We start from the raw sequence: 54,900 nt of genomic DNA on the forward strand, positions 1-54,900 counted from the left end.
GATCAGCATGCCGATCTGCGTCGGCGACAATCCCCACTTGTGAATCAGCAGCGGCAGCGTCGCCGCGATCGTGATCACGTCGAAGCCGTCGAAGAACGTCGCGGTGCCGATCAGCACGCGCGCGCGGATCTGCATCGCGTTGGCCGGAAGCCGCTCGAGCCGCGCGATGATCGCGCCGGGCGTGGAGGCGGCAGCTTCCATCGTGGCCCTGCCGGCCACGACGTTGTCGAAAGTGCTCATGCGAGGTGTCTCCTGGGTCTTTGTACCGGTTTCGCCGGTCAGGCAAGCGCTTGGGTCGTGTCCGCCAGGGCTTCCGTGTTCACTGCCCGGCCCTGGTTCATCCACTTGCGTGCGAGCTTGAGCTCGCGCGCGTTGTTGATGGCGATGACACCTCTCACATGTCCGTCGCCCACGAAAAACAGCGTCGCACGTCGCGCGGCGAGATCGCCGCGCACGACGAGCTGCGCATCGGCCGGCAGATCGCCGAGGATCTGCAGGTTCACGTCGTATTGATCGGACCAGAACCACGGAATCTCGGCGTACGGCGCGCGCACGCCGAGCACGGCCTTCGCGGCCGCGATCGCCTGGTTCTGCGCGTTCGCCCACGATTCGAGCCGCACGCGCCGCTTCAGCCAGCCGTTGTGATGGTTCGCGACGTCGCCGCACGCGAAGATCGCCGGATCGCTGGTCGCGCCGAACTCGTCGACCACGATGCCGTCGTCGACTGCGAGGCCCGCGTCGCTCGCGAGTGTCGCATTCAGCGCGAGGCCGATGCCGGCCACCGCGAAATCGGCGTCGATCGTCGTGCCGTCCGCAAGCGTCGCGCGCACCTTCGATGCGTCGTCCGGCTGCGCGTCGAGCGATGCGAGCGCCGCGCCGAGGCGCACGTCGACACCGTTCGCGCGATGCAGGTCGAGCAGGAAGTCCGACACGACCTGCGGCACCGAGCGGCCGCACAGCCGCGGCGCGCCTTCGACGACCACCGCTTCGACGCCGAGCTTGCGCGCGGTCGCCGCGACCTCCAGGCCGATCCAGCCGCCGCCGATCACGAGCACACGCCGGCTCGCGCGCAGCTTCTCGCCGAGCGCGGCCGCTTCGTCGAGCGTACGCAGGTAATGCAGGTTCGGGGTCCTGACGATCGAGTCAGGCAAGCGGCGCGACGTGCCGCCGGTCGCGATCACGAGGCGGTCGTATTCGACTTCGAGGCCGCTTTCGATTTTCACCACGCGGCGCGCACGGTCGATCGACACCGCGCGTTCCGGCTGCCATGCCTCGACGTTCAGCGCGGCGAATTCGTCCGGGCGCACGACGCGCACGGTCTCGATGTCCGCGTCGCCGGCCAGCACGGCCTTCGACAGCGGCGGACGCTCGTACGGCAGATGCGGCTCGTCGGCGATCATCACGAGACGGCCCGCGAAGCCTTCCGCGCGCAGCGTCTTCAGCACCCAGCCGGCGGCCTGGCCGCCGCCGATCACGACGACCGTGCGAGGCGCGGCCGGTTCCTGCGAGTTCGTTGCGCTCATGATTTGCGCTCCGTCATGAACTTGCCTTCCGGCGCCTTCGCATTCTTCTGCCGGCGCGTGTTGCCGTCGAGGCCGCCGTCGACGGCCCATTCGGCGAACACGGTCGGGCCCGGTTCGAATTCGCGCGGCTGCCATTCGGGCGTCAGCACGTCTTCGTCCGCGTAGTACTCGATCAGCGCGCCGGCCGGGTTCTGGAAGTACCAGAAATACGCGGACGACACCGGATGACGCCCCGGGCCGAGCTGCGTTTCCCAGCCGCAGCGGTCGATGTGCATGCCGCCGCCGAACACTTCGTGGATGTCGCGCACGGTGAACGCGACGTGGTTCAGGCCGCGCTTGCCATTGGGCAACGCGAGCAGGAACAGGTCGTGGTGGCCGCCGTGCGGCGCGCAGCGCATGAACGCGCCGCGGCCCGGATAGCGGTCCGACGTCTCGAAGCCGAGCAGCTCGTGATAGAACTTCTCCTGCGCGTCGAGGCAGTTCGTGAAGAACACGACGTGGCCGACCTCGACCGGCTCGGCGCGCGCATAGATCGGGCTGGGCTGGTCGACCCGAGCCGTCCGGCCCCACACGTTCGACGGCGAGCCGGTGATGTCGAGTGCGCGCTTGCGCGTCACCTCGATGCGGATCGCCATCCCGTTCGGATCGATGCAGCCGACCGCATCGTCCTGCGCGTAATAGCCGGGCTGGCCGGCCAGCTTCGTGCGCAGTGCGTCGACTTCCTGCTGCGTCGCGACGCCCCACGTGACTTCGCGCAGCGTCGGGCCCGCTTCGAATGCGGGCGGCAGCGACGGATCGTCGGCCTTCACGACCAGCACGGTGCAGCCGTTCAGCGTTTCGAAACGTGCGTGCGTGTCGTCGTGCGCGACTTCCTTCAGGCCCCAGTCGGCGAAAAAGCGCCGACACGTCGCGAGGTCGTCGACACCGTACGTGATCTGCTCGATACCCAAGATGCTCATTGCGTCATTCCCCTTCGCTCAGTTCGCCCACGGCAGCGGCGCGTCGTTCAAGCCCCAGTAGAGGCTCTTCTGCTGCATGTACTCGCGGATGCCGAGACGGCCCTTCTCGCGGCCCATCCCGCTCTCCTTCCAGCCCGAGAACGGCGTGGAGATCGAAAACAGCTTGTACGTGTTGATCCAGACGGTGCCCGTCTCCAGTGCCCGCGCGATGCGCCATGCGCGCTTGTAGTCGCGCGTCCAGATGCCGGCGGCGAGGCCGAACACGCTGTCGTTCGCCTGCGCGATCAGCGACGCTTCGTCGTCGAACGGCATCGCGACCAGCACCGGCCCGAAGATTTCCTCCTGGCAGATGCGCGCGCTGTTCGGCAAGCCTTCGAGAATCGTCGGCTGGTAGAAGAAGCCGTCCTCGCGCCCGTCGCCCGACGGCCGTTCGCCGCCGCACAGCAGGCGGCCGCCTTCCTCCAGCCCGAGCGCGACGTAGCGTTCCACCGATTCACGATGCTTCGCGGTGATCAGCGGGCCCATCTGCGTGTCGGGCCGCGTCGGGTCGCCCACGCGCAGCTTGCGTGCGCCCGCGACCAGGCGCTTCATGAACTCGTCGTATACCGAGCGCTGCACGAACAGCCGCGAACCCGCGATGCACGCTTCGCCCGACGAGCTGAAGATGCCGTACAGCACGCCGTTCACCGCGTGATCGAGATCCGCGTCGTCGCATACGATCGTCGGCGACTTGCCGCCGAGTTCGAGCGATACGGGCATCAGCTTTTCCGCCGCGATGCGCGCGATGCCGCGGCCCACTTCGGTGCCGCCGGTAAACGACACTTTCTTCACGAGCGGATGGCGCACCAGCACGTCGCCGATCACCGAGCCCTTGCCCGGCAGCACGCTCAGCACGCCCTTCGGCACGCCGGCTTCCTCGCAGATGCGGGCCAGCGCGAGCGACACGAGCGGCGTCACCTCGGCCGGCTTGAGCACCACCGCGTTGCCGCCGGCGAGCGCGGGCGCGAGCTTCTGCGCGTCGGACGCGATCGGCGAATTCCACGGCGTGATCGCCGCGATCACGCCGATCGGCTCGTGCACGCTCATCGTCAGGTAGTCGCCGCGCGACGGCGTCAGTTCTTCGTCGAGCGTTTCCAGGCACGCCGCGAAATAGCGGAACGTGTTGGCCGCACTCGCCACCAGCACGCGCGTCTCGCCGATCGGCTTGCCGTTGTCGCGGCGCTGCAGGTTCGCGAGCGCCTCGTGACGCTGCATGATCAGGTCGGCGATCCGGTACAGCACCAGCGCGCGCTGGTGCGGCTTGAGGCCGGCCCAGTCGGCGCGCCGCCACGCGGCGTCGGCGGCCACGACGGCGTCGGCCGCGTCTTCCGCGTTCGCCGTCGAGACTTCCATGTTCAGCGACTGGTCGGCCGGATAGATGCTCGCGTAAGGCGCGCCGCGGCCGCGCCGCCACTCGCCGCCGATCAGGATGTCGCCGTTGGGTACGAGGCTCGTATCGAATGGAGTCATGTCACAAGTCCCACAAATCTGTCTCTGCGCAGCCGCCCGCGCCGTGGCGCCGGCGGCCGTTCAATGGCCCGAATGGCCGCGTCGGCCTGGTTGTCCGGGTTGTCTGCCTGCTCAGATCACGCAGCGGGCCGCGCGGTTGCGCAGCGCGCGGATCGCGCTGTACGCGGTCAACGCGGACGTCTTCGGGTTGTCGGGCAACGGCTTGCCGCTCATTTCGAGCGACATCTCGCCGAACGCGCCGCGCGCGGTGATGCGGTGCACGTTGCGTTCGACCGCCGGATCGGCGATCAGGCGCACGTGCGTCGCGTCGAGGCCGAGGCCCGCGAGCGCGACCGTCGCCGCGACGTTCGCGTTCTTCGGATACAGGCGCGCGGCGTCGCGCGCACTGCCTTCGAAGATCACCTTTTCCCCGGTCATCGCACGCAAGTCGCACAGCTCCTCGGCGGGCGTGCCGAGCCAGCCGAGCGGCGGCTTGCGGCCGACGTACAGCACTTCGTCGAGGCCGCCCTGCTTCGCGGACGCCAGCGCGTCGATCCCGCCGATCGCGCCGGACAGCAGCGTCACCGTCGTGCCGCCCTCGTCGGCCGCCTGCGACAGCACGTCGAGCAGCGCGAGGTCGGACAGCGCGCCGATCGAGGCGACCGCGCAGTCGGTGCCGGCCTTCAGCAACGGCACGACGTGATCGACGAGGGCGCTGTGACCCGCGCATTCGAGCGCGAACTCGGGGCGGCGAGCCAGCGCGTCGACCGACGACACGACCTCCACCGCACCGCCGAGCTCGCGCTGCACCGCGTCGCGCTGATGCTCGGGCACGATCACGTGCGCGACGCGCAACGACGCATCGTGCTCGACCGCGTGATACACGGCGGCACCGATCGCGCCGAAGCCGATCATCGCGACGTCGACGGGCGCATGCCCGTGTCGCTGGCCGTTATGCATACTGGCGCTCCGACGGCGTCTCTTCCTTCTTCACCGGCGGACCCGCGAACTGCGATGCGAACGAGCCGACCGACAGCATGTCGACTTCGACCATCACCGGCCCTTCCTTCGCGATCCCTTCGCGCACGATCGCTTCCGCCTGGTCGAGCGACGTGATCCGGTAGTGCGTGAGGCCGAAGCTCGCGCAGAACTGCGCGAAATCCGGCTGGTGCAGCTGCACGAAGCAGCGGCGGCCGCCGTAGTGCGCGTCCTGGATGTTGCGGATCACGCCGTAGCACTGGTCGTTCATCAGCACGATCATCACGTTCGCGTTTTCCTGCACGGCCGTCACGAGCTCGCCGACGTTGACCATCAGGCCGCCGTCGCCGACCAGGCACACCGTCTTCGCCGCCGAGCCGGCCAGCGCCGCGCCGATGCCCATCTGGATGCCCTGGCCGATGCCGCCGCCGAGCGCATGCACGCCCGCGCGCGGTTCGAAGATCTTCAGCAGGCGGTTGCCCCACGTGCTGTTCGAGATCGTCACGTCGCGCACCCAGTTGTAGTCGCGGCCCACCGCGCCCTGCAGCGTATCGACCAGCTGCTTGTACGGCCCGAGGCCTTCCGCCACGCTCGCGACGGCCGCTTCGCGCGCCGCCGCGAGATCGGCCGCGAACTGCGGATCGACCGACAGGCGGCCTTCGAGGCGGTCGGCCAGCTCGGCCAGCACGCGCTTCGAATCGCCGTGCACGAACAGCTCGTTGCGATAGCCGCGGTTGTCGGCAAGTGCATCGGCGTCGACGCGGAACAGCGGCTGCGGCAGCGCGAGCTTGTACTTCAGCGTCTCGTTGCCGCGCAGGCGCGAGCCGACCACGACGAGCGCGTCGCAGGTCTTGTAGAACGCTTCGACCGCCGAATGCACGTTGAACGCGCCGAGCGTCGCCGGATGATCCTCGGGCAGCACGCCGCGGCCCTGCACGCTCGTCACGACGCCGAAGCCGAGCTTCACCAGGCGTTCGACTTCCGCACGCGCATGACGCGCGCCGCCGCCGAGCCACAGCAGCGGACGGCGCTTGGCCGCCAGCGCGTCGGCGAGCTTCGCGACGCGTGCGTCATCGTGCTCGCGCACCGCGACGTGCGCCGGCGCGAGATCTTCCGGCCATTCGATTTCGGCGGCCTGGATGTCGATCGGGATCTCGACCGACACGGGGCCCGTCGGCGCCGTCTGCGCGATGCGCACGGCTTCGCGGATCGTCGGCAGCACGGTCTCGACCGTGCGCACGCGGAACGCGGCCTTCGAGATCGCATCGAGCATCGTGAGCTGGTCCGGCGCTTCGTGGATGTACGCCAGATCCTGGTCGAGGTACGGCGTCTCGATCTGCCCCGTGATGTGCAGCAGTGCAGTGCCGGCCGTCAGTGCCTCGACCATCGCACCGGCCGCGTTGCCCGCCGCCGTGCCGGTGCTCGTGAACGCGACACCGAGGCCGCCCGACACGCGGGCCAGCCCGTCGGCCATGTTCACCGCGCCCGCTTCACCGCGCGCGCCGACATACCGGATGTTGCCGCGCGAGTTGATCGCGTCGAGGATCGGCATGTTGTGGATCGAGATGACACCGAATGCGGTTTTGACGTCGCACTGCTCGAGAAAGGCGGCAATCAGCTCGCCAACCGTGGTTTTTTTAGACATGGCGTGCAAAGCCTCCAGAAACGTCGATATGGCTGCCCGTCGTGTAGGACGACAGATGCGTTGCGAGATAAAAAAGTGCCCAGGCTGCCTCGTCGGGCTTGCCGAAGCGGTTCAGCGGAATGTTCTTCTTGCGGGCGAGCGCGCCCGTCCAGTCCTCCCAGCTTTCGCCGGCCGGCGCCTGCGCTTCGTAGCGGCGGCGCCACTGCCCCGACTCGACGATGCCGATCAGGATCGAGTTCACGCGGATGCGCTGCGGCGCGAGTTCGGTCGCGAGCGACTTCACGAGGCTCAGCACGCCCGCGCGCGCCGACGACGTCGCGACCATGTGCGGCTCCGGCTGCAGCGCGAGCAGCGAATTCACGCAGGTGATCGTCGGCGCGGCCGCATCGCGCAACAGCGGCAGGAACGCGCGCGTCGGGCGGATGATGCTGAAGTACTTCAGTTCGAGCTCTTCGCGCCACGCGTCGTCGGTCGTGTCGGCGAAAGTCGACACGCGGCCCTGGCCTGCGTTGTTGACGAGCATGTCGGCGCGGCCGAAGCGGTCGGACACCGCCTGCGCGAACGCGGCCACGTCGGCTTCGTCGAGCACGTTGCAGCGCACCGCGAGCAGCGGCGCGCCCGGATATTTCTCGCCGAGCATCGCCTCGGCGCGCGCGAGACGCTCGCCGTCGCGGCCGCAAATCGCGACCGACGCGCCGGCCTGCAGGAACCGTTCGGCAGTCGCGAGGCCGATGCCGGACGAACCGCCCGTCACCACCGCCACCTGCCCGGTCAGATCGATCTGAATCATCGCAGTCCTAAAGCCTTGAGAAACGTGTGCTCGTCATCCGAGCGGTAATTGAGCCGCCGCGACAGTTCCGCCGCCGCGCGCTGCACCTTGTCGATCAGGCCGTCGGCGATCAGCGCCGCGTCGATCTCCGGCCGCGGCACCGTCACCGTGATGCACGCGACGATCCTCTGCGTGTCGTTGCGCACCGGCGCCGTGACCACCGAGATGCCGCGCTCGAACGACGAATTGCTGACGCCGTAGCCGCGCAGCGCATCTTCCCGGATCACTTCGTACAGCGCGTCGACCGTTTCCGGCGTCGCGCTCGTCATCCGGTTCAGCGTGCCTTCCGGATACAGCGCCCGCAACTCCTTCAGCGACAGGTCGCCCATCAGCACGTGGCCGTGGGTCGTCGCATGCGCGGGCAGCCGCGTGCCGACGTTCACACGAATCGAGCTGAACACCGGCGACTGGCTCTGCGCCTTCGCGACGAACACCACGTCGCGGCCGTCGCGGATCACGATGTGCGTCGTGAAGCCGGTCGCATCGCGCAGGCTCTCGATCACCGGCAGGCCGAGATCGGTCAGCTCGAGCGAGCTCAGGTATTCGAAGCCGAGCCGCAGCACGGCGATGCCGAGCTTGTAGTTGCGATCCTTGTCCGCACGCTCGAGAAAGCCGAGCGATTCGAGCGTCTGCAGCAGACGGAACACCGTCGTGCGCGGAATGCCGAGGCGCTTGGACAGTTCCGGCGCGCCGAGCACCGGCTCGCGCGGCGAGAATTCGGCGAGGATCCGCAAACCGCGTTCGAGGCCCGGCACCACGTAGTTGGCCTCGGACTTCGCGGTGTCCGCATCCTGTTGTTGCAACGGTTCGCTCATGATGCCTCCGGTCGGGCCGCCCCAGGGGCACGTTGAAATGCATGTCGGGATTGGGCGGGCTGCGCGCCCTCAAGCGAACGAATGTGAGCGTGGGGGTAATTCATTCCAGCCCCCGTTGACGGTCGCATTGACGGCAGAACGTATCGATCAGCGACGAATACACGGCCGGCGCTTCCACGTAGCCCGCATGACCGGCCTGCGGAATCACCTGCAGCCCGACGTGCGCGGCAGCGGCGATCCGCTCGCAGGCAGCCGGCGGCGTGATCGCGTCGTTCGCGCCGACCGCCACCGCCGTGCGGCCGCGAAAGCCGGCGAGATCGGACGCGAGATCGGCGTTCGCGAGCAGATGCGTGGCCTGCGCATAGCCGGCCGGCACGATGCGCGCCATGTTCCAGCGCACCCATGCACGCGCATCCTCGCTCGCGAAACCCGACAGCATGTTGCCGCTGCGCTGTTCGGCGAGCCCGGCCGGGCCGAGTTCGTCGAGCATCGCGAGGCGTGCATCGCGGCGCGTGTCGCGCGTTTCCGCGGGCGCGCTGCCGTAGCCGCCCGCGGGCGAGATCAGCAGCAGGCCGGCGATCCGCGCGGGCATCACGCGGGCCAACCCGCCCGCGACGATCGCGCCGAGCGAATGCCCGACCAGCACGCAGCGTTCGATGCCGAGTGCCTCGAGCCACGCGTTCAGCGACGCCGCGTAATCGGCGGCCGCCGGCGACGCGCCGTGCACGGGTGTCGACACGCCGTAGCCGGGCGCATCCCAAGCGAGCACGCGGCGCGACGCGCCGAGCAAGTCGAGCTGGCACACCCACGATGCGGCGCCCGAGCCGATCCCGTGCAGCAGCACGACGGGCAGCGCGCGGCCCGCATGCTGCGCGCCGGCCTCGCGATAACCGATCGTGCCCGCCGCGCCGGCCGCGCAGCGCTGTTCGGGAAACTGCCCGAGCAGCGCGGCGAACGCCGCGGTGCGGTCGCGTTCACGTTTGTCGATGACACGCATTGCTTGCTCCGCCCCGTCTCAGCGCTTGATCTTCGCGAGCGGCGAATCCGGCGGATACGTCGGCGTGATGGGCTTCGGCGAACCGAGCATCACGCACATCAGCGCGTCTTCCTCGCCGATGTTGATTTCCGTGCGGTACACGCCCGGCGGCACCGAGATCAGGTCGCGCTCGCCGAGGATCGCTTCCCAGGTCTCGCCGTCGCGCTCGCAGATCACCTTCATCTTGCCGCGCAGCACGAAGAAGATTTCTTCCACGTCGATATGGATGTGGCTCGGGCCGATGTTGCCGGCCGGAATGACCATCGTCGAGAACGTGAAGTTGCCGGCCGGCACCGTGTTGACGTCCTTCGCGACGCCCGTGCCGCCCGTGCCGACGTAGCGCATCTGCGCACGGCGGTACTTCGGGTCGTAGTCGGCCTGGAACTTCAGTGCGTCCCAGTCGTAGCGCCGCGTCGCGTAGCGCGCGACGCGCCCTTCCATCCAGTCGTTGAAGCTTGCGCCTTCCGGCTGGTCCCACGACTTGCGTTCGAGATCGGCGTCCGCCATCGTCCTCTCCTTCATCAGAGTGAAAACTTCAAATCAATTCATTACGAAGCCGCCGTTTACCGGCAGCAATTGACCCGTCACGAAGCGCGCGCCGTCCGACAGCAGGAACAGCACGGGGCCCGTCACGTCCTCGGGCACCTGCGCGCGCGTCAGCGCGCGGCCCTGCATGTAGAACGCGTGGCGTTCCGCCGGCACGTAGGCCGTCGCCTCGACTTCGGTGAGCCCCGGCGCGATCGCGTTGACCGTCACGCCGTGCGCGCCGAACTCGCGCGCCTGCGCATGCGTCATCGCGATCACGGCGCCCTTGCTGGCGACGTACGCGAGCAGCTTCGGCGCGCCCCACAGCGCGGTGTCCGATGCGAGGTTCACGATCGCGCCGCGGCCCGATTGCGCGAGGTACGGCAGCGCCGCATTGCTGACGAGCCAGACGCCGCGCACGTTCACGTTCATCACGGCATCCCAGGTCGACACGTCGAGCTCCGTCGACAGCTTGCCGCCCGAGTTCGTGATCGCCGCGTTGTTGATCAGTGCGTCGATGCCGCCGAGCGCCGCCGCGCCCTGCGCGACGAAAGCCGTGACGCTCGCCGGATCGGCCAGGTCGAGCGTGAAGAAATGCGCGGTGTGGCCGGCTTGCGTGAGCTGCGCGGCCAGCGCGCGGCCCTCTTCGGCGAGCAAGTCGCCGAACGCGACCTGCGCGCCCGCTTCGACGAGCGCCTTCACGAACGCGGCGCCGAGACCGCGCGCGCCGCCCGTGACGAGCACGCGGCGCCCCGGCAGCGACACGACCGGAGCGAACTCAGCCATTCGCGGGCTCCGCCGCGGCGTGCGCCGCGCGATGCGCGTCGAGCGCGGACAGGTGTTCCTGCGCGCGCTGGCGCAGCATCCGGCGCACGCGCGTGATGCCGACGTCGTGCTGGTACAGGTATTCGTGATCGCGCGCGTGCGGCGCGAGGCTTTCGAGAACGTAGCGGTCCTGCTCGAGCACGTCCCAGTGCAGGCCCTCGAGGCGGTTGCGGTACATGAAGCGCCACACGTCGCGCTGCCAGCCGCTGACCTTGCGCGTACGCCAGAAGTAGACCTGGCAGTTGTCGCCGTCGACCGGCGTCGCGAAGCCGATGATCCCGAAGTTGCCGCCCGGGCCGAACTTCTGCTTGTACGGAATCGCGAGGCGCATCCACAGGCAGCCGGTTTCGCCGAGCTCGACCCAGTCGAAGTTCACGTCGCGCTGGCCGATCTTCTCGAACATCAGGCCCGTTTCCGTCTTGCGCACACGCATGTCGGCCTGCTTGTCGCCTTCGGCCATCGAGTGCGACGTCGCGTGCAGGTACGCGCCGTGCATCGGGTCCATCACGTTGTCGATCGCGTACTGGTAATTGCACTTCCAGTTCGACACGCACAGGAAGTGCGCGTATTCGTCGGCGACCAGTTCTTCCGGCAGGTTCAGCGGCGCCGGCTCGCCGTGCGCTTCGTCGCCGAACCACAGGAAGATCGCGCCGGCCTTCTCTTCGACCGGATACGACTTCACGCACTTCGTGCCTTCGAGCGGACAGTTCGATACGGCCGGCACGCGGTTGACCGTGCCGCCGCCGTCGACTTCGATGCCGTGATACCAGCACGCGATGCTGCCGCCGAGGTTCCAGCCGAGCGACAGGCGCGCGCCGCGGTGCGGACAGCGATCTTCCAGCGCGTGGACCTTCCCTTCGTGATCGCGCCACAGCACGATCTGCTCGGACAGGCGCGTGAGGCCGACCGGCGCGTTCGACACCTGCCAGCTCGGGGCGACGGGATACCAGTAGTTCTTGATGCCGCGGTCGAGGTAGTCGCGGACCGGGTCGTGTTGTGTTTCGTGTTGTGCGGGGGACGTCATCAGTGTGCTCCGGATGCGGTTGTCGGGTCGGCGCTCAGGCGTGCGGCGCGGTCGGTGCGCTCATTCCGCCAGCGAGGCCATTTCGGCGCGGAAGCGCTCGGGCGTCCACGCCGTGCCGTCCGGCGCGCGGAAGCCGATGCGGTTCAGGCCCGCGACGACCTCGTCCAGCTCGGTCGCGCCGCTCTCGAACACGCGTTCGAGCGCATCGCCCAGATCGTTCTCGTACTGCGTCGGCTCGGCCTTGCGGTTTTGCCAGATGCGGTTCTCGACCTGGCCCGGGATCTCGATCTGCCCCTTGCCGGCAACATTGTTCGGCTGCGGCGCCACCCACGGCTTCAGGAACGGATTGAAGTTGACGGTCGCTTCTTTCATGTCATTCCACCTTGATCTGGATTTCTTCACCGGCCAGGCGCACCGCGTATTGCTTCAGCGCGCGCCCGCCCGGGCCCTTCAGGCATTCGCCCGTCTTGATGTCGAACACGGCCTCGTGCAGCGGACATTCGACCGTGCCTTCGTCGACGAACCCCTGCGTCAGCAGCGCGTAGGCATGCGGGCACACGTTCTCGAGCGCATACACCTCGTCGCCGACGCGGTAGATCCCGATTTCGACGCCGTCGGTCCGCTTGAACTCGATCGGCGTGTCTTCCGACAGCGCGCCGGCGTGCCCGGCACAAACCCATTGTTCAGACATCTCACACCCTTCCTTCTGATCGACTCTCGGTTCGTCCCGGGTTTGTTCCATACCCGGAACAGCAGTTTATGGATGGTGATTATAGAAGTGACTTCCCACGAGTAAAACAAAAAGCTGCATGTCCTAGGGAAAACACCGACCGCCGGGTCGACGATCGCCGCCACTCATCTTCCAAAAGGTGATTTTTTGTTTAGTGGCGGGGATTTAAGTCCTTTTTTCAGGACGCTCGGTCCCGTGTTGCGGATCGTCACCACCCGCATCCGGCCCGATAAATTTATTTTTGATCCGGCGCGCGACACCTCTATACTCATTCCATCAGAGGCACATTGTTCCTTATATGGAACATTAAAAATGCCCGCCCGGTGGTGAAGAACGCGCGACGGCCGGCCGTCCCCCCGCGCCCGCCGCCACGGCACGTTTCCCGTCAGGTTTGGAGAGTCAGGAGATCAAATGGTCAAGCAAGCGGTAGCAGCAGCAATCATCGGAATGGGCGCGATGTCGGGCGCCTGGGCACAAAGCAGCGTGGTGCTGTACGGCAGCCTGGATGCCGGCGTCGCCTATGTGAACAACGTCGGCGGCCACGCGAAGTGGGCGATGATCCAGGGCAACACGCAACCCGACCGGTGGGGCCTGAAAGGCAAGGAAGACCTCGGCAGCGGCCTGTCGGCGATCTTCCAGCTCGAAAACGGCTTCTATACGAACAACGGCCAGTTCGCGACCGCGAACACGATCTGGAACCGCGCGGCCTTCGTCGGCCTCAGCTCCGACCGCTACGGCACGCTGACGCTCGGCCGCCAGACGCCGCTGACGTTCGACTATCTCGATCCGCTCAGCACCGCGTATCTCGCGCTGAGCTGGTATGCGTTCCATCCGGGCAACATCGACGGGCTCGCCGCGACCGGCAACGTGCCGTACAACAACGCGGTCAAGTACCGTTCGCCGAGCTTCGCCGGCTTCTCGGCCGCGGCGGCGATGGCGCTCGGCAACACGACGAACTTCTCGACCGGCAAGTCGGTCGGGGTCGCGCTGAACTACGCGAACGGGCCGTTCAAGGCATCGGCCGTCTACTCGAACGAGCACGACCGCTCGATCCTGATCAGCCAGACGGGTATCATGTCGTTCCAGGGGCAGAACACCGCGACCGGCTACATCGCGAACAAGGTCGAGAACATCGGCGCGGGCGCGTCCTACCAGATCGGCGACTTCCTCGTGCACGGCCTCTATACGCGCGTGAAGATGCAGTCGAACGGGTTTTCCGACACGTTCCAGAGCTACGACGCGGGCGTGAACTACCGCAGCAGCGCGTTCAACACGATCGCGGGCGGCGCGGCGACCACGACGCTGGCCGGCCGCCGCTGGACGCAGGTCGAGCTCGGCGACATCTATGCGCTGTCGAAGCGCACGCAGCTGTATGCGAACGTGCTGTACGAGCACGGTTCGGGCGGCGCGAAGGCCGCGTTCTTCACGGCCGGCGCGTCGAGCACCGCGAACCAGGTGATCGTGCTGACCGGCATCCATCACTCGTTCTGAGCGGCGGCGGGCGGATGCGCCCGGAGCCGGAAAAAAAAAGAGCAGCCCGCGGGCTGCTCTTTTTTTGGCTACTTGCGACAGGCTACTGATGAAGCCGCGCGACGCGGCTCATGCCGCGAATCAGAACATCGCGACGCGATGGCGCGCGTGCGCGAACGTCGGGTCGCTTTCGAGCGGCCGGTAGTTCAACCGCTGCGACAGGTCGACCGCCGCGCCGCATACCGCTTCGACGAGCCGCTCCTTCTCGCCGGCCTCGCCGATTTCCGAGCGCGGCACCGTCGCGGTGATCGCCGCGACGATCGCGCCCGAATGGTCGCGCACGGGTGCCGTCACGGCCGAGATGCCGCTCTCGAACGCGGCTTCGCTGACCGCGTAGCCGAGCCGCGCGTAATGACGCACGCGCTCGTACAACTCGTCCACCGTGCCCGGCGTGCGCTCGGTGAACTGTTCGAGGCGCTTCTCCGGATACAGCTGGCGCAGCGCGTCGCGCGTGAGGTCGCCCATCAGCACATGGCCGTGCACGGTCGCGTGCGCGGGCAGCCGCGTGCCGACGTGCACCTTCACCGAACCGAACATCGACGTGTTGCTCTGCGCCTTCGCGACGAACACGACATCGCGCTGGTCGCGGATCAGCAGGTGCGTCGACAGGCCGGTCGCATCGCGCAATCGTTCGAGCACGGGCGTGCCGAGATCGGTCAGTTCCAGCGAATTCAGGTATTCGAAGCCGAGCCGCAGCACGCCGACGCCGAGCCGGAAATAGCGGTCGCCGTTCACGCGCTCGAGAAAGCCGAGCGCTTCGAGCGTCTGCAGCAGGCGGAAGGTGGTCGTGCGCGGAATGCCGATGCGCTTCGACAGCTCGGGCGCGCCGAGCACCGGCTCGCGCGCGGAGAATTCGGCGAGGATCCGCAGCCCGCGCTCGAGGCCCGGCACCAGATACGACGACGCGCCGCCCGACGGTTCGTCGTCGCCCGCGCCCTGCTTCGACGCATCGTGGTCGACGTCGTCGCCGGCTGTCGCGCGCGGCGCACTTGCCGGCTTCGCCGGCGGTTTCGATGCGCCGCTCATCGTTGGATTGATCCTGTGCACATGGACGGAATGGAAGCGTTCACGAATGACCCGCAATGCTTGATTATGGAATTTCGACCGGACCGGATCAACACGATCCGGCGCAGGCGGCCGATGGCCCGGCGCGCCCGATCGGGTAGCCGGACTCATATAGCCTGATGCGATCGAAAGGATAACAGCGATAGACAGGACTGCCCATCGGAACGTCGCCTTAGGCAAGGCGGGCCGCCGGCCCTGCTCATCCGCGATCGGGATGCCTCACGTGCGGTACCGGCCGGCACGATCACGGCCGATGTGCGACTAGAAAACGAAAGGGGGAAGAAACGCGAGGAAACAAACGACCGCACCGATCCGCGAGCGGGATCGGCGCGACGTCAGGCCGTCACGGCAGCGTCGTACTCGGCACGGGCGAGCTGGCCAGCGGCGTATGCGTCGGCTTCACCGCGAAAGCCGTCCGTGCTGAATGCGACGACTTTCACACCGACACCCGACGCCCGCTTCACCGTCAGCGCCCATTGCCATCCGCCGTCTTGTTCGAAGACGTGCAGCGAGGGTTCGAGGGATGAGTCCAGTACGGTCACGGGTTTTATGCTCCTGCACTGCGCATCACGTCGGCGACGCGTCAGGCATGTCGAAAAAATGCGCCGGCGTCCGGCGCGTTTCAGCCATTCGACAGTCTAGTCAATGAATGTTGCGACGCACCATCAGGGCTTACACCTGCCTATCAGAACCGGGCGGTCAATCAAAACCACCTGAAACCCTTATGGGACGGGCCTCGCAGCCCGGTTCAAGCCGCCCCGGACACCTGCGTGCGGCAACGTGCCGCATCGACGGCGGCTTGCCTCGCCTGGATGAAAAACGGGGTGCGACCGGCACGCGTGCGCCGGACCACCACCTTCGTCGGCCCGTGGCGCCCGCCGGTCGGCATCTCCGGCCGCTACCGGCCGCTTCCCGCCGACACCACCCGCCGGAACGTCAGGTTGACGCGCTCACCCTGCACGGCCGGCGCCTTCGGCACGCGGTGCTGCCATTCGGCCTGCGTGCGGCCGCGCATCACGAGCAGGCTGCCGTGTGTCAGCCGGTACGCGTGCACGACGCCGGTCGCACGATGACGCAGGTCGAATACGCGCATCGCGCCGAGGCTCACCGACGCGATCACCGGCGCGTCGCCGAGCTCCGGCTCGTTGTCGGCATGCCAGCCGAGACTGTCCTGCCCGTTGCGATAGCGATTGAGCAGCACACTGTTGAATCGCGCGCCGCAGGTCGCCTCGACCGCGCGCTTCAGGTCGAGCACGGCCGGCGTCCACGGCGCGGGCACGTTGCGGATCCCCGAATACACGTAGACGGCGTCGGGCTCGCCCTGCCACGCGGTGAGCCGCGGCAGCGGAATGCGACCGCGCGGCGTGCGGATCGTGTCCTGCCGCCACGCGACCTCGTCGATCAGCGCGGCCAGCACGCGATCGGCGTCGGCCGGCGCGAGCCAGTCCGGGTACCAGTCCACGTCGGGCACGGGCGAATCGGCGAAAAGATCGGGCGTCGACATGTCGCGATCAGGCAGCAAATGAACGGTGCGGGGAAACCACGTCTGCATGGTAGCCAACGGCGACGCGCGACGCCATGCGCTGTCATTCCGGCGCGCTAGCGGCCGCGGGTCAACCGGATCAGCGTGATCTCGGACGGCACGCCGAAGCGGTTCGGCGGCCCCCAGTAGCCGGTGCCGCGGCTGGTATAGAGCCACATCGTGCCGAACCGGTTCAGCCCGCCGATCACGGGCTGCTGCAGGCGCACGAACGGCGGCCACGGCAGGAACTGCCCGCCGTGCGTATGGCCGGACAGCTGCACGGTGAAACCGGCGCGGCTCGCCGCTTCCGCGCTGCGCGGCTGGTGCGCGAGCAGGATCTTCGTGGCGACGTCGTGCGGCGCGCCCGCCAGCGCCTGCTCGGGATCGCTGCGATGCGCGGGATCGAACCCGCCCGCCGTGAAATCGGTGACGCCGGCGAGCACCGCGCGCGCGCCGTCGTGTTCGATCAGCACGTGTTCGTTGAGCAGCACCGTCAACCCGATCCGCCGGAACTCGTCGATCCATGCGTGCGCGCCGGCGTAGTACTCGTGGTTGCCCGTCACGAGGAAGCTGCCGTGCCGCGACTGCATGCGGCCGAGCGGCGCCGTGTGCTCGCGCAGCCGCTTGACCGAGCCGTCGACCACGTCGCCCGTCACGACGACGAGATCGGCCTCGAGCGCATTGACCGCGCGCACGATCCGCTCGATATACGGGCGCTTGATCGTCGGCCCGACGTGAATGTCCGACAGTTGCACGATCGTCAGCCCGTCGAGCGCGGCCGGCAGCCCGTCGACCGGGATCGACACGCGCTTGACCGCGGCCGTGCGGCGCGCGCCGACGAATCCGAGCGCGCTGACCAGCACCGCGCCCGCCAGCACGCCGAGCGCCGTGTCGGATGCCGCGCCGCTCCAGGCACCGTCGTGCCCCAGATGCCGCCAGACGACGACGCCGAGCAGCACCAGCTCGCGCAGGAATGTCAGCACCAGCAGCGACGAGAAGAAACCCATCGCGATCGAACCCAGCCAGCCGACCAGCGTCGCGGCCCAGCCTTCGTCGAAGCGGCGCGAGAACATGCCGACCGGAATCAGCACGACGAAGCTCGCCAGCACGAGCGCCGCGATCGTGCGCGCGAGTGGCGACGTGAAGGCGTCGGGAATGATCCGCAGCCCGACATACAAATGGAACACCACGCCGATTGCGATGAACCGGACAAAGAAACTTCGCATGGAATACTCGTCCTCGTTGCGATACCGCTTCCGCGCCGCGCGTCGGACGGGACCGTGCCGTCAAGCCTCTTCACGCGTCGCGCTCTTCGCACGATGGTACACAGATACCGGCCGGCACGACGGTCACGGCCACGGCGGACGCACCGCGCGGCCCGAACGCGGATTCATCCGCGACTGCGCGTCAATTCCGCATTCGGCTCGCCGATTCCCGCTTCATCGGCAGACAAACGGCATCGGCCCGGTTTCGTCTGATGATCCTTTACAGTCCGTCAGCAACCCTGCCAGTGCATGTGCTGGCAGAATCGCGAGCCGCCATCGATCGCACCGAAGCGGCCACCGGCCAGCCCCGTGCGTGCGGCAGGCACGCCGGGCATCGCTGGCGGTCCGCATCGCGCTGATTTATGATCGGCTCCGTATCGCGGAATCGTCGTCGCGACGACGAGCCGCCTTGCGCCGCGCCCGGCATCCACCCCCAACGTCGAGCTCGTCACACCATGAGAAAAACAACGCCGCGCGCGCCGCTGCGCGTCGCCGCCGTCCTCGCGCCCGCCCTGCCGCTCGCGGGCTGCACGTCGCGCGGCGCACCGTCGTACGTCCTGTTCGGCGCGTATTTCCCGCTCTGGCTCGTCAGCGCGATCGTCGGCATCGTCGGCGCGATCGTCGCGCACCGCGTGTTCGTCGCGACCGGCTGGGCCGCCACGGTGCCCTACCAGCTCGCCGTCTGCACCGCGATCGGGCTCGTGGTCGCCGTGATCGTGTGGCTCACCGGCACGGGGCCGTTCGCATGAAGGCCGCCGGCACCGCCCGCCCGTCCACGAAAGGCCGCGTGATCGCGCTGGCGATCGTCGCGCTCGGCATCGCCGCGCTCGCATACGCGTACCACCGCACGACGGCCTACCCGTCCACCGACGACGCGTCGATCGACGCGGACGTCGTGCACGTCGCATCGCCCGTCGGCGGCCGCATCGTGCAGCTTGCCGTGCACGAGAACCAGCGCGTTGCAAAAGGCGACCTGCTGTATCAGATCGATCCGGTGCCGTACCGGCTGACGGTCGCGCAGGCGCAGGCCGACCTCGAACTCGCGCGCGCGTCGCTCGACACGCGCCGCCGGTCGCTGATCGGCGAGCGCTCGAACGCAGCCGTCGCCGCCGAGCAGGTCAAGCGCGCGTCGCAGAATCACGATCTCGCGACGCGCGACGTGAACCGGCTCGCGCCGCTCGCGGCGCAGGGCTACGTCAGCGCACAGCAGTTCGACCAGGCGAAGGTCCGGCAGCGCGACGCGGCCGTGTCGCTCGCGCAGGCGCAGGAACAACAGCGAGCGTCCGCGCAGACGATCGGCGACGACGCCGACGCGATCGCCACGCTCCACGCACGCGAAGCCGCACTCGCCCGCGCGCAGCACGCGCTCGACGACACGGTGGTGCGCGCGCCGCACGACGGGCTCGTGACGGGCCTGACCGTGCTTGCCGGCGAAACCCTCGCGCCGAACCAGTCGATCTTCACGCTGATCGATGCGAGCGAATGGTTCGCCGTCGGCAATTTCCGCGAAACGTCGTTGAACCGCATCACGGTCGGCGACTGCGCGACCGTCTATTCGATGATCGACCGCAGCCGGCCGCTGACGGGCAAGGTCGTCGGCATCGGCGCGGGCATCGCGGACAGCGACCGCATCAACCTGCCGCGCGCACTGCCGATCGTGCAGCGCTCGGTGAACTGGGTACATGTCGCACAGCGCTTCCCGGTGCGTGTGAAGCTCGACGAACCCGACGGCAAGCTCGTGCGCGTCGGCGCGAGCGCGATCGTCGAGGTCCGGCATGGCTCAGCCTGCCGCTGAGGTCCGCGCCCCCGGCCCGCGCGAAGTCCTGCGACTGCTCGCGCCGTTTCCGGGGCGCGCCGCGATGGCCGCGCGGGTCGCGCTGATCTGCGCGCTCGTCGTGCTCGTGACGAGCGGCTACGGTACGCCGGAAGCCGCGATCTCCGCGTACGTCGTGTTCTTCCTGAACCGCGCCGACCGCGTGACGAGCGTCGTGCTCGCGGTCGCGATGCTGCTGCTCATCACGCTCGTGATCGCGCTCGTGATCGGCGTCGCGATCTTCAGCATCGACTATTCGGTGCTGCGCGTCGCGTGCATGGCCGTGCTGTCGGCCGGGTTGCTGTACCTCACGTCGGCGAGCAAGCTGCGCCCGGTCGGCGCGATCCTCGCGATGATCGTCGGCTTCGGGCTCGACCAGCTCGGCCTCGCGCCGGTCGGTGAAGCCGCGACGCGTGCGCTGCTCTACGCATGGCTGATGGTCGCGATTCCGGTCGGCGTCGCGATCGTCGTCAACCTGCTGATCGCGCCTTCGCCGCGCAAGCTCGCGCTCGCGCAGCTCGCGAAACGGCTGCGGCTCGCCGCGCAGCGGCTGCGCGGCGACGAGGATGCGCGCACGGCCTTCGACGCGAGCCTGCGCGAAGGCGACAAGCAGCTCCTCACGTGGCTCAAGCTGTCGACGCTCGAAGGGTCGACGCCCGCCGCCGACGCACCCGCGATACGGCAAGCCATCGCGTCGAGCACCGCGCTGCTCGTCGCGGTCTCGCTCGCCGACCGCGAGCCGGACGCGCGGCTGCCCGCCGCGTTCGCGCAACCGGCTGCGGCGACACTCGACGAGATGGCCGGCATCCTCGAGCAAGGCGGTTATCCGGTCGACGTGACGCTGGGGCTGCCGCCGGCCGATACGCTGCCGCCGCTCGCGCGCGTCGTCGCAACCGATCTGCACACGGCCATCACGCAGTTCGCCGAGCCGGCCACACCTGCTGAATCGACTGCAGCGACTGCACCGGCCGCATCTGCCGCACCGACGGCGACTCCGCCCGACGCATCGGCTGCAACCGCCAACGCACCCGCCGCGCCGCGCGGCGGCTTCTTCCTGCCGGACGCCCGCACCAACCCCGACCACATCCGCTACGCGCTGAAGACGACCGTCGCGGCGATGTTCTGCTACCTGCTGTACTCGCAGCTCGACTGGTCGGGCATCCATACCTGCTTCATCACCTGCTACATGGTGTCGCTCGGCTCGACGGCCGAAACGGTCGAGAAGCTCACGCTGCGGATCGCCGGCTGCATCGTCGGCGCGCTGATCGGCACCGCGGCGCTCGTGTTCGTCGTGCCGGCGCTGTCGTCGATCGGCGAGCTGATGGCGCTCGTGTTCGTCGGCGCGTGGCTGTCCGCGTGGGTCGCGTTCGGTTCGCCGCGCATTGCGTACGCTGGCTTCCAGGTCGCGTTCGCGTTCTTCCTGTGCGTGATCCAGGGCGCGGGCCCCGGCTTCGACCTGACGCTCGCGCGCGATCGCACGATCGGCATCCTGCTCGGCAACGTCGTCGTGTATCTCGTGTTCACGCGCATCTGGCCCGTCAGCATCGGCAAGCAGATCGACGTCGCGTTCGCGGCGCTGCTCGATCAATGGCGCCGTATCGCGCAGGTCGTGCAGCCGGCCGAACGCCGCACGCTCGCCGCCGAAGCGTTCGCGCGCCACGGCGCGATCGCGCAGGAGCTCGGCCTGATCCACTACGAACCGTCGTGGGTGCGGCCGGCCGCCACGTGGCTCGCCACCCGGCGACGCGCGCTCGCGGAACTCGGCGCGCTCGAAGGCCCGCTGTTCCTGCTCGCCGACCGCACGCCGGGCGATGCGGCGATCGGCGCGCACCTCGCGCGCGTGGTCGAACTGCGCGACGACGCCCCGACCGCCGACGCCGCTTCGGCACCGCCGTCGTCGACGGCAGGCGCGGCAGCCGAGCCGGCCCCGCCGCCGGCCGCCACCTCCACCGACCCCGCACGCGACGCGCTGCTGAACCTGATCGACACGCGGCTCGCGCACATCGCCGACGCCGCGCGCCCAGACACCCCGAAGGAGCCTGCCCCTCATGCGCGTCCCTGAACCGCCGGCCGCATCGATCGCCGCCGCCGCGCTCGCGACCGCCATCGCGCTGACCGGTTGCGCCACGTCGTCGGTCGATCTCGCGCCGCAGGCCCCCGACCGTCCGTGGCAGCCGCAAACGTCGGCCGCCGGCGACATCGTGCCGGCGCCACCACTTGCATCCGCGCAGCGTGCGCCGCACGACTACACGCTGCCGGCCTCGCCCGCGCTCGCATCGGTGTCGCCGCCGGCCGCGCTCGATGCCGCGCATCCGTACACGCTGCCCGAGCTGATCGATCTCGCCGAATCGACGAACCCGCTGACCCGCATCGCATGGAACGACGCGCGCAACGCGGCGCTCGCGGTCGGCATCGCGAAGGCCGCATACCTGCCGAACCTGTCCGCGACCGCGATGGGCGCGTACCAGACGAGTCACGGCTCGACGTCGACGATCCTCGGCGACTCGTCGAGCAACACGACCGTGCACGGCACGATCTCGGCGCTGTCGCTGCAATGGCTGCTGTTCGATTTCGGCGGCCGCGCGGCGCGCGTCGAGGCGGCCGAACAGGCGTCGGTCGCGTCGAACGTCGCGTTCACGGCCGTGCATCAGCAGGTGATCCACGACGTGACCGTCGCGTATTACCGTTACGAAGCCGCCCGCTCGCGCGCGGTCAGCGCGCAGCAGGGCCTGGCGAACGCGGACGCGATTCTCGCGGCGTCGCGCGCACGGCTCAGGCAAGGCGTCGGCACCGTCGTCGAACTCGCGCAGGCGACGCAGAATCGCGCACAGGCGAACCTCGCGCTGGTCCAGGCGAACGGTACGGAAAGCGACGGCTACCTCGCGCTGGTTTCCGCGCTCGGCATCTCGCCGCTGTCGAAACCGTCGATCGCCGCGCTGCCCAGGCGAGCGCTGCCGCCCGCGCTCGCGTCGTCGGTCGACGCGATCGTGTCGGACGCGATCGCGCGCCGCCCCGACCTGCAGGGCGCCTATGCGCTCGAGCAGGCCAACCGCGCGAAGATCAAGGCCGCTCAAGCCGCTTTCATGCCGAAGATCTTCCTGTCGGCGTCGACGTCCTACGCCAGCGGCGGCACGGCGATCACCGCGCTGCCCGCAATCGGCGACCAGGCCCCGACCGTGAACCTGAACGGCAGCCACTACGGCGGCGGCGTGTTCCTCGGGGTGACGATTCCGCTGTACGACGGCGGCCTGCGCTCGGCGGTGCTGATGCAGGCGCGCAACGATGCGCAGAGCGCATCCGCGCGCCTCACGCGGACCAAGGAGGAAGCCGTCCGCCAGGTCGTCGCCGCGCAGAACGCGGTGCAGACGAGCCTCGCGTCGCACGACGCGGCAAAGGCGCTCGTCGATGCCGCGCAGACGAGCTACGACGCGGCGCTGACCGCGTACCGCAACGGCGTCGGCTCGGTCACCGATGCGACGATCGCGCAAAGCCAGCTGCTCGCGGCCCGCAACGCGGAGGTCGACAGCTACGCCGGCGCGCTGTCGGCCGCCGCCGCGCTCGCGCTCGCGACGGGGACGATCGGCGCGTCGCAGTCACCGTCGCAGTGACCACCGGCCGTTCGCGGCCGGCCGCCAGACGGGTTGACGCCTGCGCGCGCGGCCCACTAGAATGCCGCCCATTCTTCCTTCAGGAACCATCGTGGACAGTTGCAGCACTCCGTTGCGTGCGCCGCTTGCCGCCTGAACGCCTGTCCGACGCAGTTCTCCTGCCGCGGCTCGCGTTCCGCGAGCCCGCACGCCATCCGTTTCACATTGAATGACGCATCCGCGCGGTACAGTACCGCGCGATGACGGCCATCGTGCCGCGTTCGGCTTCGCGCCGCCGCGCCGCGGGCCGGCATGCGCACTTGGCACGGCAGGACCATCATGACTCTCGATTTCGCACTCCGTCTTTTCACTGCGTTCGCCTGCGGCGTCGCGATCGGCCTCGAACGCCAGATGCGGCAACGCACGGCGGGGCTGCGCACGATCACGCTCGTCGCGAGCGGCGCCTGCCTGTTCGTCACGCTCGGCGTGCTGACCGGCAACGGCGTGGCCGGCGTCACGCAGATCGCCGCTTACGTCGTGTCGGGCGTCGGCTTTCTCGGCGGCGGCGTGATCATGCGCGACAAGGGTTCGATCCAGGGCATCAACACGGCCGCGACGCTGTGGTGTTCGGCCGCCGTCGGCGTGCTGGCCGGGTCCGGCCACTACGTGCCGGCCCTGGCCGGCACGGGCGTCGTGCTGCTCACCAACACGGTGCTGCGCGGCGTCAGCCAGGCGATCAACGCGACACCCGTGTCGAATGCCGACCTCGTGCGCGAATACCAGATCACCGTGATCTGCCTCGCCGCCGACGAAGTGCACATCCGCACGCTGCTGTCGAATGCGATGTATGCGAAACCGCTGTCGTTCCAGAGCCTGACGAGCGAGGACGTGCCCGAGCAGCCGGACCGGCTGAAGGTGACCGCGACGCTGAAGCTGCATCCGAAGGATCAGCAGAAGCTCGAGCAGATCGCGAGCCGGATGAGCATGGAGAAGAGCATTTCCAGCGTGAGCTGGACCGCGAAGGAAGCGGAGCCGATGATGGAGTGAGCGCAAAGGCGGCCGGCTCGGCACGACCGCCCCGCCGCCAGTTTTGCGTCAGGGCGTATCGATGAGCCCGGCCGAGATCGCCTTGACCACCGCCTGGACCTTGTTGGTCGCGGCGAGCTTCTCGAGGATGTTGTTCACGTGGAAGTTGACCGTGCGCTCCGAGATGCTGAGGATCTGGCCGATCTCGCACGCGGTCTTCCCTTCGGCCGTCCAGCACAGCACCTCGCGCTCGCGCGCGGTCAGCGTGACGCTCGCCTCGGGCGACAGCTTCGGCACCATGAAGCGGCTCATCAGCGAATGCGACAGGTTCGCGAGCCAGTTGGTCTGCAGCGTCAGCATGTTGATCTCGGCCGGCGTGAGCCGGTCCGCATGACGCGCGATGCTCAGCAGCCCGAACGCGCCGCGCGCCGCCCAGCTCGACTGCGCGACGCCCACCGACAGCCCGTGGTCGCGCGCGTCCCGCCAAAGCGGACACGGATCGATCCGGTCGACGTCCGGCCAGACGATCATGTTGGTGCTGAGCGCGCCGTCACGCACCGTCGAGTCGATCTCGATGTAGTTCTGCGCCTGGTAGTGGGCCATCCAGCCGTCCGGATAGGTATCGAAGATCGCGACGGCCGGCTTCGACACGGGCAACGGCACGCGAATGCCGTAACAGCAATATTCGAAGCCGAGGCGTTTAGAATAAGCGGCGATCCGCTGGAAGAGCTGCTGCTCGTCTTCCGCGGCGCTGAATTGTTGGTAGGCATCCTGCCAGCGCAGTTCCATTCATTCTCCGACAACGTTACGCTGTCATACCTGTCAGGTGCCAGCGCCGGTTCGGGGCTGATACATTCCGCGCATGACTTCACCTTTGTTGCACCCGGTCCGCGGCCCGTCTCCGGACGGCTACGTGCGCCTGTCCGAAAGCGCGCTGGCCGCGCTCGCGCTCGACCATGTCGCGAGCGGCCTCGATGCATCGCTGCTCGCGGAGCTGCGCGACAGCGCCGTCGACGCGCGTCTGGCCGGCTACACCGAATGGCACCGCCCGGCCAGTGCCGGCCTCGCGTACCTGACGGTCGGCTGGGACTGGTATCTCGAGCGCGCGACGGGCACGTTCGCGATCGCGGGCGGCGACGTCCGCAGCAACATCATGGCCGTCGACGCCACCGGCGCCGACCTCGGCATGTTCCGCACCGCCGCCGTGCTGGCCGCGCGGCTCACACACATCGATTGGCCGGCCGCGGTTGCGTCGGCATTGCTCGGTCGCAACGACGTCTATCATGCCGGTCCCGTGCTCCAGTGACAACCGGCCGCGCTTTCGTCTGACATTTCCGCAAGACTGGCGCTCTTTATAAGCAAAAGCCGCCCGTATTTCAATCCCGCCGATCAAGAAACCGTTACCACCGGTCGAATGGTGTCGGCGCGGCCTCACCCTGTAAGAGTTACCAGTTACCGCCTCCTCGGGACGCGCGATGTAATGCGGGCATACCAAAGTACCGATCCGAGGACACCATGCGGACCTTCGTTCACGATGAAGGGCGGTTACCACACGAACTTGCAGCGGATCTCGGGCGCTATCGGCGCCATGTGTTCGTCGAACAGCTCGGTTGGGCGCTCCCGTCGGCGAACGAATGTTTCGAGCGCGACCAGTTCGATCGCGACGATACCGTCTACGTGTTCGCGAGAAACGCCGGCGGCGAAGTGTGCGGATGTGCGCGCCTGTTGCCGACCACCCGCCCGTATCTGCTGAAGTCGTTGTTCGCCGACCTGATCGCCGCGGACGTCGCACTGCCGCAATCGGCTGCCGTCTGGGAGCTGTCGCGGTTCGCGGCGACCGGCGACGACGAAGGCGGTCCCGGCAATGCCGAGTGGGCCGTCCGCCCGATGCTCGCCGCGGTCGTCGAATGCGCGGCGCAACGGGGCGCGCGGCAGCTGATCGGCGTGACGTTCGCGAGCATGGAGCGGCTGTTCCGCCGGATCGGCGTGCACGCGCACCGGGCAGGTCCCCCGAAACAGGTGGACGGTCGTCTGGTTGTCGCGTGCTGGATCGACATCGATCCGCAAACGTTTGCCGCACTAGGAATCGAGCCGGGACGGGCTGCCCGGCAAGCCATCGCCGCCTGAGCCGGAACGCGCGTAGTCCGGCCGGGCGGCATCGTAACGAAGGAGAACCACCGTGGACCAGTCTCAGGTCTTTCGCGCGATGATGCCCGGGTTGACGGGCGCCGGCGGCGCCCGCGTCGCAGTCGCCTACCCGACGTTTGCGCGGCCGCTGCCGCTCGTGCGGCTCGATCGCCGCGGGCTCGTGTTCCGGGCCGCCGGCGCCGCGCCGCTCGTGTGCGGGCTCCCGCGCACGGCGACGCTGCTGGTAGCGGACGAGCCGCTCTGCTCGCTGCGCCTCGTGATCCGCGACGTCGCCGCTGTCGGCGAGGGCCGGCGCGACCTGACGATGCAGCCGTCCGGTGCCGCCGGCGACGAACTGCTGTGGCACGCACTGCGCGACCGCAAACCGTACCGGCAGACCGGGCAGCCGCTTGCGCCCGTCGATGCGACCATCGCGCCGAACGGCGAGCCGCAGGCCGCCGGCGGCGGCGCGCAGCGTCCGTCGCGTAGTGCGGCGTTCCGTCTGCGCTGCCATAGCGACGCGCTATTCTTTGCCGACTGGCTCGAATATCACTTCGACGAGCTGCGCGCGCTGTCGCAGCGTCACGGGCCGCAACTGCAGCTCAATCAGCTGCAACGGCAAGTCGCCGACGACGAGGTGGGCGTGCGCTTCGTCTACGACATCGACGGACACGCGACGCGGCATGCGCTGACCGACTGCGCGCGCGAGGCCTGCGCGTGGATCGAGACGGAAATGCGCAACAAGTACGCGGTGCCGGTTGCGCAGGAGCGGTTCGGCGCGTTTGCCGCGCACGCGCGGGCAGGCTCAATGTAGGACCGGCGGCGACTCCGCAGATACGCGACGGTGCGGCGGCTGTTCGGCACGACACGGTGGAACGCCCGCGACAGCTGGATGGCGTGCAGCACCAGCCTGGTCAGAAAAGCCGGCGGCGCTGCGTTGCACAATTACAACTAGGGCTTGCCATCCCTCGGGTTTTCCCTTAAAGTTACATCCGTCTCCTCCATGTCTCCAAACATGGATTCAGCCCGCTCCAGTAGCGGGCTTTTTCTTGCCTGCGATAATTTGTCGGGGACATATCAAAGTCCCCTGCGAGCAGCGCGCCCGCGCCTGCCCGGCGGCATCGACGGATCGCTCACCCCCAGCCGACATCGTCATGCACGCCCACGTGCGCATCGCCCGCCCCGTCGCCGACCTCAACCGAGCACATGTACCGCGACGCATTCGAGCCAGCAGTGCTCGCGCGCTTCGACGATCACGACGGTTTCTCCGGCGTGATACTGGGACGCGAAGGACTCGATTACCACTTTGAATTCACGCACTGTCCGGCGCATCCGGTCGCCCCGTCGCCGCCCCGAAGACCTGATCGTCTTCTATCTTCCCGACCGCCCGGCATGGGAAGCCGCGTACGCACGCGCAGTCGCGCACGGCTTCATGCGGGCGACATCGTTCAATCCATATTGGAATGCGTCAGGACAGACGTTCGAGGACGCCGACGGCTACCGCATCGTGCTGCAGAACGCGAGGCGGCATTAACGGCCGCGTGCCCCGGGGCGCGTTACGCGCCGACGTAGTCATCCGGACGAACGGGAGTTGCGTGCGCGACAAACACCACATGCGGTCGCAGCGCATGCCCCGGCGGCAACGCAGGATGCTCGAAATCGCGCATCGGTTGCCGCGCCATCCCGAGTTGCTGCGCAACACGCTGCGATCGCTGGTTGGCAGCAGCCGTCCATGCAAAGATCTCGCCGAGCCCCACCCGGCCGAACCCGTCGACCAATACCGCAGCGGCCGCTTCCGCGACATGGCCATGCCCCCACGATGTGCGGGCCTGGCGCCACATGATCTCGACGCACGGCGCCATCGGATGCTCGTCACGAACTTCACGCGACAACCCGCAGAGCCCGATCAGCGCGCCATCCGCACGGCGCTCGATCGCCCACACACCGAAACCGTGCGCGTCGAAATGCGCTTCGAAGCGTGCGATGACGGCCTCCGCCTCATCGAAGGACATCGGGCCACGCGCCAGCCACGCGGTCACATCGGGATCCGCGTGCATCGCAACCAGCGCACCGGCATCGCCCGGCCGCCAGCGACGCAACGTCAAACGTTCGGTTTCTATCTTCAATGGCGGATCAACCGTGATCGGGAGGTGCAGAAGGCATGGGGTGCGTCGGGCCGCGTACACCGTTCTCGTAACGCAGGAGCGAGCTCGAAGGCGAAGCGGAGGGACGAAGCAATCGCGCTCGTCAGCTGCGCCGGCAACCAGCGGCGACAGTCTCGAGAACCGGCGACGGGAATCGAATGCAGCGGGACGCATCGTCCCGTCCGGCGTTCACGGAATGAGCGCGACGCCCGATCGGGCGCCCACGCGTCGAACGCGATTACTCGTTCTCTTCGAAGTAATGCCCGAACTTGACCTGCTTGGTCCGGATGTAACGCTCGTTTTCCTCGCGCACGGGCACTGCGAGCGCCACGCGTTCACACACGGGAATGCCGTGCTTCACGAGCGTGTCGAACTTCTTCGGGTTGTTGCTCATCAGGCGCACCGACGTCACGCCGAGGATCCGCAGGATCGCGGCGGCCGAATCGTATTCGCGAGCGTCGTCGGGCAGGCCGAGGTCGAGATTCGCCTCGACGGTGTCGCGCCCCTGCTCCTGCAGCGCATATGCGCGGATCTTGTTGCTCAGGCCGATGCCGCGCCCCTCGTGGCCGCGCAGATACAACAGCACGCCGCGATCTTCCGCCGCGATGTAGCGCAGCGCGAGATCGAGCTGCTCGCCGCAATCGCAGCGAAAGGAGCCGAACACGTCGCCGGTCAGGCATTCGGAATGCAGCCGCGTGAGCACGGACTGCTCGCCGGTGACGTCGCCCATCACGAGCGCAAGATGTTCGGCATCGCTGCCCGATACGCGGAAAGCGTACGACGTGAACGTACCGTAGCGCGTGGGCAGCGACGCGGTGGCGACGAGCGTCACGCACTCGTCTGCCTGGCCATTGCCCTGCGTGGGCGATTGGGGACGCGAAGACATCATGAATTCAATCGAAACGATCTGGAATGTAGGAGTTGTGTGGATAGTGCGTGACCGGAGTTTACCGCTAATCTGGAAACGTCACGCGACTGCCGCAGCAGGCCCGGCTATACTGGGCCCGTCGGGTGCCGCGCATCACGCCCTGCCTTCCCTGCATCGTCCCGCACACGGAGAAAGCAAATGAGCACGACTGTCGCGCAAATTCTCAAAGCCAAGCCGGATTCCGGCCGCACGATCTACACCGTCAAGAAAGCCGATTTCGTCTATGACGCCATCAAGCTGATGGCGGAAAAGGGAATCGGCGCATTGCTGGTCATGGACGGCGACGACATCGCGGGCATCGTCACCGAGCGCGACTACGCGCGCAAGGTCGTGCTGCAGGACCGTTCGTCGAAAGCCACCCGCGTCGAGGAAATCATGACGGCCAAGGTGCGCTACGTCGAACCGTCGCAATCCACCGACGAGTGCATGGCACTGATGACCGAGCACCGGATGCGCCACCTGCCCGTCATCCAGGACGGCAAGCTGATCGGCCTGATCTCGATCGGCGACCTCGTGAAGAGCGTGATTGCCGACCAGCAATTCACGATCAGCCAGCTGGAACACTATATCCACGGCACCCCGACGGTCACGTCCGCCTGATCCGTCCCAGCGAAAAAGGCCCAAACGCGCGAGCGTCTGGGCGGAAAAGCCGCCGGAATGCGGCGACGGAGGTTCTGCTCTGCTGACGCAGACGCGCGCAAGCGGCGCGCGTCCCGTCGGTCACATGCTGTGCTCGGGCAGACCCGGGAATGTTCAGTTGCCGAAGTAGACGGAGTTCACGGGATTCGCGGCTTCATGCGTCATGCGGCGGCCCGACTGGCCTGCGCCCGTCGCCACCGCACCATAACCGCTCGTATCGGCTTGGGCGAGCATCGGCTGGTTCGGCTGGATCCGTTGTTCCGCGGCCTGGATGTTGTCCGGATATTGCGAATCGCTCGCGAGCGGCTTGTAGCCGTTCTGTTCGAGTTGCACGAGCTCGGCCCGAACCTGGTCGCGAGTCAAGCCCTGCTCGGACTGTGCGAACGATGCGATCGGGGCGGCAAGAACGGATGCAGCGATCGCTGCGTAGATGATCGACTTCATGGTGGACCTCCGAAATGTGTTCTCTTTTGACGTCGCTCCCGGCGGGACTGTCTGAAGCGATGGATCAAGTGTAGTGCTGGCGACACCAAGGGGAAACCCTTGGTTTGAACATACAGCGTTGCATTTTCGGAAAAAATCGACCGCTGTCACCGGGCGCGATCGCTATTACTTAAATCATTTTCACAACAATGCCTGACGAAAGGCCGACAGCCGAAGCACCGATCCGGAAGGTTGTGTTGTAGAATCGTAAGGTTTTATTCACCTCTCGATACCCCATTCACCATGCACACGCCCATGCTCGCTTCGGTTTCGCCGCCTGGCCTGGTCGGCGTGCGCGTGCGCGCCGGCCAGCCGGCGCATCCCCTCGCTCGACGCACGGCCCAGGCGCCGCTCGCGCCTGCCCGGCGCCTGATCTGACGGCTCGGTCTCCTTCCCGGAGCCAGGTCAGACAGGCTCCGGGCGATCCCCATAGGCACGCCCCGCCTGCCCCATGCCGATCATTTGGAGAACTGCCATGAAACAACGCCTTTACCAGTTGACCGAACTCGACGTTGCTCGCCTCGAGAAGCACGCCGAACACAACCCGCGCTTCCAGACGATGCTCGACACGCTGCTCGAGCGCGCAGACATCGTGCAACCGGACGCCATCAAGGCAAACGTCGTCACGATGAACTCGCAGCTCACACTGCTCGACGAAGCGACCCAGGAACAGGCCACCTGGACGATTGTTTATCCGGACGCCGCCAATCTCGAGCTCGGCCGCCTGAACGTGTTCTCGCCGGTCGGCATGGCGCTGCTCGGCACGCAACGCGGTCAGCTGGTGAAAGTGCTGCAGCCGAGCGGCGCCGAAAGGCTGATGAAGGTCGCCGCGATCGTGTTCCAGCCGGAAGCCAACGGCGAATACACGCGCTGATGCTGCCGGCCGGCAGCGCACACGTCGGCACACCAAGCAAAAAGCGAGGCTCAGCGCCTCGCTTTTTTTGCGGCCGGACGATACGCAGCGTCATCGCAGCCCGCATCGCCGATGCGGCGGGCGAAAAAAAAGGCGCCCGAAGGCGCCTTTTTCGATACTGCGAAGCTGGTTACCCAGCCGTCACGCTTAGAAGCGGTGACGCAGACCAACCGTTGCTGCGGTTTGGTTGATCGACGAGCTCGGCAGCGTGTTGACGTCGCCGTTGTAGATCGATGCGCCAACGCCGTTCTTCGCAGCGCGCTGGTACACAGCTTGTGCGTAGACGTCGGTGCGCTTCGACAGCGAGTAGTCAGCTTGCAGGCCGAACTGGTTCCAGTGCGTGCTTTCGCCAGCAACCTTCGCGTTCGTGTACGTGTACGCTGCGCCCAGGCCCAGAGCCGGCGTCAGGTTGTACTTCGCGTTGACTTCGTAGTTGTCAGCGTGGAACGTAGCCGCGCCGTTAGCTTGGTTGTCGACACGCGATTGCGTCCATGCTGCGCCAACTTGCGCCGGGCCGAATGCGTATGCAGCAGCCGCGCCGTACGTGCGCAGGCGGCCTTGGCCGTTGAACAGAGCCGACGACGAGTCAACTGCGCCCGTGCCGTTGTTGTTCGGGTTGTTCGCTTGCGAGTAAGCTGCACCCAGCTTCAGGCCTTGGTACTGGTACGACACGCCGCCGCTGTAAGCACGGTTGTTGCCGAAGTTCGTGCTGTTCGAGAACGAGTACGTGCCGCCGAATTGCAGGCCAGCGTAGTTCGCGCTTGCGAACTTGATCGTGTTGTTAGCCGAGTAGCCGCCGTTCGTGCTCAGGTTGTCGTTGTTGAACGGGTGAGCGAAGTACGTACCGCCCCACGAGCCCGTTGCGGTCAGCGGTGCCAGGTAGTCCTGGACGGAGTCGTACTGCTTACCCAGCGTAACCGTGCCGTACTGGCTCGACAGGCCGACGAAAGCCTGGCGGTTGAACATGCCGTTGTTGTTCGCGAACTTGCCGTTGCCGATGTTGAAGCCGCTTTCCAACGTGAAGATTGCCTTCAGGCCGCCACCGAGGTCTTCCGAACCACGCAGACCGAAGCGGCTCTGGTCAATGCCCGAACCCATCGACCACAGCGACTTGCCTTGGCCAGCTGCGTTCTGGACGTTGCTTTGGTAGGTGATGCCTGCGTCCAGCACGCCGTACAGCGTGACGCTGCTTTGCGCGTGAGCGACGGTAGCGAACGATGCTGCAGCTGCTGCAACGATCAGAGTCTTGTTCATTCGTGGAGCTCCCTTCTAAAAAGAGGCAGGTCTCGCGACCTTGTTCATAAACGGTCTGCAACCGCCCGGGAGCGCCATCGGTCCTTCTGGCCGCGCCCGGATAGTTGCCCGTTTGGGAACCGTGAGTTTAGGGGTGTACCCTAGGGGCGCGATCTGCAAATAAAGAAATAAGCTTTTCCAGAACTAGAAATAATGAAAGTGGGGACGCGTTATAAGTATTTGTTTTAACGTCTTTTTTTGACCTATTGACGGATGTTTTTTGGAGGCTTTCATCCCACCATTCTTTCGTGTCATCGTCTTGACGGTTGCATAGAAACAACAAACGGAATCGATGGAACCACACGAAAACGGTAATTTTTACCCAAAACAATCTCAAATGTTGGGCCTGGCCGCCTAAAACGCAGCGACTGAACGGTAAACATTCGGCCACGCGGCCGTAGCCGACCCCATTGGCCGTCGGCGCCAACTGCAACGGGGGAGATCGGCGGCGGCACCCCGGGTGCCGCCGGGCCGCCATGACATGCGGTAACAGCCTTAACGGCCCGCGTAACCCGGCTCCGGGACCGGCAGGCTAATGTAAGGCGGCTCCGACAACATATATAGAGGACCCGCCATGAATCGACGCTCGTTGCTGCGCGCCGTCGGACTGACCGCCGCCTTCGCCGCCACCGGCGGCTGGCTGCGTACCGCCTCGGCCCAGCCCGCCCCACCCGGGTACCGGCCGCCGGGACCGCCTCCCGGCCACGGCAGGCCGCCTTATTCCGATCGCCCGGGCTTCGCGCCGCCTGCACCGCGGCATGATCGCCGGCCGCCGCCTCCACGGCCGCACGGCTATGTCTGGACCGACGGCTACTGGCGCTGGCAGCGCGGCCACTATATATGGGTGTCCGGACGCTGGGTCGCCCGCCGCCCCGGGCGCAGGTGGGTACCTGGATACTGGCGGCGCCAGGGTCAAGTGTGGGTCTACGTCGACGGCACCTGGCGTTAAGTCGTCCGCGGCGGCCGTGGCTCGGCGCGAAGCCGCCGCTTCCGCGCCCTTGCCGATCGACACGCCGCCCTGTCTGCATTCGAGCTGACCGACCGGGCGGATGCCGATCGCGCTCGCCCCGGTCACGACGGTCGTCGGCCCCCCTCAAACGCCGATCGCCACGCGTGCGTTGCGCCCTTCGCGACACCGCACGCGAAAGCAGCGCCCTCGAAACGTTCGGATAACGAAATCATCTGTTGCTGCCGCAACGCACGCATCCTGTCGCCGGTCGTCACGCGACCACACGACGCACGCTGCTCAACGCCCGCTGCTTTCCTGCTCGCGCGCGCGGCGACGGGCCGCGCAAATCGCACGATGATGTTCGTCGGCCCAGCGGATCAGCGCGTGCATCGGCGTCAGGAACGAACGCCCGAGGTCCGTCAACGCATATTCGACGCGCGGCGGCACCTCCGCATACAGCGTGCGGCTGACGAAGCCGTCCTGCTCGAGCCGCTTGAGCGTGCGCGACAGCATCTGCTTCGACACGTCGCCGATCGCACGGGCGAGTTCGTTGAAACGCATCGTGCCGCCGGACAGCGCCTCGAGCACGAGCAGGCTCCACTGGTCGCCGATGCGGTCGAGCACATCGCGGATCGGGCACGGCTGATCGAGTTCGACGGATTCGTCGGCGGACGGAAACGACATGACGGGATTCTCTTTCACGGGCAATGCACGGTCACCGCGGTGTGACCTGTTCACACCGCGGTGACTTCTTGTGACGGGTTCGCGGCAACTGTACCATTCGATCGACTCGATGGCCGAGCGGACTTGCCAGTTCTACGAAGCATGCGCACGCGCACCACCGGCACCCCGTCGCCGCCGATGACGACGATCGGCGTCATCCGCAGTCGCACACCACGCACCGCGCGTCCGTCCACGCATCTCCAGACAAGGAACCTGCCGCATGTCATCGCTCCGCTCGCCCGTCCGCACCGTTGCCGCGTTCGTCCTGCTTGCCGCATCGACCGCCGCGCCGGCCGCCGGCCCGGCCGCGCGCGACCTGGCCGCCGAGGAAGCCAACCGCCTGCTCGTGCTGACGTTCTACGACCGCTTCTTCAACAAGCACGAAGCGCTCGAGGCTGCCGCCGTCGTCGCCGACGACTACAAGCAGCACAACCCGCACGTGCCCGACGGCAAGAAGCCGTTCGTGTCGTACTTCGTCGGCGCGTTCCAGAAGAACCCCCAATCGCGCGCGCAGATCGTCCGCAGCGCGACCGACGGCGACCTCGTCTATCTGCACGTGCATGCGACCGAGCGCCCGGGCGATCGCGGCGAAGCGGTGGTCGACATCTTCCGCGTGAAGGATGGCAAGATCGTCGAGCACTGGGACGTGATCCAGCCGGTGCCCGAAAAAGCCGCGAACGGGAACACGATGTTCTGACCGGGCGGGCCGCGCGCCGATGCGCGGCCGACCGCTTCGCACGCTTGAACGCGGCCAGCGCACCGGCCACGCATGCGTCGTGCGACATCGAGCGCGAGCACCTGCCCGGTCGTCAGCACGTCGCCGCACGCGGCCCCGCGCCAGATTGCCGCCGTGGGCTGACCCGTCGTGACCGCGAGGGCGCCAGTGCCGGGCCGCGCGGTCACGCGCGACAGCGGCCCGCAGGACAACGTCCGACAGGATCGGGCCAACCTGCGCGCAACCGTCTACGATAGCGCGGCCGTGCGCCCGCCGGCCTGCTTGCGCCCGTAGCCCACCATCATCACGAAGCTGAGCAGGAAGCCCGCGCCGCCGATCAGCAGCAGCCCGCTCTCGCCGAATACCGGCAGCAGGTTCGTCAGCGCGCCCGTCACGACCCATGCGACGGCCATCACCGAGCCCGCGACGCCGAGCACCCAGCCCTGCCGGTCCTCGCTGACGGCATCGGAAAACGCCGTATACATGGTCGTGTAGGCGACCATGTCGAAACAGCCGACCACCATCGCGAGCGCCCACAGCACCGGCTCGTGCGGAAACAGTGCCGACGCGATCTGGCCGAGGCCCGCGACGAGCAGGCCCGTCTTCGCGATGTCGACCACACGCCACACGCGCAGCATCAGCCGCACGACGAACAGCAGGCCGAACACGAAGCAGATGCCGATCACGCCGCTGAACAGCCCGAGCCGCGCGCTCGTATAGCCGAACTTCGCCTGCAGCAGCAGCATAATGGTCTGCAGGTAGAGTCCATAGCCGACCTGCATCAGGAAGAACACCACCGACAGGAACGCGACGTTGCGCTGACGTGCGGCTTCCCCGATGATCCGCAGCGGCAGCAGCGGATCGATGCGCGTGTCGCTGCGCGGCGCGGCCGTGTCGCGATACGACGCCCAGGTCCAGAACGCGCACACGAGCGACAGCGCGGCGACGAGCACGAACGGCGTGCCGTAGTCGAACAGCGGCGAGATCGTCCGGTCGGACGTGACGCCGCCGAGCACGGGGCCGACGATCACGCCGGCGCTGAACGCGAGCGACATGATGCTCATGTTGTACGCCTTGTTCCCGGGCGTGCTCAGGTCGGTGATGGCCGCCTGCGCGATGCCCTGGCAGCCTGCCATCAAACCGGTGAGCCCGCGGCCGGCCAGCAACAGCGCGACGCTCCCGTGCCACGCGCCGGCGGCCATCAGCGCGTAGCCGGCAGCAAGGCCGAGCACGCACAGCAGCAGGGTTCGGCGGCGGCCGTAACGGTCCGACAACTCGCCCATCAGCGACGAGCCGAAGAACATGCAGAGCGGATAGATCCCGTAGCCGACACCGAGGTAGAAATTGCGCGCGTGTTCGCCGGCGTCGCCCGGCAGGATGCCCGCGTGCGGATCGCTGAAGATCGCGGACATCATCGGGTAGACGAGCCCGAACCCCATCGCGTCGATCGCGATGGCGAGCAGGCAGGGGCCGAGCAGCGTGTAGTCGAGCCGGGACATGGCGACCTTCCGGACAGAGTGGATGATCGCGCAAGCGTAACGAGCGGGCGGCGGCCCCGGTAGGCCGCTGTCCGCGATGCTAACCATCGGCGGCGCCGATACGCCGCATGCCGCCCGGGCCGATGGCTGATCGCCCCGAATGGCGAACGACTATTTGGCGCTCAACGGCTCGCCCGAGAATTGCCGGCGCGCGAGCACGCACGGCGCGCCGTCGTGCATGAACACGCTCGCGGCCAGCCCGAACGATGCGGCGAACAGCACGTACCACGCGGGCGCGACGGGCGACCCGCTCGCACGCGTCAGCCATGTGACGATGAACGGCGCGAAACCGCCGAACACCATCATGGCAACGTTGTACGCGAGCGCGACACCGGTCGCCTCGCTCGTCCTGCCCTGTACGCAAATCCGTCGTCAGCGATGCAGCGCCGAGCGCCGTCCGCATAGCGTGCAGCTAGTCCGTTTGGACGGCACGCCGCGCCGCCTTTGTTGCCATCATGACCGTCACTCATCGCGCGCCGGATGCCGCACGAAACGGCGCCGCGCCCGCTCGCGCCCGCCACGGAGACACCATGAACGACCCTATCCTCGGCCCCATCGACCAGATCGGCTATGTGGTCGCCGATCTCGACCGCAGCATCGCGCGCTGGCGCGCCCGCCACGATGTCGGCCCGTGGACCGTGTTCCGCAACGTGCGGCTCGACGGCCGCTGCCTCGGCGAAGCGACGACGGTCACGATGGATGTCGGGCTCGCGTATCGCGCAGATCTGCAGATCGAACTGATCCACGTGACGAACGACGCGCCGTCGCCGTACCGCGATGCGCACGGACAACTGCTCACGGGCCTGCATCACGTCGCATGGGTGGTCGACGATCTCGATGCCGCCGTCGCGCAACTTACGGCACGCGGGCTGCGCGTGGTGTTCGACGCGCACAACCCGGCCACGCGCGTCGCCTATCTCGACGACGCCGACGATCCAGGCGTGCGCGTCGAAGTAATCGAAGGTGCAGGCATGCGCGCGATGATCGCGCACGGCATCGCCGAAGCGCATACCTGGGACGGCGCCGATCCGGTCCGCATCATCGACGCGTCGGCCGCCGCCTGAGCGGGCCCGCGCGCGTCCCCCTTCACTCACAGGAGCAAACAGGATGAAACGACTCGAAGGCAAGGTAGCGCTGATCACGGGCGGCGCCCGCGGCCAGGGCGAGGCGGAGGCACGCCGGTTCGTCGCCGAGGGCGCACGCGTGGTGATCGCCGACGTGCTGGACGACGCGGGCCGGCGCGTCGCGGCCGAACTCGGCGACGCCGCGCGCTACCAGCATCTCGACGTGACGAACGAAGGCGACTGGCACACCGCCGTCAATGCGACGCTCGCGCATTTCGGGCGGCTGGACATCCTCGTGAACAACGCGGCGATCCTGAAGCTCGTGCCGATCGAGTCCTGTTCGCTCGACGACTATCGCAAGGTGATCGACGTGAACCAGGTCGGCTGCTGGCTCGGCATGAAATCGGCATTGGCCGCGCTGAAGGATGCGGGTGGCGGCTCGATCGTCAACGTGTCGTCGACGGCCGGGATGGAAGGCGTGGCCGGCGGCAGCGCGTATGTATCGAGCAAGTTCGCGGTGCGCGGGATGACGAAGGCCGCCGCGCTCGAGTTCGGCCGCTACGGGATCCGCGTGAACTCGGTCCATCCGGGCGGCATCGACACCGTGATGGCACGCCCGCCGGAATACGCGGATTTCGATTCGTCATCGATCTACAGCGGGCTGCCGATCGCGCGTATCGGCAAACCCGACGAGGTGGCGAGCCTCGTACTGTTCCTCGCGTCCGACGAATCCGCGTATTGCACGGGTTCGGAATTCATCGTCGACGGCGGGATGCTCGCGGGCAGCACGTTCCACTGATCCGCAGCGGAGTCGACACACGCCCGCCTGCCCGGCGGGTGCTGTCGTTTTCGGCCGAGCGAGGGAGAAGTCAGGGGCGGCATCCCATACGCGCATACAACCCGGCATCCCGAAACAACCATGCCGCCGGCGGATCTCCCGCGCGGCGGCACCGGTATTTCCAGCGCGCAGCGACGCGCGATGCTGCGCTCAATACCCCTTCGGCTGAATTGCCGGGGCGCCGACACCGCGCGCCGCTTGCCTGCCGCCGCGCACGAGGAAACGTCCGCGCGCGCCGTACACGCCTTCCGCTTCCGGATACACCGTCAGCAGCACCAAATACAGCAGCCCGCCGACCGCCAGCGACACCGGCACGCTGAGATCGAGTCCACCCGCGAGGTTGCCGAGCGGCCCGACGAACTGGCCCGGCAGGTTCACGAACGACAGTCCGATGAAGGCCGCCGGCAGCCACGCGCCCATCGCGCGCAGGTTCCAGCCGTGCGTGAACCAGTAGTGGCCGCCGCGCAGCCCGCGGTTGAACACCTGCAGGTCGTCCGCGAGATAGTAACCGCGACGCGTCACGTAGCCGATCACCATGATCGCCATCCACGGGCAGCTGAACGTGTCGATCAGCGTCGAGAACGTCGCGACGCTTTCGACGAGGTTGAACCAGAAGCGGCCGACGAAGATGAACGCGATCGCGATCGTGCCGATCAGCAGCGTCGCGCGCACACGGTTCAGGAAGCGCGGGAACATGCTCGACACGTCGAGGCCCGTGCCGTACAGCGCGGTCGTGCCGGTCGACATCCCGCCGATGATCGCGATCAGGCACATCGGCAGCAGGAACCAGCGCGGCGACACGGCGAGCAGCCCGCCGACGTAGTCGTTCGACGCGATGAACGCGGGCGCCTTCGACGCGATGATGGTCGCGGTCGCGAGCCCGAAGAAGAACGGCACGAAGGTCGCGATCTGCGCGGCGAACACGGCGGCCATCACGCGCCGCTTCGGCGTCTGCTGCGGAATGTAGCGCGCCCAGTCGCCGAGCGTCGACGCGAACGACACCGGGTTGCTCAATGCAACCAGCACGGCGCCGACGAACGCGGCCCAGAAGCCTGCGCTGCCCTGGTTCAGCGTGCCCGCGTAGTTCAGGTCGAACATCCCCGCGAACGCGAACAGGCCGGCGACGAACAGCAGGCTCGCCGCCCACACGGCGATCTTGTTGACCCACAGCATGAAGCGAAAGCCGTAGATGCAGACGATCAGCACGAGCACCGCGAACACCATGTACGCGGCGCCGAGCGTGAAGCCGTTGACCGGCACGCCGACCATGTCGTGCGCGCCGCCGACGAGCGCATCGCCCGAGCTCCACACCGCGAGCGAGAAGAACGCGATCGACGTGAGCAGCGCAAGGAACGACCCGACGATCCGGCCATGAATACCGAAATGCGCGCCGGACGACACAGGGTCGCTCGTGCCGTTGCGCGGGCCGAACAGGCTCATCGGCGCGAGGATGCAGGTGCCGGCGAGCACGCCCAGCACGATCGCGCACATGCCGGCCTTGAACGACAGCCCGACCAGCACGGGAAAACTGCCGAGCACCGACGTGGAAAACGTGTTGCAGCCGCCGAACAGCAACCGGAACAGATCGATCGGACGCGCATAGCGCGATACGTCGGGAATACGCTCGAAACCGAACGATTCGACTTGGGTAATCCTGCCTTCAGTCATTTGTCTCCAGCTCCTCTGGTGCATCGGTACGGCCCGCGACCGCGGCCATACGACACATCGTCATCGATTTGCGGCCACTCTAAACCGGATCGGGCAGCGCAAATATCACGCATTCGAGACGTTTACGACGAGGCAGAACAATGTTTCGCGACGGGGAATCGACCGGTTGGCGCGCCGCGCGGGCGGCCCGGGCGATGCAAGGCGCGCCGACCGATGCGCCGGGCCGCCGCCGGCGCGCGAGCCGGCCGGCGATCCGGCCCCGCCGAACGGCCGGCATCGCTGCAAGGCAGGCGCACGGAGTGCCATGCCGATCAACGAGACCGGCGCCGCATCGACCGTCGTCAGTCCGTGCGACGCCGTTGCGGGCCGGCAACGGCGACGCAGGCGCCTACCCGGCGATGCGAAGTCGATCGCCCGGCGGGCGAACCCGACGTCCCTGCCCGCCGCGCGACCCGCGCCCTCGCCCTACTCCCCCGATCGCGCGAGCGGACCGGGTGCCCGCTGCGCCGTTTCCGACGGCCAGCCGCCCGCGAGCGCCTTGTACAGCGCGACCGTCGATGCCGCGCTGCGCATCCGCCCGTCGGCCGCCGCGTCCTGCGCCTGCAGCAGCGTCCGCTGCGCGTCGAGCACTTCGTAGTAGTCGATCGCACCGGCCGAGAAGCGCGTCTGTGCAAGCTGTGCCGCGCGAGCGCTGTCGTCCGCCGCGCGCACGAGGTGCGCGGTCTCCTCCCGCGTGCGGGCGACACGCAGCAGCGCGTTCTCCGTTTCCTCCAGCGCGCCGAGCACGGTCTGCCGGTACTGCGCGAGCTGGCCGGCCGCGTCCGCGTCGCTCGCCGCGATCCGCGCGCGCACGCGGCCGACATCGAGGAACGACCAGTCGATGCCGAGCGCGATCAGGTTCGTATCGCTGCCCGCACGGAAGAATCCGTAGCTGCTCGTCGCGCTGCCGAGCAGCCCCGACAGCGTGAAGCGCGGAAACAGGTCGGCTGTCGCGACGCCGACGCGCGCGGTCGCCGCGTGCAGCCGTGCTTCGGCGGCAGCGACATCGGGGCGGCGGCGCAGCAGGTCGCCCGGCGTGCCGGGATCGATGTCGGCTGCAAGGGCCGGCAGCGGTACCGGCGCGCCTTTCGATGCGGCTGGGTTCGGGATGTCGAACCGGCCGATCAGCGCATCCGGCGTCTGCCCGGTCAACACCGCGAGCCGATGCTCGTCGACGCCGATCGCCGCTTCGTACACGGCGATCCGCGACGTCGTCGATTCGTACTGCGCGCGCGCCCGCGCCGCATCGAGTTCGGAGCCACGTCCCGCGCCGACGCGCGCATTGATCAGCGCGAGCGTCTGCTTCTGGTTGTCGGCGTTCTCGCGTGCGATCCGCAGCCGCTCCTGCGAGCCGCGCAGATCCACGTACGTGCTCGCGACCTCGCCCGCGATCGCGACACGCACCGCGCGCACGTCGGCCGCACTCGCAGCCGTTTCCGCCCGCTGCGACTCGATCGAGCGGCGCACGCGGCCGAACAGGTCGAGTTCCCACGCCGCATTGATCCCGACATTGGAGATCGGCGTATCGCGCTGGCTGCGCGGCGCGCCGAACGCCTGGTCCCTGCTCGTCAGCTGATGGCCGATCCGGCCGCTCGCGGTAATCGTCGGATAGCGATCGAACGCGGCCTGCGACAGCAGCGCGTTCGATGCGTCGTAGCGCGATACGGCGACCTGCAGGTCCTGGTTCGCGGCGAGCGCCGCATCGATCAGCTGCGTGAGCGCCGGGTCGCCGAAGCCGCGCCAGAACGCGGCATCGGCAGCGGCCGACGCAACGGGCGGCGACGCATCGGGCGTGGTCGCATGCGCGTCGCGCGCGAAGCGCGCGGCGCTCGCCGTATCGGGCCGCTTGAAATCGGGGCCGACCGCGCACGCGGCGAGCATCACCGACAGCGCGAGCGCGGAAAGACGGAATGCAGCGCTCATCGGTTTTCTCCTTCGAGGGTGCCGTGCTGTTCGCTCCACACGGCCGGCGTGCCGCGCGCGAGCTTGCGGATCGCCACGTAGAACACGGGCGTCAGGAACAGCCCGAACAACGTGACGCCGAGCATCCCCGCGAATACGGTGACGCCGGTGGCGGCGCGCACTTCGCTGCCCGCGCCGCCGCCGATCAGGAGCGGCACCGAGCCCGCGATGAACGCGACCGACGTCATCACGATCGGGCGCAGCCGCAGCCTGCATGCCTCGAGCGCCGCTGCGATCGCACCCTTGCCCTGGATTTCGAGTTCGCGCGCGAACTCGACGATCAGGATCGCGTTCTTGCACGCGAGCCCCATCAGCACGACGAGACCGACCTGCACGAACACGTTGTTGTCGCCGCCGGACAGCCACACGCCGAACAGCGCCGCGCACATGCACACCGGCACGATCAGGATCACCGCAAGCGGCAGCGTCCAGCTCTCGTACAGCGACGCGAGCACCAGGAACACGAGCATCACCGCGAGCGGGAACACGACGATCGCCGCGTTGCTCTGTGTGACCTGCTGGTAACTGAGATCGGTCCATTCGAGCGTGATGCCCGGCGGCAGCACGTCCTTCGCGATCTGCTGCAGCTTCGCGATCGCCTGCGACGACGACATCGCCTTCGGATCGGCGTCGCCGATCAGGTCCGCGGCCGGATAGCCGTTGTAGCGGACGACCGGGTCCGGCCCATACGCGGGCGCGACCGTCACCATCGAGCCGATCGGCACCATCTCGCCTTTCGCGTTGCGCGTGCGCAGGTTCGCGATGTCCGCGGCCGTCTGCCGGTGACCGGCATCGGCCTGCGCCATCACGCGGTACACGCGGCCGAACGCGTTGAAGTCGTTCACGTACATCGAGCCGAGATAGACCTGCAGCGTGTTGAACAGGTCGGTGAGCGCGACGCCTTGCGCCTTCGCCTTCAGCCGGTCGACCTTCACCTCGAGCTGCGGGATGTTCGCCTGGTACGAGCTGACGGGGTAACTCATCCCAGGCGTCTTCGCGACCGCGGCCTGGAACGCCGTCAGTGCCTTCTGCAATTCACCGTAGCCGAGCCCGCCGCGATCCTCGAGGTACAGCGAGTAGCCCGAACCGTTGCCGAGGCCCTGGATCGGCGGCGGCATCAGCGCATAGGTGATGCCGCCGCCGATCGCCGCGAAGCGTGCGTTCAGGTCCGCGTTGATCTGCGCGGCGCTGCGGTGACGCTGGTCGAACGGCTTCAGGATCACGTACGAGTTCGTGATGTTCGGCGTGTTCACGCCCTGCAGCGCGTTCAGCCCGGCAAACGCCGGCACCATCTCGACGCCGTCGGTGCCGAGCGCGATCTTCGTCATCTGCTCGGTGACCGCGCTGGTGCGGGCGAGCGACGCGCCCTCCGGCAGCTTCGCGCCGGCGAACAGGTACAGCTTGTCCTGCACGGGGATGAAGCCGCCCGGCACCGCGTTGAACAGCAGCGCGGTCGCGGCGAGCAAGGTCGCATAGACCGCGAACACCGCGCCGCGCCGCTTCAGCGTGCGCGCGACCACGCCGTGATAGCGATCGGAGCTGCGCTCGAAGAAGCGGTTGAACGGATGGAACAGCCAGCCGAATGCGCGGTCGAGCACGCGGGTCAACGCATCCTTCGGCGCACCGTGCGGACGCAGCAGTTTCGCGGCGAGCGCGGGCGACAGCGTCAGCGAGTTCACCGCGGAGATCACCGTCGAGATCGCGATCGTCACCGCGAACTGCCTGTAGAACTGGCCCGTCACACCCGACATGAACGCCATCGGCACGAACACCGCGCACAGCACGAGCGCGATCGCGACGATCGGCCCCGACACCTCGCGCATCGCCTGGTGCGCGGCGTCGCGCGGGCTCAAACCCTGTGCGATGTTGCGCTCGACGTTCTCGACCACCACGATCGCATCGTCGACGACGATCCCGATCGCGAGCACGAGCCCGAACAGCGTCAGCGTGTTGATCGAATAGCCGAGCAGGTAGAGCCACGCGAACGTGCCGACCACCGACACGGGCACCGCGACGAGCGGAATGATCGACGCGCGCCAGGTCTGCAGGAACAGGATCACGACGAGCACGACCAGCACGACGGCCTCGATCAGCGTGTGCTGCACCGCGCGGATCGATTCGCGCACGAACACGGTCGGGTCCCACACGGGACGATAGGCGACGCCCGGCGGGAAACGTTTCGACAGTTCGTCGAGCTTCGCATACACCGCCTTCGCGACGTCAAGCGCGTTCGCGCCAGGCGACAGGAAAATGCCGACCACGGCCGAGTGCCTGTCGTTGAAGTACGAGCGCAGCGTATAGTCGCCCGCGCCGAGCTCGATGCGCGCGACGTCGGACAGCTTCACGACCTGGCCGTCGTCGCCGTTGCGCAGCACGATGTCGCCGAATTCCTGCGCGGTGCGCAGCCGGCCGCGCACGTTGATCGACACGAGGAAGTCGTTTTTCTTCGGCGTCGGCTCCGCGCCGAGCTGGCCGGCCGACACCTGCACGTTCTGCTCGCGCACCGCGGCGATCACGTCGCTCGCGGTCAGCCCGCGCGACGCCAGCCGGTTCGGGTCGAGCCAGAGCCGCATCGCGTAGTCGCCGGAGCCGTACACGCCGACGTCGCCGATGCCGGTCAGGCGCGACAGCTCGTCCTTCACGTGCAGCGTCAGGTAGTTGCGCAGATACAGCGAATCGCGGCTGTTGTCCGGCGAATAGAGACTCACGTACATCAGCGGCGTCGGCGACTGCTTCTGCGTGGTCACGCCGTACTGGCGCACCTCGTCCGGCAGGCGCGACAACGCCTGGCTCACGCGGTTCTGCACGCGCACGGCAGCCGTGTCGGGGTCGACGCCCTGCAGGAACGTGACGACGACCTGCAGGCTGCCGTCCGAACCGGCGACCGACTTCATGTACATGATGCCTTCGACGCCGTTGATCGCCTCTTCCAGCGGTTCGGCGACCGATTCGGCGATTTCCTTCGGGTTCGCGCCCGGGTACGTCGCGCGCACGACGACGCTCGGCGGCACGACTTCCGGATATTCGCCGGCCGGCAGCATCGGGATCGAGATCAGGCCGATCGCGAAGATGACGATCGACAACACGACCGCGAAAATCGGCCGGTCGATGAAGAAGCGGGAGAAATCCATTGCGGGCCTCCCGTTACCGCGCGGCCGGCGCGCCGGCGTCGGCCACCGCCACCGCTGCGGCCTGCGTGCCGCTGCCCGGGCCGGTGCCGGTGTCCGTATCCGCGCGTGCAGGCAGCACCTTCGGATTCACCTGCGCGCCCGGATAGTAGATCCGCTGCACGCCGTCGACGACCACGCGATCGCCCGGCTCCAGCCCCTTCTCGACGATCCGCTCGCCGTCCAGCGCACGGCCGATCGTGACGTCGCGACGCAGCGCCTTGTCGCCGGCGCCGATCACGTACACGTACTTGCGGTCCTGGTCGGTGAGCACCGCCTTGTCGTCGACGAGCAGCGCATCCTGGTCGCGACCGCTGACGAGCTGGACGCGCGCATAGAGGCCCGGCGTGAACGTGTGGTCCGCGTTCGGCAGCCGCACGCGCGCACGAATCGTGCCGGTTTGCGGATCGAGCCGGTTGTCGAGGAAATCGACGGTGCCCGCGTGCGGGAAACCCGTCTCGTTCGCGAGCCCCACGCGCACCGGATCGGCGCCGATCGCGCGATGCTTCGGGTCGGCGCGCCGCGCGTTGTAGCGCAGGTAGCTCTGCTCGTCGCAGTCGAAATACACGTAGACGGGGTCTTGCGACACGACGGTCGTGAGCAGCGTGTCGTCGGCGCGCGCGAGGTTGCCGGCGGTCGCGATCGCGCGGCCGACGCGCCCCGCGATCGGCGCACGCACCTCGGTGAAACCGAGATTGAGCTTCGCGTCGGCGACGGCCGCGTCGGCCGCCCGCAGGTCGGCGCGCGCCTGCTCGGCGGTCGCGCGCGCGTTGTCGAGTTCCTCCTCGGAAGTTGCATGCGCATCGATCAGTGTCCGCACGCGCTTGAGCTGCACATCGGCGAGGCTCGCGGCCGCGCGCGCCCGCTGCTGCTGTGCGTTCGCGCGGTCGAGCGCGATCCGGTACGGACGCGGATCGATCTCGAACAGCACCGCGCCCTGTGCGACGAGGTCGCCCTCCTTGTACGCGATGCGCTGCAGATAGCCGCTCACGCGCGGCCGCAGCTCGACCGCGTCGACTGCTTCGACGCGTCCGTTGAATTCGTCCGCGAGGCGAATCGTGCGCGGCGCGACGGTCGTCACGCCGACTTCGGGAAGCGGCTGGGCCGCCGTTTCGCCTTTGCCGTCGTGACAGCCCGACAACGCCAGCAGCAGTGCGCAGGCCGCGCCCAAAGGCGAGGTCCTGCGTAGGGATAAGGAGAGCATGATGCCTCGCGACGGGTTAAACTGCCGCGTAGCATAAAAGTTGAAGTTAACTTCAAGTCAAGCTTTCCCGGAGGGCGTCATGGGTATCGACGAAATCCCGCAATGGCCGCTGATGTCGATCCGCGAAGTGGCCGCGCGCAGCGGCGTGCCGGCATCGACGCTGCGTTTCTACGAGACGCGCGGGCTCATCAAGTCGCACCGCAACGGCTCGAGCCATCGCCACTATTCGCGCGCGGTGCTGCGGCTGATCGCGTTCATCGTGTTCGCGCAGAAGATCGGCTATTCGCTCGACGAGATCGCCGAACAGCTCGTGAGCCTGCCGGAAGACACCGCGCCGACCAACAAGGACTGGCAGCGGCTGTCGCGCGGCTGGAAACAGCGCGTCGCGAACCGGATCGAGGAACTGCAGCGGCTCTACATCAATCTCGACGAATGCATCGGTTGCGGCTGCCTGTCGCTGAAGCGCTGCAAGCTGACCAATCCCGAGGACCGCGCGGGACGCAACGGGCCGGGCGCACGGCGCTGGCTCGGTGATACGCCGCCCGATCTCGACTGACGCATGCGCGGCGGCCGGCGCGATGCACGATGCCGCGCCGGCGTCCCGCGTCACCCGACCCGCCCGCCCCGCCGCTCACCGCGATCGCCGTGCCCGTGAGGGCGCCAGTCTGCGCAGACGTTGCCGGTTGGCAGCAATGGCAGTCCGGGCCCTGCCCGGCGTAAGGTCAATCGCGCCGGCGCGCCAGCCGGCTTCGCGTCGCGCGCGGCGCTCAGACGCTCAGGATGCCGAGCGCGACGTCGAGCACGGCCTGCCGGAACGCCTCCTGCCGCGTGGGCAGCGACGTGAACTCCAGCATCATGTGGCTGTACGACACCGTCGTGCCGACCGCGCTCGCGATCATGAAGAACAGCACGTTCGGATCGACCGGGCGGATCTCGCCGGCCTCGACCGCGTCGGCCAGCAGCGGAAACATCGCGTCGTGATACGGGCGCACGATCCGCTGCTGCAGGCAGTCGAGCCGCCCGCCCTCCTCGGTCGCTGCCGTCGAGAAGAACATGCCGATGTCCGGCTCCGCGAACTCGTGATCGACGCACAGCTCGATCGCGCGCCGCACGCGCTCGCGACGCGGCAATGACGACGTGCGCAGCGCGCGCAACGCGTCGAACAGCGGCTCGGCCAGGTCGACGATCTGCTCGACGACAGCCAGCCACAGCGTCTCCTTCGCGCCGAAATGATGGGCGATCAGCGCCGCGTCGATGCCCAGCTCGCGCGCGACCTCGCGCACGCTCGTCGCGTCATAGCCGCGCTTCGCGAACGTGCGGCGCGCGGCCCGCAATATCAGGTCCGGTCCGACGGACGCCTCCGCCAGCGGCCGCCCGCGCGTACGCCGCTTCGACGGCGCGCGCTCAGTGACTTCAGCCACGTTTTCCTGCTCCCGTTGAATGAATCGAATGCCCGTGTCCGGGCCCCGGTTCGCGTCCGCGGAACCGGGTCGCCTGCCCGGCTCCGTTGACATGCGAAGCCGGGAAGCGCTAGGATCATACCTTATTCATCACGTGATGATTTATTCATGACAACCCCTACTCGCATCGTGATCGTCGGCGGCGGCATCGCCGGATTGCAGCTCGCAACCCGCCTCGGCGAACGTCTCGGCCGCACCGGGCGCGCCCAGGTCACCGTGGTCGACCGCAGCCCGACCCATGTCTGGAAGCCGATGCTGCACACGATCGCGGCCGGTACGCGCGACGTGCAGCAACAGCAGGTGATCTTTCTCGCCCATGCGCGCGATCACGGCTACACGTACCAGCCCGGCGAATTGACGGGGCTCGATCGCGCGCGCCGTCGCGTGCAGCTCGGCGAGATTCGCTCGCAGGACGGCGAACGCGTGGTCGACGCGCGCGAACTCGAATACGACGTGCTGATCCTCGCGCTCGGCAGCCAGGCCAACGATTTCGGCGTACCGGGCGTGCGCGAGCACTGCTACTTCATCGACAGCCAGCGGCAGGCCGAAACCTTCAACGAAGCGCTGCGGATGCGCGTGTTCCGCAGCATCGCGCGCGACGAGCCGTTTCGCGTCGCGATCGTCGGCGCGGGCGCGACGGGCGTGGAGCTGGCGGCGGAGCTGAGCCGGCTGCTGGAAGTGGCGCAGGCGTATGGCGACGCGACGGTGCGCGAGCGGCTGCGGCTCACGCTGCTCGAAAGCGGCCCGCGCATCCTCGCCGCATTTCCGCCGCGGATTTCCGCGTCGGCGCAGCGACGGCTCGAGCAGATCGGCTTTCACGTGCTGACGTCCACGCGCGTGACGGCGGCCGATGCGAACGGCTTCCACTACGGCGACGGTTCGTTCGCCGAAGCGGATCTGATGGTGTGGGCGGCGGGTGTGAAGGCGCCCGATTTCATGCAGGCACTCGGCGGGCTCGACACGAACCGCGCGAACCAGATCCTGGTCGGGCCCACGCTGCAGGCCACGGCCGACGAGCACGTGTTCGCGATCGGCGATTGCGCGAGCCTGCAGCCCGACGGCCAGGAACGGCCGCTGCCGCCCACCGCGCAGGTGGCGACCCAGCAGGCCGAACATCTCGCGAAACACCTGCCCGCCTGGCTCGAGGGCAAGCCGCTGCCGCCGTTCGCGTTCCACGATTTCGGCGCGCTCGTGTCGATCAGCGACTACGACGCGTTCGGCACGCTCGGCCAATTCGGGTTCTTCCGCGGCGGCTTCATCCAGGGGCGTTTCGCGCAATTCAGCCACCTGATGCTGTACCGGCGCCACCAGCAGGCGCTGCACGGATTCTCCAAGGCGACGCTGCTGTGGCTCGCCGAACGGATCAACGGCTGCGTGCAACCGCGCATCCGCCTGTCGTGACGCCGCGTTTCGCGGCGTCGCCCAACGTTTCGAGGAAAGCAAAGATGAGCAACAGTGCAGTTGCCTGGCTCAGGACCGTCGCCGCGATCGGCAGCTTCGACATGCCGTCCGTTTCATGGGCCGCCCCGCGACGGCGCAGCATCACGCGCGATCGCCTGCCGTCGTGGGATGCGACGAGCCAGCCGTCGATCAGCGTGCTCGAGCGGCCCACGGCCGACACCGTGATGATTTCGTGGTGCGACGCGTGCACCGGCCACTACGGCTACCAGAAGTGGCGGTTGTTCACGACGCGCAAGCGCGGCGTCTGCGCGCTGTCGGGGCGGCCGATCGCGCGCGGCGACAGCGTCTACGCGCCGCAACTGCTCGGCTCGGCGCCGGGCAACGCCGCCGCGATGGTGCTGGCGGCGTGCATCGACGAGGCGTGTGCCGCTTAAACGGACGTCGCCTGACCGGCACCATAGGCCGGATCGCGGTTCTGCCGTTCCAGTTCCGCGTCGAGATGCGCGGCATGCGCTTGCGCTTCGGACTCCGACATCAGCTCGCCCTCCCACTTCGCGACCACCGCGCTGGCGATCGAATTGCCGACCGCATTGGTGGCCGAGCGCCCCATGTCGAGGAACGTGTCGACGCCGAGAATCAGCAGCAGCCCCGCTTCCGGGATGTCGAACTGGTGCAGTGTCGCCGCGATCACGACGAGCGATGCGCGCGGCACGCCGGCCATCCCCTTCGACGTCAGCATCAGGACCAGCAGCATCGTGACCTGCGTGCCGAGCGACAGGTGGATGTTGTACGCCTGCGCGATGAACAGCGACGCGAACGTGCAGTACATCATCGAGCCGTCGAGGTTGAACGAATAGCCCATCGGCATCACGAAGCTCGAGATCTTGCGCTTCACGCCGAAGCGGTCGAGCGCGTCGAGGATCTTCGGATACGCGGCTTCGGAGCTCGCGGTCGCGAACGACAGCATGAACGCTTCCTTGATCAGCACCAGCAGCTTGAATACGCGCGGCCCGAGGAACAGCAGGCCGGCGATCACGAGCGTGCTCCACAGCAGGAACAGGCTCACGTAGAAGTCGCCCATGAACACCGCGAACTTCAACAACACCGACAGCCCGTTGACCGCGACGGTCGCGGCCATCGCCGCCAGCACCGCGAGCGGCGCGAGCTTCATCACGTAACCGGTGATCTTCAGCATCACGTGCGCCAGCTGGTCGATCGCGGCGACGAGGATCTTGCCGCGCTCGCCGAGCGCCGACAGCGCGACGCCGAAGAACATCGAGAACACGACGATCTGCAGGATCTCGTTGTTCGCCATCGCCTCGGCGATCGACTTCGGCACCATGTGGCTGACGAAATCCTTCAGCGTGAACTTGGAGGTCGCGAGATGCGCGGATGCGCCGATGTCCGGCAGCGGCAGGCCGAGGTTCTCGCCCGGGCGCAGCAGGTTCGCCATCAGCAGCCCGAGCAGCAGCGAGATCAGCGACGCGGTGACGAACCAGCCGAACGCCTTCACGAACACGCGTCCCACCGACGAAGCGTCGCCCATGTGCGCGATGCCGACGACGAGCGTCGAGAACACCAGCGGGCCGATCACCATCTTGATCAACCGCAGGAACACGTCGGACACGAGGGAGATGTAGCCGGCGATCTCGGTCGCGGACTGCTTGTCCGGAAACTGCGTATAGATCATGTAGCCGATGAAGATGCCGGCCGCCATCGCGAGCAGGATCCAGACTGCCGCAGACATTCGTTTGTTCATAACGGAACTCGATGCACGGAGCAGGAATGAAAAAAAATGCGCGCGTCAGTGCCGTGCCACGGCGCGCATTGCGGGTCGGTCGGGCCCGGCATTCCGGGCACCCGCCCCGCCCGATACTGCGGACGTCCGCGAACGGACGCGCTGTCGCTGCCCCGGCGCTCGCGCGATGGCGAACGCCGGGGCAACCGTTCAGCCTGGTGCAATCAGATCAAATCAAATCAGCTCAGGTCAGTAGCCGATCGCCGAACCGGCCGGTCGGCGCGGATCGTTGACGCCGTAGATGTAGCCGACGCGCACGTTGCCCGACACCGACGAATCGTTGCCGGAACTCTGATGGCTCACCGCCTCGGTGCCGGGCAGGCCGACCATGATCAGCTCGGCGGCGCCCCACGGCGTCTGCTCGACCATCTTGTAGCCCATGTTGCGCAGGATCGCGAGCGTGTCGGGCGACAGGCCGCGGGTCTCGTAATAGACCTGGTCCGGCAGCCATTGATGATGGATGCGCGGCGCACCGACCGCATCCTGCGGCGTCATCCCGTAGTCGATCACGTTCAGCACGGTCTGCAGCGTGATCGTGATGATGCGCGAGCCGCCCGGCGAGCCAACCACCATGAACACCTTGCCGTCCTTCTTCACGATCGTCGGCGCCATCGACGACAGCGGACGCTTGCCCGGCGCGATCGAGTTGCGCGTGCCCTGCACGAGGCCGAACAGGTTCTGCGCGCCGACCTTGACCGTGAAGTCGTCCATCTCGTCGTTCAGGAAGAAGCCCGTTCCCGGCGCGATCACCACGGCGCCGAAGCGGCCGTTGACTGTGTACGTGGTCGACACCGCGTTGCCGTCGCGGTCGATGATCGAGTAGTGGGTCGTCTCCGGCTTCTCGTGCACGCCGATACCCGGCTGCACGTCGACCGATGCCGTCGCCATGTCGCCGCTGATCTGCTTGCGGATCTCGGCCGCATATTGCTTGCTCGTCAGCTTGGCGACCGGATTGTCGATGAAGTTCGGGTCGCCCAGCAGCGTGTTGCGATCCTCGTACGCGTGGCGCATCGCCTCGGTCATGTAGTGGACCACCGACGCCGACTGGTAGCCGAACTTGCGCAGGTCATACCCTTCGAGCACGTTCAGCGTCTCGCACATGGTCACGCCGCCCGAGCTCGGCGGCGGCGCCGACACGAACTCGTAGCCGCGATACGTGCAGGTCAGCGGCGCCATGTCCTGCGCGCGATACGACGCGAAATCGGCCGCCGTGATCACCCCGCCGCCGCGCTTCGCCGCGGCTTCGACGACCTTCGGAATCTCGCCGTGATAGAACGCGTCGGGGCCCTGCTCCGCGATGCGCTCGAGCGTGCGTGCCAGGTCCTTCTGCACCAGGCGGTCGCCCGGCTGCAGCGGCGTGCCGTCCGGCCGCAGGAAGATGCGCGCGGCTTCCGGGTCCTTCCTGAAGCGCTCGATCGTCGTGTCGAGGATGTCCGTATCGCCGCGCGTCAGCACGAAGCCGTCGCGCGCGAGCCGGATCGCCGGCTCCATCACCTGCCTGCGCGTCAGCTTGCCGTACTTGCGCTGCGCGAGGTCGAGACCCGCGACCGTGCCCGGCACGCCGACCGCGCGATAGCCGTACAGGCTGTCGTCCGGAATGACGTTGCCGTTCGCATCGAGATACATGTTCGCCGACGCCGCGGCCGGCGCGGTCTCGCGGAAGTTGATGAAGCGGTCGCGGCCGTCGGCCAGGTGCAGGGTCATGAAGCCGCCGCCGCCGATGTTGCCGCAGCACGGATTGGTCACCGCTTGCGCGTAGCCGACCGCCACGGCGGCGTCCACCGCGTTGCCGCCTTCCTTGAGGATGTCGACGCCGATCTGCGACGCGAAGTGCTGCGACGACACGACCATGCCGTTCTTCGCTTCCACCGCGGGTTCCGAAGCGGCGAGCGCGCCTGCGCTGATGGCCGACAACAGGGTGAGTACGACGAGCCGCCTCATGACGGAATCCTCCAGACGAATGACCGGGCCATACCGGGATGCGCAACCGACTCGGAAGGCCGGACGACGCCGCTGATCCGGCATGTAATAAACCATACATTCCGGCGAGGCCGCGATCATAGCATCGGCATTTTCATGTCAAAACCTAGGGTAATTACTGAATTCTCGATGAATTTATGGAAAGGTTCCGATCGATAATGTTTAATACATTACATAATCAGCCGATTGACGACCCGAATGATGCGCCCCTCTAATCTGTGGCCTCACACGGTCCGCGGCGCGGCGATCGGCTAACATGCACGGCGTCGCCGGCAGACGCATGCCTGCCGTTTGTCATTCATTCAGATAAAAACAAGCCGGAGTGCCCGATGGGGACAAGCATCAGGGCGTTGCTGCTATCCCAGATGGATAGCTTCACGCCGTCGGAACAGAAGGTCGCGCACGCGCTGCTGGAGCGCTATCCGAGCCTCGGGCTCGGGCCGATCGCGAGCTTCGCGAAGCAAGCCGAAGTCAGCGACCCGACCGTGTTCCGCTTCGTCGTGCGAATCGGCTTCCCGAACTACTCGTCGTTCCAGCAGGCGCTGCACGACGAGATCGATACCGCGATGAATTCGCCGCTCGCGCGGATGGATGCGTTCCACTCGGAATCGGGGATGCGCGACAGCAATGCGGCGATCTTCCAGCGGCTCTCGCAATCGCTTGCCACCACGATCGAGGGACTCGACGCGGCGGCGTTCGACGAAGCGGTGACGCTGCTGGCCGATCCGGAAATCCGCGTGTTCTGCGGCGGCGGGCGTTATACCGCGCCGCTCGCGTCGCTGTTTTCGTTCACGCTCGCGTATGCACGCCCGCATGTGCAGTACGTCGAGCCGAACCTGAATCTCGCGTCGGTGTCGCTGACCGACATGGGGCCCGGCGACGTGCTGGTCATTTTCGATTTTCGCCGCTATCAGAAGGACAGCATCCGGTTCGCGCAGGCCGCGCACCAGCTCGGCGTGCGCGTGCTGCTGATCACCGACGAATGGCGCTCGCCGATCAGCGCGTTCGCCGAGATCGTGCTGCGGATCCAGGGGCGCCCGTTCGCGATGCTGCAGACCAACGTGCCGGCGCTGGCGCTCGCCGAAGCGCTGGTGATCGGCGTGACGAACCGGCTTCCCGAACTGGCGCGGCAGAGGATGGAAAAGATCGAGCGGCTCAGTACGGGCGGCAGCGCGCAGGACGCGAATCAGCGGGATTTGCCCGAATGACGGTCGCGCGTCATTCGGGCGCGGACGTCAGCTCTCCACGTCCTCGAGACTGAACACTTCCGTCTTGTCGTTATACGAAAAGACTTCGCCGTAACGCCCCCAGTCGATCACCGCGTCGAGCGTTTCCTCGGCGGCCTCGTCCGACAGGAAATCCTCCAGCTCCTGCTCGAAACGCACGCGCGGCGCACGATGGCCCGGGCGCTCGTTCAGCACCTTCCGGATCCGCGCGGCGAGCGGCACGTGCTTCAGCAGGTGATCCGCGAACATCAGCTTGCGTTCCTGCGTGCCGAATTCCGCGAACACGCGCGCGGGCGGCGTCAGGAACACGTCCCCTTCGCGCACGTCGGCGAAACCGAGGTACTGCAGCACTTCGGCGATCGGAAACAGTTCGTCCACTTCCAGATGCAGCGTGCGCGCGATTTCCGGCATGTCCGCGCGGCCGTGGTACGGCGCCATCGCGAGCGTCTCGATCAG

General features: G+C 67.6%; 53 protein-coding genes and 2 pseudogenes (1 of these 55 cut by a window edge). 21 read left to right on the plus strand and 34 right to left on the minus strand.

The features are described from left to right. From DIE02_RS19620 to DIE02_RS19685, 14 genes are all read right to left on the minus strand, one after another. Nucleotides 1-240 carry the 5' portion of an MFS transporter gene (locus tag DIE02_RS19620; protein WP_044843182.1) on the minus strand. The gene continues 1,161 nt to the left of window position 1, outside the view, so the window shows 240 of its 1,401 coding nt (coding positions 1-240); the start codon lies at nucleotides 238-240; its stop codon lies beyond the left edge, outside the window. A gap of 38 nt (nucleotides 241-278) precedes the next feature. Then, nucleotides 279-1,523: an NAD(P)/FAD-dependent oxidoreductase gene (locus tag DIE02_RS19625; protein WP_044843181.1), complete on the minus strand. Its 1,245-nt coding sequence runs from the start codon at nucleotides 1,521-1,523 to the stop codon at nucleotides 279-281. Next, nucleotides 1,520-2,482, minus strand: a complete 963-nt coding sequence (locus tag DIE02_RS19630) for a VOC family protein (protein WP_124488175.1) — start codon at nucleotides 2,480-2,482, stop codon at nucleotides 1,520-1,522. Before DIE02_RS19630 ends, DIE02_RS19625 begins: the two co-directional genes overlap by 4 nt. Before the next feature lie 18 nt (nucleotides 2,483-2,500). Beyond that, nucleotides 2,501-3,991, minus strand: coding sequence for an aldehyde dehydrogenase (locus DIE02_RS19635; RefSeq protein WP_124488176.1), 1,491 nt, complete (start codon nucleotides 3,989-3,991; stop codon nucleotides 2,501-2,503). Between the two features lie 111 nt (nucleotides 3,992-4,102). Continuing rightward, nucleotides 4,103-4,930, minus strand: coding sequence for an aspartate dehydrogenase (locus DIE02_RS19640; RefSeq protein WP_044843178.1), 828 nt, complete (start codon nucleotides 4,928-4,930; stop codon nucleotides 4,103-4,105). Further along, the gene (locus DIE02_RS19645; RefSeq protein ID WP_124488177.1) at nucleotides 4,923-6,593 is read right to left on the minus strand and encodes a thiamine pyrophosphate-binding protein; all 1,671 of its coding nucleotides are present in this window, start codon (nucleotides 6,591-6,593) and stop codon (nucleotides 4,923-4,925) included. The genes DIE02_RS19640 and DIE02_RS19645 overlap by 8 nt, the downstream gene beginning before the upstream one ends. After that, complete coding sequence (locus DIE02_RS19650; protein WP_124488178.1) at nucleotides 6,586-7,383, minus strand: SDR family oxidoreductase; 798 nt, start codon at nucleotides 7,381-7,383, stop codon at nucleotides 6,586-6,588. Before DIE02_RS19650 ends, DIE02_RS19645 begins: the two co-directional genes overlap by 8 nt. Beyond that, entirely contained in the window at nucleotides 7,380-8,237 is an 858-nt protein-coding gene (locus tag DIE02_RS19655; RefSeq protein WP_124488179.1) for an IclR family transcriptional regulator, read from the minus strand. The genes DIE02_RS19650 and DIE02_RS19655 overlap by 4 nt, the downstream gene beginning before the upstream one ends. Before the next feature lie 100 nt (nucleotides 8,238-8,337). Next, nucleotides 8,338-9,234 (minus strand): alpha/beta fold hydrolase, encoded by an 897-nt coding sequence (locus DIE02_RS19660; RefSeq protein WP_124488180.1) that lies wholly within the window; start codon nucleotides 9,232-9,234, stop codon nucleotides 8,338-8,340. A gap of 18 nt (nucleotides 9,235-9,252) precedes the next feature. After that, the gene (locus tag DIE02_RS19665) at nucleotides 9,253-9,780 is read right to left on the minus strand and encodes a cupin domain-containing protein (protein WP_034180369.1); all 528 of its coding nucleotides are present in this window, start codon (nucleotides 9,778-9,780) and stop codon (nucleotides 9,253-9,255) included. A gap of 33 nt (nucleotides 9,781-9,813) precedes the next feature. Continuing rightward, nucleotides 9,814-10,584, minus strand: a complete 771-nt coding sequence (locus tag DIE02_RS19670) for an SDR family oxidoreductase (protein ID WP_124488181.1) — start codon at nucleotides 10,582-10,584, stop codon at nucleotides 9,814-9,816. Then, the gene (locus tag DIE02_RS19675; RefSeq protein ID WP_124488182.1) at nucleotides 10,577-11,647 is read right to left on the minus strand and encodes an aromatic ring-hydroxylating dioxygenase subunit alpha; all 1,071 of its coding nucleotides are present in this window, start codon (nucleotides 11,645-11,647) and stop codon (nucleotides 10,577-10,579) included. The genes DIE02_RS19670 and DIE02_RS19675 overlap by 8 nt, the downstream gene beginning before the upstream one ends. 60 nt (nucleotides 11,648-11,707) lie before the next feature. Beyond that, nucleotides 11,708-12,019, minus strand: coding sequence for a recombinase-like helix-turn-helix domain-containing protein (locus DIE02_RS19680; protein WP_044843171.1), 312 nt, complete (start codon nucleotides 12,017-12,019; stop codon nucleotides 11,708-11,710). A 1-nt stretch (nucleotide 12,020) separates the two neighbouring features. Continuing rightward, on the minus strand, nucleotides 12,021-12,338 hold the full coding sequence (locus tag DIE02_RS19685) for a non-heme iron oxygenase ferredoxin subunit (RefSeq protein ID WP_006758060.1): 318 nt from the start codon (nucleotides 12,336-12,338) through the stop codon (nucleotides 12,021-12,023). Nucleotides 12,339-12,788: 450 nt separating this feature from the next. Here DIE02_RS19685 and DIE02_RS19690 point away from each other — a divergent pair, with 450 nt between their 5' ends. After that, nucleotides 12,789-13,868: a porin gene (locus DIE02_RS19690; RefSeq protein WP_124488183.1), complete on the plus strand. Its 1,080-nt coding sequence runs from the start codon at nucleotides 12,789-12,791 to the stop codon at nucleotides 13,866-13,868. Between the two features lie 120 nt (nucleotides 13,869-13,988). Here DIE02_RS19690 and DIE02_RS19695 read toward each other — a convergent pair whose 3' ends face one another. The 4 genes from DIE02_RS19695 to DIE02_RS19710 form a co-directional block, all read right to left on the minus strand. Continuing rightward, nucleotides 13,989-14,933 carry an IclR family transcriptional regulator gene (locus DIE02_RS19695; protein ID WP_124488184.1) on the minus strand — a complete coding sequence of 315 codons (945 nt, stop codon included), beginning with the start codon at nucleotides 14,931-14,933 and terminating at the stop codon, nucleotides 13,989-13,991. A gap of 374 nt (nucleotides 14,934-15,307) precedes the next feature. Next, nucleotides 15,308-15,514 (minus strand): hypothetical protein, encoded by a 207-nt coding sequence (locus DIE02_RS19700; RefSeq protein WP_044843168.1) that lies wholly within the window; start codon nucleotides 15,512-15,514, stop codon nucleotides 15,308-15,310. Nucleotides 15,515-15,870: 356 nt separating this feature from the next. Continuing rightward, on the minus strand, nucleotides 15,871-16,476 hold the full coding sequence (locus DIE02_RS19705; RefSeq protein WP_044843167.1) for an alpha-ketoglutarate-dependent dioxygenase AlkB: 606 nt from the start codon (nucleotides 16,474-16,476) through the stop codon (nucleotides 15,871-15,873). Nucleotides 16,477-16,571: 95 nt separating this feature from the next. After that, a complete protein-coding gene (locus DIE02_RS19710) occupies nucleotides 16,572-17,720 on the minus strand; it encodes a metallophosphoesterase (protein WP_124488185.1) in 1,149 nt (382 codons plus the stop codon). 494 nt (nucleotides 17,721-18,214) lie between these two features. On the opposite strand from DIE02_RS19710, the gene DIE02_RS19715 reads away from it, so the two are divergent. The 5 genes from DIE02_RS19715 to DIE02_RS19740 all read left to right on the plus strand — a co-directional run bounded on the left by DIE02_RS19715 (nucleotide 18,215) and on the right by DIE02_RS19740 (nucleotide 24,206). After that, nucleotides 18,215-18,508, plus strand: coding sequence for a hypothetical protein (locus tag DIE02_RS19715; RefSeq protein ID WP_124488186.1), 294 nt, complete (start codon nucleotides 18,215-18,217; stop codon nucleotides 18,506-18,508). Then, on the plus strand, nucleotides 18,505-19,554 hold the full coding sequence (gene mdtN, locus DIE02_RS19720) for a multidrug transporter subunit MdtN (protein WP_124488187.1): 1,050 nt from the start codon (nucleotides 18,505-18,507) through the stop codon (nucleotides 19,552-19,554). Before DIE02_RS19715 ends, mdtN begins: the two co-directional genes overlap by 4 nt. Beyond that, on the plus strand, nucleotides 19,535-21,634 hold the full coding sequence (locus tag DIE02_RS19725) for an FUSC family protein (RefSeq protein WP_124488188.1): 2,100 nt from the start codon (nucleotides 19,535-19,537) through the stop codon (nucleotides 21,632-21,634). Before mdtN ends, DIE02_RS19725 begins: the two co-directional genes overlap by 20 nt. Then, complete coding sequence (locus tag DIE02_RS19730) at nucleotides 21,621-23,180, plus strand: TolC family protein (protein ID WP_124488189.1); 1,560 nt, start codon at nucleotides 21,621-21,623, stop codon at nucleotides 23,178-23,180. Before DIE02_RS19725 ends, DIE02_RS19730 begins: the two co-directional genes overlap by 14 nt. Nucleotides 23,181-23,498: 318 nt before the next feature. After that, complete coding sequence (locus DIE02_RS19740; RefSeq protein ID WP_044843160.1) at nucleotides 23,499-24,206, plus strand: MgtC/SapB family protein; 708 nt, start codon at nucleotides 23,499-23,501, stop codon at nucleotides 24,204-24,206. 48 nt (nucleotides 24,207-24,254) lie between these two features. Here the strand turns inward: DIE02_RS19740 and DIE02_RS19745 are convergent, their stop codons facing one another. Next, the gene (locus DIE02_RS19745; protein WP_124488191.1) at nucleotides 24,255-24,974 is read right to left on the minus strand and encodes an autoinducer binding domain-containing protein; all 720 of its coding nucleotides are present in this window, start codon (nucleotides 24,972-24,974) and stop codon (nucleotides 24,255-24,257) included. Nucleotides 24,975-25,047: 73 nt separating this feature from the next. On the opposite strand from DIE02_RS19745, the gene DIE02_RS19750 reads away from it, so the two are divergent. The 5 genes and pseudogenes from DIE02_RS19750 to DIE02_RS36470 all read left to right on the plus strand — a co-directional run bounded on the left by DIE02_RS19750 (nucleotide 25,048) and on the right by DIE02_RS36470 (nucleotide 27,846). Next, the gene (locus DIE02_RS19750) at nucleotides 25,048-25,491 is read left to right on the plus strand and encodes a DUF4902 domain-containing protein (protein ID WP_124488192.1); all 444 of its coding nucleotides are present in this window, start codon (nucleotides 25,048-25,050) and stop codon (nucleotides 25,489-25,491) included. Nucleotides 25,492-25,700: 209 nt separating this feature from the next. Continuing rightward, nucleotides 25,701-26,312 (plus strand): acyl-homoserine-lactone synthase, encoded by a 612-nt coding sequence (locus DIE02_RS19755; protein WP_124488193.1) that lies wholly within the window; start codon nucleotides 25,701-25,703, stop codon nucleotides 26,310-26,312. A 52-nt stretch (nucleotides 26,313-26,364) separates the two neighbouring features. Next, on the plus strand, nucleotides 26,365-27,126 hold the full coding sequence (locus DIE02_RS19760; RefSeq protein ID WP_185500294.1) for a hypothetical protein: 762 nt from the start codon (nucleotides 26,365-26,367) through the stop codon (nucleotides 27,124-27,126). A 392-nt stretch (nucleotides 27,127-27,518) separates the two neighbouring features. Next, nucleotides 27,519-27,569 (plus strand): annotated as a pseudogene (locus DIE02_RS36465) (hypothetical protein); the annotation flags it as partial. 49 nt (nucleotides 27,570-27,618) lie between these two features. Next, nucleotides 27,619-27,846 (plus strand): hypothetical protein, encoded by a 228-nt coding sequence (locus DIE02_RS36470; RefSeq protein ID WP_409362229.1) that lies wholly within the window; start codon nucleotides 27,619-27,621, stop codon nucleotides 27,844-27,846. A gap of 22 nt (nucleotides 27,847-27,868) precedes the next feature. Here DIE02_RS36470 and DIE02_RS19770 read toward each other — a convergent pair whose 3' ends face one another. Next, a complete protein-coding gene (locus DIE02_RS19770) occupies nucleotides 27,869-28,438 on the minus strand; it encodes a GNAT family N-acetyltransferase (RefSeq protein ID WP_124488194.1) in 570 nt (189 codons plus the stop codon). A gap of 256 nt (nucleotides 28,439-28,694) precedes the next feature. Then, a complete protein-coding gene (ribA, locus tag DIE02_RS19775) occupies nucleotides 28,695-29,345 on the minus strand; it encodes a GTP cyclohydrolase II (protein ID WP_044846712.1) in 651 nt (216 codons plus the stop codon). A gap of 177 nt (nucleotides 29,346-29,522) precedes the next feature. Here ribA and DIE02_RS19780 point away from each other — a divergent pair, with 177 nt between their 5' ends. Further along, entirely contained in the window at nucleotides 29,523-29,984 is a 462-nt protein-coding gene (locus DIE02_RS19780) for a CBS domain-containing protein (protein ID WP_044846711.1), read from the plus strand. Nucleotides 29,985-30,137: 153 nt separating this feature from the next. Here DIE02_RS19780 and DIE02_RS19785 read toward each other — a convergent pair whose 3' ends face one another. Then, entirely contained in the window at nucleotides 30,138-30,467 is a 330-nt protein-coding gene (locus tag DIE02_RS19785; RefSeq protein ID WP_044846710.1) for a DUF4148 domain-containing protein, read from the minus strand. A gap of 514 nt (nucleotides 30,468-30,981) precedes the next feature. Here DIE02_RS19785 and DIE02_RS19790 point away from each other — a divergent pair. After that, on the plus strand, nucleotides 30,982-31,380 hold the full coding sequence (locus DIE02_RS19790) for a GreA/GreB family elongation factor (RefSeq protein WP_124488195.1): 399 nt from the start codon (nucleotides 30,982-30,984) through the stop codon (nucleotides 31,378-31,380). 186 nt (nucleotides 31,381-31,566) lie between these two features. Here the strand turns inward: DIE02_RS19790 and DIE02_RS19795 are convergent, their stop codons facing one another. After that, nucleotides 31,567-32,673, minus strand: a complete 1,107-nt coding sequence (locus DIE02_RS19795) for a porin (RefSeq protein WP_044846708.1) — start codon at nucleotides 32,671-32,673, stop codon at nucleotides 31,567-31,569. 613 nt (nucleotides 32,674-33,286) lie between these two features. Here DIE02_RS19795 and DIE02_RS19805 point away from each other — a divergent pair. Beyond that, nucleotides 33,287-33,661 carry a YXWGXW repeat-containing protein gene (locus DIE02_RS19805; RefSeq protein WP_124488197.1) on the plus strand — a complete coding sequence of 125 codons (375 nt, stop codon included), beginning with the start codon at nucleotides 33,287-33,289 and terminating at the stop codon, nucleotides 33,659-33,661. A gap of 297 nt (nucleotides 33,662-33,958) precedes the next feature. Here the strand turns inward: DIE02_RS19805 and DIE02_RS19810 are convergent, their stop codons facing one another. Beyond that, nucleotides 33,959-34,345, minus strand: coding sequence for a helix-turn-helix domain-containing protein (locus tag DIE02_RS19810; protein WP_124488215.1), 387 nt, complete (start codon nucleotides 34,343-34,345; stop codon nucleotides 33,959-33,961). Between the two features lie 259 nt (nucleotides 34,346-34,604). Between DIE02_RS19810 and DIE02_RS19815 the strand changes: the two genes are divergently transcribed. After that, complete coding sequence (locus DIE02_RS19815) at nucleotides 34,605-35,081, plus strand: nuclear transport factor 2 family protein (RefSeq protein WP_124488198.1); 477 nt, start codon at nucleotides 34,605-34,607, stop codon at nucleotides 35,079-35,081. A gap of 266 nt (nucleotides 35,082-35,347) precedes the next feature. Here DIE02_RS19815 and DIE02_RS19820 read toward each other — a convergent pair whose 3' ends face one another. Both DIE02_RS19820 and DIE02_RS19825 read right to left on the minus strand, forming a co-directional pair. Continuing rightward, a complete protein-coding gene (locus DIE02_RS19820) occupies nucleotides 35,348-36,598 on the minus strand; it encodes an MFS transporter (RefSeq protein ID WP_124488199.1) in 1,251 nt (416 codons plus the stop codon). 150 nt (nucleotides 36,599-36,748) lie between these two features. After that, nucleotides 36,749-36,976 (minus strand): annotated as a pseudogene (locus DIE02_RS19825) (MFS transporter); the annotation flags it as partial. Nucleotides 36,977-37,167: 191 nt separating this feature from the next. On the opposite strand from DIE02_RS19825, the gene DIE02_RS19830 reads away from it, so the two are divergent. Next, nucleotides 37,168-37,701, plus strand: a complete 534-nt coding sequence (locus tag DIE02_RS19830) for a VOC family protein (protein WP_124488200.1) — start codon at nucleotides 37,168-37,170, stop codon at nucleotides 37,699-37,701. Between the two features lie 43 nt (nucleotides 37,702-37,744). After that, nucleotides 37,745-38,500 (plus strand): glucose 1-dehydrogenase, encoded by a 756-nt coding sequence (locus tag DIE02_RS19835; RefSeq protein WP_124488201.1) that lies wholly within the window; start codon nucleotides 37,745-37,747, stop codon nucleotides 38,498-38,500. A gap of 189 nt (nucleotides 38,501-38,689) precedes the next feature. On the opposite strand, the gene DIE02_RS19840 is transcribed toward DIE02_RS19835, so the two are convergent. The 4 genes from DIE02_RS19840 to DIE02_RS19855 all read right to left on the minus strand — a co-directional run bounded on the left by DIE02_RS19840 (nucleotide 38,690) and on the right by DIE02_RS19855 (nucleotide 46,579). After that, nucleotides 38,690-40,207, minus strand: coding sequence for a cytosine permease (locus tag DIE02_RS19840; protein ID WP_260426256.1), 1,518 nt, complete (start codon nucleotides 40,205-40,207; stop codon nucleotides 38,690-38,692). A gap of 465 nt (nucleotides 40,208-40,672) precedes the next feature. Further along, the gene (locus DIE02_RS19845; protein WP_124488203.1) at nucleotides 40,673-42,169 is read right to left on the minus strand and encodes an efflux transporter outer membrane subunit; all 1,497 of its coding nucleotides are present in this window, start codon (nucleotides 42,167-42,169) and stop codon (nucleotides 40,673-40,675) included. Further along, entirely contained in the window at nucleotides 42,166-45,339 is a 3,174-nt protein-coding gene (locus DIE02_RS19850) for an efflux RND transporter permease subunit (protein ID WP_124488204.1), read from the minus strand. The genes DIE02_RS19845 and DIE02_RS19850 overlap by 4 nt, the downstream gene beginning before the upstream one ends. A gap of 13 nt (nucleotides 45,340-45,352) precedes the next feature. After that, nucleotides 45,353-46,579, minus strand: coding sequence for an efflux RND transporter periplasmic adaptor subunit (locus DIE02_RS19855; protein ID WP_124488205.1), 1,227 nt, complete (start codon nucleotides 46,577-46,579; stop codon nucleotides 45,353-45,355). 79 nt (nucleotides 46,580-46,658) lie between these two features. Between DIE02_RS19855 and soxR the strand changes: the two genes are divergently transcribed. After that, nucleotides 46,659-47,135 (plus strand): redox-sensitive transcriptional activator SoxR, encoded by a 477-nt coding sequence (soxR, locus tag DIE02_RS19860; RefSeq protein WP_044846696.1) that lies wholly within the window; start codon nucleotides 46,659-46,661, stop codon nucleotides 47,133-47,135. A 211-nt stretch (nucleotides 47,136-47,346) separates the two neighbouring features. Here the strand turns inward: soxR and DIE02_RS19865 are convergent, their stop codons facing one another. Further along, nucleotides 47,347-48,000 (minus strand): TetR/AcrR family transcriptional regulator, encoded by a 654-nt coding sequence (locus DIE02_RS19865; RefSeq protein WP_124488206.1) that lies wholly within the window; start codon nucleotides 47,998-48,000, stop codon nucleotides 47,347-47,349. A gap of 147 nt (nucleotides 48,001-48,147) precedes the next feature. Here DIE02_RS19865 and DIE02_RS19870 point away from each other — a divergent pair, with 147 nt between their 5' ends. After that, complete coding sequence (locus DIE02_RS19870; protein WP_124488207.1) at nucleotides 48,148-49,440, plus strand: NAD(P)/FAD-dependent oxidoreductase; 1,293 nt, start codon at nucleotides 48,148-48,150, stop codon at nucleotides 49,438-49,440. A gap of 44 nt (nucleotides 49,441-49,484) precedes the next feature. Next, nucleotides 49,485-49,874, plus strand: coding sequence for a DUF3331 domain-containing protein (locus tag DIE02_RS19875; protein WP_044846693.1), 390 nt, complete (start codon nucleotides 49,485-49,487; stop codon nucleotides 49,872-49,874). Here DIE02_RS19875 and DIE02_RS19880 read toward each other — a convergent pair. Together DIE02_RS19880 and ggt are read right to left on the minus strand one after the other, a co-directional pair. Beyond that, entirely contained in the window at nucleotides 49,871-51,199 is a 1,329-nt protein-coding gene (locus DIE02_RS19880; RefSeq protein ID WP_044846692.1) for a dicarboxylate/amino acid:cation symporter, read from the minus strand. The genes DIE02_RS19875 and DIE02_RS19880 overlap by 4 nt on opposite strands. Nucleotides 51,200-51,427: 228 nt before the next feature. Beyond that, nucleotides 51,428-53,179, minus strand: coding sequence for a gamma-glutamyltransferase (gene ggt / locus DIE02_RS19885; RefSeq protein WP_124488208.1), 1,752 nt, complete (start codon nucleotides 53,177-53,179; stop codon nucleotides 51,428-51,430). Nucleotides 53,180-53,547: 368 nt separating this feature from the next. Between ggt and DIE02_RS19890 the strand changes: the two genes are divergently transcribed. Then, nucleotides 53,548-54,426 (plus strand): MurR/RpiR family transcriptional regulator, encoded by an 879-nt coding sequence (locus DIE02_RS19890; RefSeq protein ID WP_124488209.1) that lies wholly within the window; start codon nucleotides 53,548-53,550, stop codon nucleotides 54,424-54,426. Between the two features lie 27 nt (nucleotides 54,427-54,453). On the opposite strand, the gene DIE02_RS19895 is transcribed toward DIE02_RS19890, so the two are convergent. Continuing rightward, on the minus strand, nucleotides 54,454-54,900 hold a 447-nt coding region (locus tag DIE02_RS19895; RefSeq protein ID WP_179949180.1), incomplete at its 5' end, for an AAA-associated domain-containing protein.

This window comes from Burkholderia sp. Bp8991 (genome assembly GCF_003853795.1).
Classification (GTDB): Bacteria; Pseudomonadota; Gammaproteobacteria; order Burkholderiales; family Burkholderiaceae; genus Burkholderia.

Excerpts from the sequence above, each read along its gene's own strand:
- DIE02_RS19625 (WP_044843181.1), bottom strand. The coding sequence starts at position 1,523 with ATGAGCGCAACGAACTCGCAGGAACCGGCCGCGCCTCGCACGGTCGTC.
- DIE02_RS19630 (WP_124488175.1), bottom strand. The coding sequence starts at position 2,482 with ATGAGCATCTTGGGTATCGAGCAGATCACGTACGGTGTCGACGACCTC.
- DIE02_RS19635 (WP_124488176.1), bottom strand. The coding sequence starts at position 3,991 with ATGACTCCATTCGATACGAGCCTCGTACCCAACGGCGACATCCTGATC.
- DIE02_RS19640 (WP_044843178.1), bottom strand. The coding sequence starts at position 4,930 with ATGCATAACGGCCAGCGACACGGGCATGCGCCCGTCGACGTCGCGATG.
- DIE02_RS19645 (WP_124488177.1), bottom strand. The coding sequence starts at position 6,593 with ATGTCTAAAAAAACCACGGTTGGCGAGCTGATTGCCGCCTTTCTCGAG.
- DIE02_RS19650 (WP_124488178.1), bottom strand. The coding sequence starts at position 7,383 with ATGATTCAGATCGATCTGACCGGGCAGGTGGCGGTGGTGACGGGCGGT.
- DIE02_RS19655 (WP_124488179.1), bottom strand. The coding sequence starts at position 8,237 with ATGAGCGAACCGTTGCAACAACAGGATGCGGACACCGCGAAGTCCGAG.
- DIE02_RS19660 (WP_124488180.1), bottom strand. The coding sequence starts at position 9,234 with ATGCGTGTCATCGACAAACGTGAACGCGACCGCACCGCGGCGTTCGCC.
- DIE02_RS19665 (WP_034180369.1), bottom strand. The coding sequence starts at position 9,780 with ATGGCGGACGCCGATCTCGAACGCAAGTCGTGGGACCAGCCGGAAGGC.
- DIE02_RS19670 (WP_124488181.1), bottom strand. The coding sequence starts at position 10,584 with ATGGCTGAGTTCGCTCCGGTCGTGTCGCTGCCGGGGCGCCGCGTGCTC.
- DIE02_RS19675 (WP_124488182.1), bottom strand. The coding sequence starts at position 11,647 with ATGACGTCCCCCGCACAACACGAAACACAACACGACCCGGTCCGCGAC.
- DIE02_RS19680 (WP_044843171.1), bottom strand. The coding sequence starts at position 12,019 with ATGAAAGAAGCGACCGTCAACTTCAATCCGTTCCTGAAGCCGTGGGTG.
- DIE02_RS19685 (WP_006758060.1), bottom strand. The coding sequence starts at position 12,338 with ATGTCTGAACAATGGGTTTGTGCCGGGCACGCCGGCGCGCTGTCGGAA.
- DIE02_RS19690 (WP_124488183.1), top strand. The coding sequence starts at position 12,789 with ATGGTCAAGCAAGCGGTAGCAGCAGCAATCATCGGAATGGGCGCGATG.
- DIE02_RS19695 (WP_124488184.1), bottom strand. The coding sequence starts at position 14,933 with ATGAGCGGCGCATCGAAACCGCCGGCGAAGCCGGCAAGTGCGCCGCGC.
- DIE02_RS19705 (WP_044843167.1), bottom strand. The coding sequence starts at position 16,476 with ATGTCGACGCCCGATCTTTTCGCCGATTCGCCCGTGCCCGACGTGGAC.
- DIE02_RS19710 (WP_124488185.1), bottom strand. The coding sequence starts at position 17,720 with ATGCGAAGTTTCTTTGTCCGGTTCATCGCAATCGGCGTGGTGTTCCAT.
- DIE02_RS19715 (WP_124488186.1), top strand. The coding sequence starts at position 18,215 with ATGAGAAAAACAACGCCGCGCGCGCCGCTGCGCGTCGCCGCCGTCCTC.
- mdtN (WP_124488187.1), top strand. The coding sequence starts at position 18,505 with ATGAAGGCCGCCGGCACCGCCCGCCCGTCCACGAAAGGCCGCGTGATC.
- DIE02_RS19725 (WP_124488188.1), top strand. The coding sequence starts at position 19,535 with ATGGCTCAGCCTGCCGCTGAGGTCCGCGCCCCCGGCCCGCGCGAAGTC.
- DIE02_RS19730 (WP_124488189.1), top strand. The coding sequence starts at position 21,621 with ATGCGCGTCCCTGAACCGCCGGCCGCATCGATCGCCGCCGCCGCGCTC.
- DIE02_RS19740 (WP_044843160.1), top strand. The coding sequence starts at position 23,499 with ATGACTCTCGATTTCGCACTCCGTCTTTTCACTGCGTTCGCCTGCGGC.
- DIE02_RS19745 (WP_124488191.1), bottom strand. The coding sequence starts at position 24,974 with ATGGAACTGCGCTGGCAGGATGCCTACCAACAATTCAGCGCCGCGGAA.
- DIE02_RS19750 (WP_124488192.1), top strand. The coding sequence starts at position 25,048 with ATGACTTCACCTTTGTTGCACCCGGTCCGCGGCCCGTCTCCGGACGGC.
- DIE02_RS19755 (WP_124488193.1), top strand. The coding sequence starts at position 25,701 with ATGCGGACCTTCGTTCACGATGAAGGGCGGTTACCACACGAACTTGCA.
- ribA (WP_044846712.1), bottom strand. The coding sequence starts at position 29,345 with ATGATGTCTTCGCGTCCCCAATCGCCCACGCAGGGCAATGGCCAGGCA.
- DIE02_RS19780 (WP_044846711.1), top strand. The coding sequence starts at position 29,523 with ATGAGCACGACTGTCGCGCAAATTCTCAAAGCCAAGCCGGATTCCGGC.
- DIE02_RS19785 (WP_044846710.1), bottom strand. The coding sequence starts at position 30,467 with ATGAAGTCGATCATCTACGCAGCGATCGCTGCATCCGTTCTTGCCGCC.
- DIE02_RS19790 (WP_124488195.1), top strand. The coding sequence starts at position 30,982 with ATGAAACAACGCCTTTACCAGTTGACCGAACTCGACGTTGCTCGCCTC.
- DIE02_RS19795 (WP_044846708.1), bottom strand. The coding sequence starts at position 32,673 with ATGAACAAGACTCTGATCGTTGCAGCAGCTGCAGCATCGTTCGCTACC.
- DIE02_RS19805 (WP_124488197.1), top strand. The coding sequence starts at position 33,287 with ATGAATCGACGCTCGTTGCTGCGCGCCGTCGGACTGACCGCCGCCTTC.
- DIE02_RS19810 (WP_124488215.1), bottom strand. The coding sequence starts at position 34,345 with ATGTCGTTTCCGTCCGCCGACGAATCCGTCGAACTCGATCAGCCGTGC.
- DIE02_RS19815 (WP_124488198.1), top strand. The coding sequence starts at position 34,605 with ATGTCATCGCTCCGCTCGCCCGTCCGCACCGTTGCCGCGTTCGTCCTG.
- DIE02_RS19820 (WP_124488199.1), bottom strand. The coding sequence starts at position 36,598 with ATGTCCCGGCTCGACTACACGCTGCTCGGCCCCTGCCTGCTCGCCATC.
- DIE02_RS19830 (WP_124488200.1), top strand. The coding sequence starts at position 37,168 with ATGAACGACCCTATCCTCGGCCCCATCGACCAGATCGGCTATGTGGTC.
- DIE02_RS19835 (WP_124488201.1), top strand. The coding sequence starts at position 37,745 with ATGAAACGACTCGAAGGCAAGGTAGCGCTGATCACGGGCGGCGCCCGC.
- DIE02_RS19840 (WP_260426256.1), bottom strand. The coding sequence starts at position 40,207 with ATGACTGAAGGCAGGATTACCCAAGTCGAATCGTTCGGTTTCGAGCGT.
- DIE02_RS19845 (WP_124488203.1), bottom strand. The coding sequence starts at position 42,169 with ATGAGCGCTGCATTCCGTCTTTCCGCGCTCGCGCTGTCGGTGATGCTC.
- DIE02_RS19850 (WP_124488204.1), bottom strand. The coding sequence starts at position 45,339 with ATGGATTTCTCCCGCTTCTTCATCGACCGGCCGATTTTCGCGGTCGTG.
- DIE02_RS19855 (WP_124488205.1), bottom strand. The coding sequence starts at position 46,579 with ATGCTCTCCTTATCCCTACGCAGGACCTCGCCTTTGGGCGCGGCCTGC.
- soxR (WP_044846696.1), top strand. The coding sequence starts at position 46,659 with ATGGGTATCGACGAAATCCCGCAATGGCCGCTGATGTCGATCCGCGAA.
- DIE02_RS19870 (WP_124488207.1), top strand. The coding sequence starts at position 48,148 with ATGACAACCCCTACTCGCATCGTGATCGTCGGCGGCGGCATCGCCGGA.
- DIE02_RS19875 (WP_044846693.1), top strand. The coding sequence starts at position 49,485 with ATGAGCAACAGTGCAGTTGCCTGGCTCAGGACCGTCGCCGCGATCGGC.
- DIE02_RS19880 (WP_044846692.1), bottom strand. The coding sequence starts at position 51,199 with ATGAACAAACGAATGTCTGCGGCAGTCTGGATCCTGCTCGCGATGGCG.
- ggt (WP_124488208.1), bottom strand. The coding sequence starts at position 53,179 with ATGAGGCGGCTCGTCGTACTCACCCTGTTGTCGGCCATCAGCGCAGGC.
- DIE02_RS19890 (WP_124488209.1), top strand. The coding sequence starts at position 53,548 with ATGGGGACAAGCATCAGGGCGTTGCTGCTATCCCAGATGGATAGCTTC.